The 54,970-nt window shown below is 56.1% G+C and carries 59 protein-coding genes, 3 pseudogenes and 1 riboswitch (1 of these 63 running past the window's edge); of the genes and pseudogenes, 22 read left to right on the forward strand and 40 right to left on the reverse strand.

What is annotated here, in order from left to right; genetic code table 11:
* From mrdA to lipA, 7 genes are all read left to right on the forward strand, one after another.
* Positions 1-442: the end of a peptidoglycan DD-transpeptidase MrdA gene (mrdA, locus tag ACUTQY_RS11085; RefSeq protein ID WP_033642160.1), read on the forward strand. The gene continues 1,454 nt to the left of window position 1, outside the view; the window shows 442 of its 1,896 coding nt (coding positions 1,455-1,896); its start codon lies beyond the left edge, outside the window; its stop codon occupies positions 440-442.
* A gap of 8 nt (positions 443-450) precedes the next feature.
* Positions 451-1,563 (forward strand): peptidoglycan glycosyltransferase MrdB, encoded by a 1,113-nt coding sequence (mrdB, locus tag ACUTQY_RS11090; protein ID WP_004940006.1) that lies wholly within the window; start codon positions 451-453, stop codon positions 1,561-1,563.
* Positions 1,564-1,573: 10 nt separating this feature from the next.
* Complete coding sequence (gene rlpA / locus ACUTQY_RS11095; RefSeq protein ID WP_046686564.1) at positions 1,574-2,659, forward strand: endolytic peptidoglycan transglycosylase RlpA; 1,086 nt, start codon at positions 1,574-1,576, stop codon at positions 2,657-2,659.
* A 180-nt stretch (positions 2,660-2,839) separates the two neighbouring features.
* Positions 2,840-4,051, forward strand: a complete 1,212-nt coding sequence (gene dacA, locus ACUTQY_RS11100) for a D-alanyl-D-alanine carboxypeptidase DacA (protein WP_004940010.1) — start codon at positions 2,840-2,842, stop codon at positions 4,049-4,051.
* Positions 4,052-4,155: 104 nt separating this feature from the next.
* Positions 4,156-4,422, forward strand: coding sequence for a DUF493 family protein YbeD (gene ybeD, locus ACUTQY_RS11105; protein WP_004940012.1), 267 nt, complete (start codon positions 4,156-4,158; stop codon positions 4,420-4,422).
* A gap of 134 nt (positions 4,423-4,556) precedes the next feature.
* Positions 4,557-5,225, forward strand: coding sequence for a lipoyl(octanoyl) transferase LipB (lipB, locus tag ACUTQY_RS11110; RefSeq protein WP_015376934.1), 669 nt, complete (start codon positions 4,557-4,559; stop codon positions 5,223-5,225).
* Positions 5,218-6,183 (forward strand): lipoyl synthase, encoded by a 966-nt coding sequence (lipA, locus tag ACUTQY_RS11115; protein ID WP_004940018.1) that lies wholly within the window; start codon positions 5,218-5,220, stop codon positions 6,181-6,183. The genes lipB and lipA overlap by 8 nt, the downstream gene beginning before the upstream one ends.
* A gap of 93 nt (positions 6,184-6,276) precedes the next feature.
* Here lipA and tatA read toward each other — a convergent pair whose 3' ends face one another.
* Positions 6,277-6,492 (reverse strand): Sec-independent protein translocase subunit TatA, encoded by a 216-nt coding sequence (gene tatA / locus ACUTQY_RS11120; RefSeq protein WP_004940019.1) that lies wholly within the window; start codon positions 6,490-6,492, stop codon positions 6,277-6,279.
* Between the two features lie 218 nt (positions 6,493-6,710).
* On the opposite strand from tatA, the gene ACUTQY_RS11125 reads away from it, so the two are divergent.
* Positions 6,711-7,778 (forward strand): diguanylate cyclase, encoded by a 1,068-nt coding sequence (locus ACUTQY_RS11125; RefSeq protein ID WP_046686563.1) that lies wholly within the window; start codon positions 6,711-6,713, stop codon positions 7,776-7,778.
* A 1-nt stretch (position 7,779) separates the two neighbouring features.
* Here the strand turns inward: ACUTQY_RS11125 and ACUTQY_RS11130 are convergent, their stop codons facing one another.
* On the reverse strand, positions 7,780-8,208 hold the full coding sequence (locus tag ACUTQY_RS11130) for a GNAT family N-acetyltransferase (protein WP_033642156.1): 429 nt from the start codon (positions 8,206-8,208) through the stop codon (positions 7,780-7,782).
* Positions 8,209-8,291: 83 nt separating this feature from the next.
* A riboswitch (Fluoride riboswitch) is annotated at positions 8,292-8,354 on the forward strand.
* 78 nt (positions 8,355-8,432) lie between these two features.
* On the opposite strand from ACUTQY_RS11130, the gene crcB reads away from it, so the two are divergent.
* The 3 genes from crcB to ACUTQY_RS11145 all read left to right on the forward strand — a co-directional run bounded on the left by crcB (position 8,433) and on the right by ACUTQY_RS11145 (position 10,899).
* Positions 8,433-8,816: a fluoride efflux transporter CrcB gene (crcB, locus tag ACUTQY_RS11135; protein WP_004940022.1), complete on the forward strand. Its 384-nt coding sequence runs from the start codon at positions 8,433-8,435 to the stop codon at positions 8,814-8,816.
* Positions 8,817-9,105: 289 nt separating this feature from the next.
* Complete coding sequence (locus ACUTQY_RS11140; protein ID WP_033642155.1) at positions 9,106-9,702, forward strand: TetR/AcrR family transcriptional regulator; 597 nt, start codon at positions 9,106-9,108, stop codon at positions 9,700-9,702.
* 6 nt (positions 9,703-9,708) lie between these two features.
* On the forward strand, positions 9,709-10,899 hold the full coding sequence (locus ACUTQY_RS11145) for a multidrug effflux MFS transporter (protein ID WP_033642154.1): 1,191 nt from the start codon (positions 9,709-9,711) through the stop codon (positions 10,897-10,899).
* A 57-nt stretch (positions 10,900-10,956) separates the two neighbouring features.
* Here the strand turns inward: ACUTQY_RS11145 and cspE are convergent, their stop codons facing one another.
* Positions 10,957-11,166: a transcription antiterminator/RNA stability regulator CspE gene (gene cspE / locus ACUTQY_RS11150; protein ID WP_004940030.1), complete on the reverse strand. Its 210-nt coding sequence runs from the start codon at positions 11,164-11,166 to the stop codon at positions 10,957-10,959.
* A 345-nt stretch (positions 11,167-11,511) separates the two neighbouring features.
* Here cspE and ACUTQY_RS11155 point away from each other — a divergent pair, with 345 nt between their 5' ends.
* From ACUTQY_RS11155 to ACUTQY_RS11180, 6 genes are all read left to right on the forward strand, one after another.
* Entirely contained in the window at positions 11,512-12,675 is a 1,164-nt protein-coding gene (locus ACUTQY_RS11155) for a M20 peptidase aminoacylase family protein (protein WP_033651144.1), read from the forward strand.
* A 188-nt stretch (positions 12,676-12,863) separates the two neighbouring features.
* Positions 12,864-14,189 carry an LLM class flavin-dependent oxidoreductase gene (locus tag ACUTQY_RS11160; protein ID WP_046686562.1) on the forward strand — a complete coding sequence of 442 codons (1,326 nt, stop codon included), beginning with the start codon at positions 12,864-12,866 and terminating at the stop codon, positions 14,187-14,189.
* Positions 14,190-14,215: 26 nt separating this feature from the next.
* Entirely contained in the window at positions 14,216-15,136 is a 921-nt protein-coding gene (locus ACUTQY_RS11165; protein ID WP_046686561.1) for an ABC transporter substrate-binding protein, read from the forward strand.
* A gap of 9 nt (positions 15,137-15,145) precedes the next feature.
* Complete coding sequence (locus tag ACUTQY_RS11170) at positions 15,146-15,673, forward strand: GNAT family N-acetyltransferase (protein ID WP_016928789.1); 528 nt, start codon at positions 15,146-15,148, stop codon at positions 15,671-15,673.
* 30 nt (positions 15,674-15,703) lie between these two features.
* Complete coding sequence (locus ACUTQY_RS11175) at positions 15,704-16,591, forward strand: amino acid ABC transporter permease (RefSeq protein WP_004940038.1); 888 nt, start codon at positions 15,704-15,706, stop codon at positions 16,589-16,591.
* A 9-nt stretch (positions 16,592-16,600) separates the two neighbouring features.
* The gene (locus tag ACUTQY_RS11180) at positions 16,601-17,428 is read left to right on the forward strand and encodes an amino acid ABC transporter ATP-binding protein (RefSeq protein WP_015376924.1); all 828 of its coding nucleotides are present in this window, start codon (positions 16,601-16,603) and stop codon (positions 17,426-17,428) included.
* A 36-nt stretch (positions 17,429-17,464) separates the two neighbouring features.
* On the opposite strand, the gene ACUTQY_RS11185 is transcribed toward ACUTQY_RS11180, so the two are convergent.
* Positions 17,465-17,974, reverse strand: coding sequence for a VOC family protein (locus ACUTQY_RS11185; RefSeq protein WP_015376923.1), 510 nt, complete (start codon positions 17,972-17,974; stop codon positions 17,465-17,467).
* A gap of 167 nt (positions 17,975-18,141) precedes the next feature.
* On the opposite strand from ACUTQY_RS11185, the gene ACUTQY_RS11190 reads away from it, so the two are divergent.
* Positions 18,142-18,621 carry a cold-shock protein gene (locus ACUTQY_RS11190; protein ID WP_038877408.1) on the forward strand — a complete coding sequence of 160 codons (480 nt, stop codon included), beginning with the start codon at positions 18,142-18,144 and terminating at the stop codon, positions 18,619-18,621.
* A 24-nt stretch (positions 18,622-18,645) separates the two neighbouring features.
* Here the strand turns inward: ACUTQY_RS11190 and ACUTQY_RS11195 are convergent, their stop codons facing one another.
* From ACUTQY_RS11195 to ACUTQY_RS11225, 7 genes and pseudogenes are all read right to left on the reverse strand, one after another.
* Positions 18,646-20,094 (reverse strand): GGDEF domain-containing protein, encoded by a 1,449-nt coding sequence (locus ACUTQY_RS11195; RefSeq protein WP_342188260.1) that lies wholly within the window; start codon positions 20,092-20,094, stop codon positions 18,646-18,648.
* A gap of 602 nt (positions 20,095-20,696) precedes the next feature.
* A complete protein-coding gene (locus tag ACUTQY_RS11200) occupies positions 20,697-21,248 on the reverse strand; it encodes a flavodoxin family protein (protein ID WP_033642149.1) in 552 nt (183 codons plus the stop codon).
* Between the two features lie 326 nt (positions 21,249-21,574).
* On the reverse strand, positions 21,575-23,107 hold the full coding sequence (locus ACUTQY_RS11205; RefSeq protein WP_046686560.1) for a glycosyltransferase family 39 protein: 1,533 nt from the start codon (positions 23,105-23,107) through the stop codon (positions 21,575-21,577).
* Positions 23,108-23,232: 125 nt separating this feature from the next.
* Positions 23,233-23,376 (reverse strand): hypothetical protein, encoded by a 144-nt coding sequence (locus ACUTQY_RS11210; RefSeq protein ID WP_162837200.1) that lies wholly within the window; start codon positions 23,374-23,376, stop codon positions 23,233-23,235.
* Between the two features lie 192 nt (positions 23,377-23,568).
* Positions 23,569-24,423: pseudogene (gene puuE / locus ACUTQY_RS11215) on the reverse strand (allantoinase PuuE); the annotation flags it as partial.
* A pseudogene (locus ACUTQY_RS11220) lies at positions 24,392-25,259 on the reverse strand (aspartate/glutamate racemase family protein); the annotation flags it as partial. The pseudogenes puuE and ACUTQY_RS11220, both read right to left, overlap by 32 nt.
* Positions 25,259-25,975 carry a GntR family transcriptional regulator gene (locus ACUTQY_RS11225; RefSeq protein ID WP_033651130.1) on the reverse strand — a complete coding sequence of 239 codons (717 nt, stop codon included), beginning with the start codon at positions 25,973-25,975 and terminating at the stop codon, positions 25,259-25,261. The gene ACUTQY_RS11225 and the pseudogene ACUTQY_RS11220, both read right to left, overlap by 1 nt.
* Before the next feature lie 133 nt (positions 25,976-26,108).
* On the opposite strand from ACUTQY_RS11225, the gene ACUTQY_RS11230 reads away from it, so the two are divergent.
* Positions 26,109-27,605 (forward strand): NCS1 family nucleobase:cation symporter-1, encoded by a 1,497-nt coding sequence (locus tag ACUTQY_RS11230; RefSeq protein WP_046686558.1) that lies wholly within the window; start codon positions 26,109-26,111, stop codon positions 27,603-27,605.
* 177 nt (positions 27,606-27,782) lie between these two features.
* Here the strand turns inward: ACUTQY_RS11230 and ACUTQY_RS11235 are convergent, their stop codons facing one another.
* Together ACUTQY_RS11235 and rfaQ are read right to left on the reverse strand one after the other, a co-directional pair.
* Positions 27,783-29,030 carry an O-antigen ligase family protein gene (locus tag ACUTQY_RS11235; protein WP_046686557.1) on the reverse strand — a complete coding sequence of 416 codons (1,248 nt, stop codon included), beginning with the start codon at positions 29,028-29,030 and terminating at the stop codon, positions 27,783-27,785.
* A gap of 51 nt (positions 29,031-29,081) precedes the next feature.
* Complete coding sequence (rfaQ, locus tag ACUTQY_RS11240) at positions 29,082-30,242, reverse strand: putative lipopolysaccharide heptosyltransferase III (RefSeq protein WP_046686556.1); 1,161 nt, start codon at positions 30,240-30,242, stop codon at positions 29,082-29,084.
* Positions 30,243-30,878: 636 nt separating this feature from the next.
* On the opposite strand from rfaQ, the pseudogene ACUTQY_RS11245 reads away from it, so the two are divergent.
* Positions 30,879-31,019 (forward strand): annotated as a pseudogene (locus tag ACUTQY_RS11245) (integrase); the annotation flags it as partial.
* 259 nt (positions 31,020-31,278) lie between these two features.
* Positions 31,279-31,536 (forward strand): hypothetical protein, encoded by a 258-nt coding sequence (locus ACUTQY_RS11250; RefSeq protein WP_046686555.1) that lies wholly within the window; start codon positions 31,279-31,281, stop codon positions 31,534-31,536.
* Between the two features lie 262 nt (positions 31,537-31,798).
* Here ACUTQY_RS11250 and ACUTQY_RS11255 read toward each other — a convergent pair whose 3' ends face one another.
* The 6 genes from ACUTQY_RS11255 to ACUTQY_RS11280 are packed head-to-tail and all read right to left on the reverse strand — an operon-like array spanning position 31,799 to position 38,522.
* On the reverse strand, positions 31,799-32,560 hold the full coding sequence (locus tag ACUTQY_RS11255) for a hypothetical protein (RefSeq protein ID WP_144414655.1): 762 nt from the start codon (positions 32,558-32,560) through the stop codon (positions 31,799-31,801).
* 17 nt (positions 32,561-32,577) lie between these two features.
* A complete protein-coding gene (locus ACUTQY_RS11260; protein ID WP_445583297.1) occupies positions 32,578-34,719 on the reverse strand; it encodes a hypothetical protein in 2,142 nt (713 codons plus the stop codon).
* Positions 34,720-37,212 (reverse strand): host specificity factor TipJ family phage tail protein, encoded by a 2,493-nt coding sequence (locus ACUTQY_RS11265; protein WP_445583296.1) that lies wholly within the window; start codon positions 37,210-37,212, stop codon positions 34,720-34,722.
* On the reverse strand, positions 37,172-37,591 hold the full coding sequence (locus ACUTQY_RS11270; protein WP_445583295.1) for an NlpC/P60 family protein: 420 nt from the start codon (positions 37,589-37,591) through the stop codon (positions 37,172-37,174). Before ACUTQY_RS11270 ends, ACUTQY_RS11265 begins: the two co-directional genes overlap by 41 nt.
* Entirely contained in the window at positions 37,584-38,054 is a 471-nt protein-coding gene (locus ACUTQY_RS11275; protein ID WP_197797564.1) for a DUF1833 family protein, read from the reverse strand. Before ACUTQY_RS11275 ends, ACUTQY_RS11270 begins: the two co-directional genes overlap by 8 nt.
* Positions 38,055-38,522 carry a hypothetical protein gene (locus tag ACUTQY_RS11280; RefSeq protein ID WP_046688430.1) on the reverse strand — a complete coding sequence of 156 codons (468 nt, stop codon included), beginning with the start codon at positions 38,520-38,522 and terminating at the stop codon, positions 38,055-38,057.
* A gap of 158 nt (positions 38,523-38,680) precedes the next feature.
* Here ACUTQY_RS11280 and ACUTQY_RS11285 point away from each other — a divergent pair, with 158 nt between their 5' ends.
* Positions 38,681-38,860: a hypothetical protein gene (locus ACUTQY_RS11285; protein WP_060447766.1), complete on the forward strand. Its 180-nt coding sequence runs from the start codon at positions 38,681-38,683 to the stop codon at positions 38,858-38,860.
* Here the strand turns inward: ACUTQY_RS11285 and ACUTQY_RS11290 are convergent.
* The 21 genes from ACUTQY_RS11290 to ACUTQY_RS11390 all read right to left on the reverse strand — a co-directional run bounded on the left by ACUTQY_RS11290 (position 38,857) and on the right by ACUTQY_RS11390 (position 54,781).
* Positions 38,857-39,036, reverse strand: a complete 180-nt coding sequence (locus ACUTQY_RS11290) for a hypothetical protein (RefSeq protein ID WP_154871414.1) — start codon at positions 39,034-39,036, stop codon at positions 38,857-38,859. The two genes, ACUTQY_RS11285 and ACUTQY_RS11290, sit on opposite strands and share 4 nt — an antisense overlap.
* Positions 39,037-39,058: 22 nt before the next feature.
* Positions 39,059-41,839 carry a tape measure protein gene (locus tag ACUTQY_RS11295; RefSeq protein WP_445583294.1) on the reverse strand — a complete coding sequence of 927 codons (2,781 nt, stop codon included), beginning with the start codon at positions 41,837-41,839 and terminating at the stop codon, positions 39,059-39,061.
* A gap of 60 nt (positions 41,840-41,899) precedes the next feature.
* Positions 41,900-42,286, reverse strand: a complete 387-nt coding sequence (locus ACUTQY_RS11300; protein WP_342134102.1) for a hypothetical protein — start codon at positions 42,284-42,286, stop codon at positions 41,900-41,902.
* 104 nt (positions 42,287-42,390) lie between these two features.
* Positions 42,391-42,675 (reverse strand): type II toxin-antitoxin system HicA family toxin, encoded by a 285-nt coding sequence (locus ACUTQY_RS11305; protein ID WP_060387677.1) that lies wholly within the window; start codon positions 42,673-42,675, stop codon positions 42,391-42,393.
* 9 nt (positions 42,676-42,684) lie between these two features.
* Entirely contained in the window at positions 42,685-42,984 is a 300-nt protein-coding gene (locus ACUTQY_RS11310; protein WP_060387676.1) for a DUF1902 domain-containing protein, read from the reverse strand.
* Positions 42,985-43,148: 164 nt separating this feature from the next.
* Entirely contained in the window at positions 43,149-43,820 is a 672-nt protein-coding gene (locus ACUTQY_RS11315; protein WP_445583293.1) for a DUF6246 family protein, read from the reverse strand.
* 51 nt (positions 43,821-43,871) lie between these two features.
* Positions 43,872-44,621, reverse strand: a complete 750-nt coding sequence (locus ACUTQY_RS11320; protein ID WP_041033806.1) for an Ig-like domain-containing protein — start codon at positions 44,619-44,621, stop codon at positions 43,872-43,874.
* A 60-nt stretch (positions 44,622-44,681) separates the two neighbouring features.
* Complete coding sequence (locus ACUTQY_RS11325; RefSeq protein WP_126178768.1) at positions 44,682-45,065, reverse strand: phage tail termination protein; 384 nt, start codon at positions 45,063-45,065, stop codon at positions 44,682-44,684.
* The gene (locus ACUTQY_RS11330) at positions 45,062-45,472 is read right to left on the reverse strand and encodes a hypothetical protein (RefSeq protein ID WP_060429457.1); all 411 of its coding nucleotides are present in this window, start codon (positions 45,470-45,472) and stop codon (positions 45,062-45,064) included. The genes ACUTQY_RS11325 and ACUTQY_RS11330 overlap by 4 nt, the downstream gene beginning before the upstream one ends.
* Before the next feature lie 2 nt (positions 45,473-45,474).
* Positions 45,475-45,822: a hypothetical protein gene (locus tag ACUTQY_RS11335; RefSeq protein WP_126178767.1), complete on the reverse strand. Its 348-nt coding sequence runs from the start codon at positions 45,820-45,822 to the stop codon at positions 45,475-45,477.
* A 171-nt stretch (positions 45,823-45,993) separates the two neighbouring features.
* On the reverse strand, positions 45,994-46,392 hold the full coding sequence (locus ACUTQY_RS11340; RefSeq protein ID WP_126178766.1) for a DUF7370 family protein: 399 nt from the start codon (positions 46,390-46,392) through the stop codon (positions 45,994-45,996).
* Positions 46,393-46,458: 66 nt separating this feature from the next.
* Entirely contained in the window at positions 46,459-46,752 is a 294-nt protein-coding gene (locus ACUTQY_RS11345) for a hypothetical protein (RefSeq protein ID WP_126178765.1), read from the reverse strand.
* Positions 46,753-46,761: 9 nt separating this feature from the next.
* A complete protein-coding gene (locus ACUTQY_RS11350) occupies positions 46,762-47,838 on the reverse strand; it encodes a major capsid protein (RefSeq protein ID WP_445583292.1) in 1,077 nt (358 codons plus the stop codon).
* Between the two features lie 17 nt (positions 47,839-47,855).
* On the reverse strand, positions 47,856-48,302 hold the full coding sequence (locus ACUTQY_RS11355; protein ID WP_049188535.1) for a gp53 minor capsid family protein: 447 nt from the start codon (positions 48,300-48,302) through the stop codon (positions 47,856-47,858).
* Positions 48,303-48,314: 12 nt separating this feature from the next.
* Positions 48,315-49,580 (reverse strand): hypothetical protein, encoded by a 1,266-nt coding sequence (locus ACUTQY_RS11360; protein WP_445583291.1) that lies wholly within the window; start codon positions 49,578-49,580, stop codon positions 48,315-48,317.
* Between the two features lie 3 nt (positions 49,581-49,583).
* Complete coding sequence (locus tag ACUTQY_RS11365; protein WP_445583290.1) at positions 49,584-50,510, reverse strand: phage minor head protein; 927 nt, start codon at positions 50,508-50,510, stop codon at positions 49,584-49,586.
* A complete protein-coding gene (locus tag ACUTQY_RS11370; RefSeq protein ID WP_445583289.1) occupies positions 50,494-51,822 on the reverse strand; it encodes an anti-CBASS protein Acb1 family protein in 1,329 nt (442 codons plus the stop codon). The genes ACUTQY_RS11365 and ACUTQY_RS11370 overlap by 17 nt, the downstream gene beginning before the upstream one ends.
* Positions 51,823-51,843: 21 nt before the next feature.
* The gene (locus ACUTQY_RS11375) at positions 51,844-53,322 is read right to left on the reverse strand and encodes a phage terminase large subunit family protein (RefSeq protein ID WP_445583288.1); all 1,479 of its coding nucleotides are present in this window, start codon (positions 53,320-53,322) and stop codon (positions 51,844-51,846) included.
* Entirely contained in the window at positions 53,309-53,788 is a 480-nt protein-coding gene (locus tag ACUTQY_RS11380; protein WP_264383848.1) for a DUF2280 domain-containing protein, read from the reverse strand. Before ACUTQY_RS11380 ends, ACUTQY_RS11375 begins: the two co-directional genes overlap by 14 nt.
* Before the next feature lie 31 nt (positions 53,789-53,819).
* The gene (locus ACUTQY_RS11385) at positions 53,820-54,470 is read right to left on the reverse strand and encodes a putative metallopeptidase (RefSeq protein WP_197827785.1); all 651 of its coding nucleotides are present in this window, start codon (positions 54,468-54,470) and stop codon (positions 53,820-53,822) included.
* Positions 54,471-54,538: 68 nt separating this feature from the next.
* Positions 54,539-54,781 (reverse strand): DUF2560 family protein, encoded by a 243-nt coding sequence (locus ACUTQY_RS11390; protein WP_128868910.1) that lies wholly within the window; start codon positions 54,779-54,781, stop codon positions 54,539-54,541.
* Positions 54,782-54,970: the final 189 nt, after the last annotated feature.

A 54,970-nucleotide genomic window follows, 5' to 3' on the forward strand; every position in this document is an offset into this window, starting at 1 on the left:
GCAGAGCACCCGCATCAACGGCGCGCTGGTGCCGTTCAAACAGGAAGAAAACACGCAGATCGGCGATATTCACTCCGGCTTCTGGGAAATTGCCAAAGACGGCATGTACGGTGTGGCCAACCGTCCGAACGGGACGGCGCGCAAATACTTTGCGGACGCACCTTATAAAGCCGCGGCGAAATCGGGTACCGCACAGGTATTCGGCTATGAAACCTACAACGCCCACAAACTGGCGGAGCACCTGCGCGATCACAAACTGATGACCGCCTTCGCACCGTTCAACAACCCGACGGTGTCGGTCGCCATCATTCTGGAAAACGGCGGCTCCGGTCCGGCGGTGGGGACCATCACCCGCCAGATCCTCGACCACATTCTGCTGGGCGACAACAATACGCAATTGCCAAGCGAAGCTCCGCTGCCGCCTGGCGTAGAAGGTGACTAAGGTAGAACATGACTGAAAGCCAACAAAAAGGCTCGATCTGGACCAAAATCCACATCGACCCGACGTTCCTGCTGCTGATCCTGGCCCTGTTGGTCTACAGCGCCTTCGTGATGTGGAGCGCCAGCGGCCAGGACATCGGCATGATGGAGCGCAAGATCGGGCAGATCGTCATGGGGCTGATCGTGATGGCCGTCATGGCGCAGATCCCGCCGCGCGTGTACGAAAGCTGGGCGCCCTATCTGTATATCTTCTGCGTGATTTTGCTGATCCTGGTGGACGCCTTCGGGCAGATCAGTAAAGGCGCGCAGCGCTGGTTGGATCTCGGCGTAGTGCGCTTCCAGCCGTCGGAAATCGCCAAGATCGCCGTGCCGCTGATGGTGGCGCGCTTTATGAACCGCGACGTCTGCCCGCCTTCGCTGAAAAACACCGCCATCGCGCTGGTGCTGATCTTCCTGCCGACGCTGCTGGTGGCCGCGCAGCCGGATCTGGGCACCTCTATCCTGATCGCCGCTTCCGGCCTGTTCGTACTGTTCCTGTCCGGCATGAGCTGGAAGCTGATCGCCGTCGCCGCCGTCGCGCTGGCGGCCTTCATCCCGGTGCTGTGGTTCTTCCTGATGCACGGCTATCAGCGCGACCGCGTCATGATGCTGCTCGATCCGGAGAGCGACCCGCTCGGCGCCGGTTATCACATCATTCAATCCAAGATCGCCATCGGCTCCGGCGGCCTGTCCGGCAAGGGCTGGCTGCACGGCACCCAGTCACAGCTGGAGTTTCTGCCGGAGCGCCATACCGACTTTATCTTCGCCGTCCTGGCCGAAGAGCTGGGGCTGATCGGGGTGCTGGTGCTGCTGGCGCTTTACCTGCTGGTGATCATCCGCGGGCTGATGATCGCCGCCAAGGCGCAAACCACCTTTGGCCGCGTCATGGTCGGCGGCTTGATGCTGATTTTGTTCGTTTATGTCTTTGTTAACATCGGTATGGTCAGTGGCATTTTGCCGGTAGTTGGCGTACCTTTGCCTCTGGTCAGTTACGGGGGTTCGGCGCTGATAGTGTTGATGGCCGGTTTCGGCATCATCATGTCGATCCACACGCATCGGAAAATGCTGTCTAAAAGTTTATAAGAGGTGAGTAATGCGTAAGGAATGGCTTTGGATCGGCGTCGCGGCGGTGTTGCTCTCCGCCTGTACCGCCCCGACCACGGAACAGCAAGCCCCTCCGCAGCCGTACAACGGCCCGGTGGTGGAAATCGGCGGCGTCGAGCCTCAATATGAACCCTATAACCCTAATAACATGCAGGATTATAAGGTTAATGGCGATACTTACCGCATCGTAAAAGATCCGCAGAACTTCTCGCAGACCGGCCTGGCGGCCTGGTATGGCGAAGAGGCCAACGGCAACACCACGGCGCTGGGCGAGCAGTTTGACCCCAACGGCCTGACGGCGGCGCATCCGACCCTGCCAATCCCAAGCTATGTGCGCGTCACTAACCTGGCCAACGGCCGTCAGCTGGTGGTGCGCGTCAACGATCGCGGGCCATACACCAAGGGCCGCATCATCGATCTGTCGAAAGCCGCCGCCGACCGCCTCAACCTGTCCAACAACACCAAGGTCAAGGTAGATTTCATCAACGTGGCGCCGGACGGCACGCTGAGCGGCCCCGGCACCATCGGCACCATCGTGGCGAAACAGAGCTACGCCCTGCCGGCGCGCCCGGATCTCGGCTCCAGCGGCATGGGCACCCCTATTCAACAGGAGGCGCCGATCGCCAGCGGCGCGGCGGTGCGCCCGATCGATAACAGCACCCTGCGCACCGACGACAACAGCTCCCCAGCTGCCGGCGGCAATGCCGCCAACGGCCGCAGCGGTTTCCTCGGCGCGCCGAGCGCGGTGCCGGCCGGGGTGCTGGAAGGTTCCGAACCTGAAGTCGCCGCGGTAGCCGCACCGGTCGCGGCCGGCGCGGCGGCTGTCGGCACGGCTGCTGCCGCCTCTTCCGGCGGCTACGTGGTGCAGGTCGGCGCGCTGAGCAGCGCCGAACGCGCCCAGAGCTGGCAACAGAGCCTGAGCCAACAGTTTGGCGTCCCGGGCAAAGTGGCGGCTAACGGCAACGTTTACCGCGTCCAGCTTGGCCCGTTCAGCAGCCGTCAACAGGCGGCCCAGCTGCAGCAACGCCTGGCGAGCGAAGCGCAACAACAGTCTTTCGTTACTGCTGCACCCTGAGCGTTAAGCCCGGCGGGCATTCACGGCCGATAAGCGGTTATTTAGCTGAAACATTTTCTTGCAGCTAAAAGGGCACTAACCGCAATTAGTCAGATGAATGGGTAATGCCTGCCGGGATCGCATCTGCTATAGTGTGGCTCGTTTTTTAACTTTACTTTCACGGATGTTGTAGTCCCGATCATGAAACAAGTAACTTCTTTTCGCTTAATCAAAAGCATCGCCCTCGGCACCGTTATCGCAATGAGCGCAGCCTCCGTTGCGCACGCCGATGACGTTAACATCAAAACCATGATCCCAGGTGTCCCGCAGATCGATGCGGAAGCGTACATCCTGATTGATTACAACTCCGGCAAGGTGCTGGCCGAGATGAACGCCGATGCGCGTCGCGATCCGGCCAGCCTGACCAAAATGATGACCAGCTACGTCATCGGCCAGGCGCTGAAAGCGGGCAAAATCGGCCAGGACGATCTGGTGACCGTCGGCCAGGACGCCTGGGCGACCGGCAACCCGGTGTTCAAAGGCTCCTCGCTGATGTTCCTGAAGCCGGGCGATCGCGTGCCGGTCTCCAAACTGACCCGCGGCATCAACCTGCAGTCCGGTAACGACGCCTGCGTGGCGATGGCCGACTACGTCGCCGGCAGCCAGGACGCGTTCGTCAACCTGATGAACACCTACGTCAGCAAGCTGGGCCTGCAGAATACCCACTTCCAGACGGTGCACGGCCTGGATGCGCAGGGCCAATACAGCTCGGCGCGCGACATGGCGCTGATCGGCCAGGCGCTGATCCGCGACGTGCCGGAAGAATACGCGATCTACAAGGAAAAAGAGTTCACCTTCAACAATATCCGCCAGATGAACCGCAACGGTCTGCTGTGGGATAACAGCCTGAACGTCGACGGCATCAAAACCGGCCATACCGACGCGGCGGGCTACAACCTGGTGGCTTCGGCGACCGAAGGCCAAATGCGCCTGATCTCCGCCGTGATGGGCGGCCGCACCTACAAAGGCCGTGAAGCCGAAAGCAAGAAACTGCTGACCTGGGGCTTCCGCTTCTTCGAAACCGTGGCGCCGCTGAAAGTCGGTAAAGAGTTCGCCTCCGAGCCGGTCTGGTTCGGCGATGCCGACCGCGTTGAGCTGGGCGTGGACAAAGACGTCTACCTGACCATTCCGCGCGGCCGCATGAAAGACCTGAAGGCCAGCTACGTGCTGAACACGCCGGAAATTCACGCGCCGCTGGCGAAAAACCAGGTGGTGGGCAGCATCAACTTCCAGCTGGACGGCAAAACCATCGACCAGCGTCCGCTGGTGGTCATGAACGAAGTGAAAGAAGGCGGCTTCTTCAGCCGCATCGTGGACTACATCAAACTGATGTTCCACCACTGGTTCGGTTAACGGTTGAAACGGGCGAAATCGTCCCCATATAGTGAATAACACTAACTCCCGCCCCGGCGGGAGTTATACTTTATAGATTAGCTAGCACTCTGGAGCGCACGCACATGCAAAAAACTAAACTGAACGAACTGCTCGAATTCCCTTGCTCGTTTACCTACAAGGTAATGGGCCTGGCGCAGCCTGAGCTGGTTGACCAGGTGGTTGAAGTGGTGCAGCGCCATGCGCCGGGCGATTACAACCCGCAGGTCAAGCCAAGCAGCAAAGGCAACTACCACTCCGTCTCCATCACCATCAATGCCACTCACATCGAGCAGGTCGAAACCCTGTACGAAGAGTTGGGCAACATTGAAATTGTTCGCATGGTGCTGTAATTCCAGCATAAACCCCTGCTTATCAACCCGGGATGGCGCAGCGTCTTCCCGGGTTGCGCATTTTTGGTCAGCGAAAGGCTGGTCGCAGGCCGGAGCGCCCGGTATAATGGCTTTACCACTTCTGTAACCTGACGATGACTCTTTTGCAACCAGACAAGATCATTTTGCGTCAGCTGGGGTTGCAGCCCTACGCGCCTGTATCCCAAGCCATGCATAACTTCACCGACAGTCGTACCGAGACCACGCCGGACGAGCTGTGGCTGGTGCAGCATCACCCGGTGTTCACCCAGGGTCAGGCTGGCAAAGCCGAACACGTGCTGATGCCCGGCGACATCCCGGTTGTCCAGAGCGATCGCGGCGGCCAGGTGACCTACCACGGGCCGGGTCAGCAGGTGATGTACGTGATGGTCGATCTGAAACGCAACAAGGTCGGCGTACGTCAGTTGGTCACGGCGATAGAAGATACGGTTATCAACACTCTCGCCCACTTCCGCCTCGCATCGCGCGCCCGTCCGGATGCGCCCGGCGTGTACGTGGGGGAGCAGAAAATCTGTTCGTTGGGTTTGCGGATCCGCAAAGGCAGCTCATTCCACGGCCTGGCCCTGAATGTGGCAATGGATCTCAGCCCCTTCCAACGCATCAACCCTTGCGGTTACGCCGGTATGCAGATGACGCAGGTCAGCGCGCTGGCGCCCGGCGTTGGCATTGAAGACATACACCCAATCCTGGTACAGGAATTTGTTCATTTACTCGGCTACCAGACGGTCGAGCTTCGTAACTGGAACCTGCACGATTATGAGTAAACCAATTCAGATGGAACGCGGCGTCAAATACCGCGATGCTGACAAAATGGCGCTGATCCCGGTCAAAACGGTGGTCACCGAACGGCAGGAGCTGTTGCGTAAACCCGAGTGGATGAAGATCAAACTGCCTGCCGACTCAACGCGCATTCAGGGCATCAAAGCCGCGATGCGCAAGAACGGCCTGCACTCCGTCTGTGAGGAAGCCTCGTGCCCTAACCTGTCCGAGTGTTTCAACCACGGTACCGCTACCTTTATGATCCTCGGCGCCATCTGCACCCGCCGCTGCCCGTTCTGCGATGTGGCCCACGGCCGCCCGATCGCGCCGGACGCCAACGAGCCGGAAAAGCTGGCGCAAACCATCGCCGACATGGCGCTGCGTTACGTGGTGATCACTTCGGTTGACCGCGACGATCTGCGCGACGGCGGCGCTCAGCACTTTGCCGACTGCATCTCCGCCATCCGCGCCAAAAGCCCGAACATCAAAATTGAAACGCTGGTGCCGGACTTCCGCGGCCGTATGGACCGCGCGCTGGAGATCCTCACCGCCACGCCGCCGGACGTATTCAACCACAACCTGGAAAACGTGCCGCGCGTCTACCGCCAGGTGCGTCCGGGCGCCAACTACGAATGGTCGCTGAAGCTGCTGGAGCGCTTTAAAGAAGCGCACCCGGATATCCCGACCAAATCCGGCCTGATGGTCGGCCTGGGCGAAACCAACGCGGAAATCATTGAAGTGATGCGCGATCTGCGTCGCCACGGCGTGACCATGCTGACGCTGGGTCAGTACCTGCAGCCGAGCCGCCACCACCTGCCGGTGCAGCGCTACGTCAGCCCTGCCGAGTTTGACGAGATGAAAGAAGAAGCGATGGCGATGGGCTTCACCCACGCCGCCTGCGGCCCGTTCGTGCGTTCGTCTTACCACGCCGATCTGCAGGCCAAAGGGATGGAAGTGAAATAACGCGTAATAGTTTGTTACGCTATAGACGGCGGAAACGCCAAAAAACGGATGTCCGCAAGGCATCCGTTTTTTATTGCGCGCAGTCAGACGGGGTTAAACGTCTTTCTTTTCGACGCTCTGCTGAGCGGACTGGCTTTCGGCGGCGTTGTTGCCGGCGGCCGGCGGCGTGCTGTCATCGCCCACGGCTTTTTTAAAGCCTTTCAGCGCCGCGCCAAGATCGGCGCCGAGCGTACGCAGTTTGCTGGTGCCGAACAGTAAAATCACCAACACCGCAATCACCAGAAGTTTGGTAATGCTGATACCTTCCATACTCACCTTCTTATCATAGAGCGCTGCGTGAACAGCGAGAAAAACTGACCTTGCCTGCGAATATTTAGCGACTTTCCTTCGGCTCGCACAACCGCAACATGTAACAGAGTGAGATCGGTCGCAGTAATGCCACAGGGCCTCTGGACGTGAATCCCAGACTATTCTTAGTTTATCACCCGCATGATACGCTGCCATGATACTCATCAGGGAGATGCCGGATGTATATTGCCCCACCCATTTTCGATGCCCGAAAATCCGGCCTCAGCTTCGCCAAACGCACCTACCTGCCCCGCGCCGTCGGTCTGGGGCTCGGCTTTATCTGCGTCTGCGCCGCGCTCTACCCCCTGGCTCCGCCCGCGGCGGTCTGGCTATTGCTGGCCTTTCACGGCTTTCTCTGGCCGCATCTCGCCTACCGCCTGGCCCGCCGCGCCAAAGATCCGTTCAAAGCCGAAATTCGCAACCTGTTGATCGACTCCGCTTTCGGCGGCTTCTGGGCGGCGATGATGGCGTTCAACGCGCTGCCCGCCATCGTCATCCTGTCGATGATGAGCATGAATAACATCGCTTCAGCCGGCAAAACGCTGTTTGTAAAAGGATTGGCCATGCAACTGGCCACGGCGGTGTTCACCGCCGCGCTGCTCGGCTTCCCGTTTCACCCGTACAGCACGCCGTTGCAGGTCTATCTGTGCCTGCCGATGATCTACCTTTACCCGACGCTGCTCGGGCTGGTGACTTACCGCACCGCCAAGCGGCTGGCGGAAAAGAAACAGGAGCTGCAGCGCATCAGCACCCGCGATGGGCTGACCGGCTTATACAACCGTCGCCACTGGGAGCATCTGCTGCATCGTCAGTTCGACAGTTGCCGTCGCTACCAGGATAAGGCCACGCTGATCCTGATGGATATCGACCGCTTCAAAACCATCAACGACACCTTCGGCCATGCTTTGGGGGATGAGGCCCTGGCGGCGCTGGCGGAAGAGCTGCTGATCGGCTTGCGTAACGTGGATATCGTCGGGCGCTACGGCGGCGACGAGTTTGGCGCGGTGCTGCCGAACACCAACGCCGAGCAGGCGGAAATCGTCCTGCGACGCATCCAGCAGCGGCTGGATGCGGTCAGCTTCAAGGAGGCGCCGCAACTGCGGCTGCAGATCAGCGCCGGCATCGCCAACTACCACCCCGCGTTGGGCGGCTATCTGGACTGGCTGAAAGCGGCCGACAGCGCGCTCTATCGGGCGAAGCAAAACGGCCGCAACCGGCTGGAAACGGCAGTGCCGCCAGGGGAGTAACTTACTGACTTAATAACTTGGCAAAATACTTCGGCGCTTCAACAAAGCCTTCGCGCAGGTAAAACGCATGGGCCCGCTCGCGGCGACTGTGGCAATGAACCTCCAACCGATCGCAGCCGCGACGGTGCGCCAACGCCTCTCCCTCCGCCAACAACCGCCGCCCCACGCCCGCGCCGCGCGCCCGATCGTCGACGCAAAAATAGCTGATGCGGCCAATGTCGCCGGCCAACGCCAGCTGCGGCAGGAAATGCAGCGACAACACGCCCAGCACTTGCGCCCCGTCCGCCGCCACCAGCAGCGCCTCGTCCGGGTGCGCCAACAGTTGCTGCATGCGCTGCGTCAGAAACGCCTCGGTGCCGGGATAGCCCAACACCGTCATCAATTCGGCGATAGCGTGCCGGTCGCCCAGACGCGCCGCTCTGATTTCCATCGGTTTTACCTCGCAGGGGGTCGATACTACAAAATAGACGGCGTTAGGTGTAACATCCATCGGGTACGGTGAAAAAGGCCGTGCGGCACGCTGGAGATGACATTCCTCCCTAACCGCCTTCACAGGCTGATGATGTCTACGTAACCTCTCGGAGAGAGGCGCGTAGCGTTACGCCTGTCCCTTTCCGAGCCCGTGAATTTCTCTGTTTGAAAGGGAGTTGCCCCATGTTGAGTTCTTTACTGGCCGTCTTTATCGGCGGCGGCGTCGGCAGCGTTTTGCGCTGGGCGGTAAGCATGAAAATGAATCCGCTGAACGCCCACATTCCGCTCGGGACGCTGATGGTCAATCTGATCGGCGGTTTTATCATCGGTCTGGCGATGGCGATTTTCACCCGCATGACACACCTGGATCCCACCTGGAAACTGCTGATCACCACCGGCTTCTGCGGCGGCCTGACCACCTTCTCCACCTTTTCGCTGGAGGTGGTGTATCTGATGCAGGACGGCCGCTTCGGCTGGGCATTGGCCAACATGCTGCTTAACCTGGCCGGCTCGCTGGCGATGACGCTGCTGGCCTTCATGCTGGTGATGTGGGTCAACGGGCGCTAAGCCCTTAATGTTTCCTTAATCTTGCATGCGCATAATCTCATCCAGAACTCCTGACTGGATGAGAAATCGCTATGTTTAGCCTGCCGAAAACCACCGCCGAAGCGATCGCCGTTGCGCTGTGCGTGCTGATCGTCGCCGCCTTTATCAACGCCTACCTGTTCGCCTAAACACCTTTTCCCCGCAACGCGCGTTCATCTTGCGTCCTCCCCATCCGTTACACTACAATTGAGAATGAACGTTCACACCCAAAATTGTGAACCCGGCTCACGCGCAGCAAAGGATCGGGCAGATGCTCTCCCCCAACGACAGTAAACAGGCCAAAGTGCAGGCGCGCCGCGATCAGATCGTCGAAGCGGCGAAAACCAGCTTCCGCCGCCACGGCTTCCATGCCGCCAGCATGGCGGAGATTGCCCAGGGCTCGCAGCTCAGCGTCGGGCAAATCTATCGCTATTTCGCCAATAAAGACGCGATTATCGAAGAGATCGTCAATCGCATCATCACCAGCAAGATGCAGCGCCTGGAAAACCTTGGCGATCACATCAACCTGATCGCCGGCACGCTGGCGGCGCGCACGCTGTTTCAGCAACCGGGCGAGAGCGAAACCGATCACATGCTGATGCTGGAAGTGACCGCCGAGGCCACGCGCAACCCGGTGGTGGCCAAACTGCTCAGCGATGCGGAGGCGCGGCTGTTTCGCCACGTGTGCCACAACCTGCAGCGGCTGTATCCCGATTTCAGCGCGGAAGAGATCGCCGCGCGGGTGGAGTTTATCGCCGTCATGAGCGAAGGCACCGGTTACCGTATCCTTACCACGCAAAAAGCCGATGCGTCCCTGCTGCGCGATCTGTATCAGCAGGCCATTTCTCACCTGTTCAGGAAATCTTAATCTCCCATGACCAAACACTTAGCCAGACAACGTCTGGTGTACGCCGTCGTGCTTGGCCTGTTGGCCGCGCTGGGGCCGCTGTGCACCGATCTCTATCTGCCCGCCCTGCCGGAAATGGCGGGCGAGCTGAATACCTCCACCGCCGCCGCGCAGCTCAGCCTGACCGCCGGGCTTCTCGGCCTGGGCGTCGGCCAGCTGATTTTTGGCCCTTACAGCGACAAACTGGGCCGTATGCGCCCGCTGCTGCTGTCGCTGATCCTGCTGCTCGGCGCTTCGCTGTGGTGCGCGCTGGCGCCCACCATTGACCAACTGCTGATCGCCCGCCTGCTCCAGGGCATCGCCGGCGCCGGCGGGGCGGTGATTTCCCGCGCCATTGCTCGCGATCTGTACGCCGGCCACGAGCTGACCCGCTTCTTCGCCCTGCTGATGCTGGTTAACGGCCTGGCGCCGATCGTCGCGCCGGTGCTGGGCGGCGTCATGCTGCAGGTGATGAACTGGCGCGGCATCTTCGGCGTGCTGGCGGCCATCGCCGTGCTGCTGTTCAGCCTGTCGGCGCTGAAGCTGCGCGAATCCCTGCCGGTAGAGCGCCGCAGCCAGGGCGGCATTCTGGCGATGCTGATGTCGCTCGGCGGGTTGCTGACCCAGCGCTATTTCATGGGCCTGTGCCTGACGCAGGGCTTCGTAATGGCCGGCATGTTCGCCTATATCGGCGCTTCGCCTTTCGTCTTGCAGCAGATCTACGGCCTCAGCCCGCAGATGTTCAGCCTGTGCTTCGCCATTAACGGCGTCGGGCTGATCATTGCGGCGCAGCTGGCCAGCCGTCTCAGTTCACGTTGGGGGGAACGCCGGGTGTTGAGGGGCGGATTAACGCTGGCGGCCGTCGCATCGCTGTTGCTGCTGTTGGCCGCCGCGCTGCATGCGCCGCTGGTCGTGTTGCTGGTGCCGCTGTTCTTCTCGGTGGCGGTGATCGGCATCGTCGGCCCGACCGCCTCGTCGCTGGCGATGCAAAGCCAGGGGGACAAAGCCGGCAGCGCGTCGGCCTTGATCGGCGTGTGCATGTTCGCGCTCGGCGCCTGCGCCGTGCCGCTCACCGGGCTGGGCGGCACCTCGGGCCTGTCGATGGCGCTGACCATCGTCGGCTGTTACGCCATCGCCATCCTGCTGTTCAGCCTGTTGGCCCGCCGCAGCGACGCATAACGCGCCCAATAAAAAACCCGCTCAATGAGCGGGTTTTAAGAAATTCAGCTACGCAGCTTAGATAGCAGTAACGTTAGCGGCAGATGGGCCTTTGGCACCGTTCGTGATTTCAAATTCTACACGCTGGCCTTCAGCAAGCGTTTTGAAACCGTTGCTAACGATGGCAGAGAAGTGAACGAAAACGTCCTTGCTACCATCTTCCGGAGTAATGAAACCGAAGCCCTTGGATTCATTAAACCACTTAACGCTACCTTTAATCTTAGACATCAAACTTACCTTTAACGTGAATGAAAGACACAAAACCTGTGTCGATTACAGTACAGCAAGCAGGCAGGATTTTGTCCACCACCGCGATCACAGAAATCCGATAAAGAGTGAAAAAATCCGTGTTGTCCGGTGTAAATGAATGACACCGGTTGCAGTAAGTTACCGTTCCAGGTCAATCCTCTCCCTGCGCCGGCGAACAACGCGCGAACGCCTAAACCTGCCCCTTTCCCCCATCGTTGACGCGCCGTGCAAACACAATCGCTATGAAATATAACCAGATGGTCTTTTTGCTTCGGCGGCCCCTGCACTAGGGTTAGGGTTTATTTCCCACTGTGAGCCAAGCCTATGACCAGCCAGTTGGCAGACAAGATCATCGCCTATCGGCGTGAACTGCACCAAAACCCGGAGCTTTCCAATCATGAATTCGCCACCACCGCCCGCCTGACCCGCTGGCTGCAAGAGGCGGGCATTCGCCTTCTGCCGTTGGCGCTGAAAACCGGCGTCGTGGCGGAGATCGGCAGCGGCCAGGGGCCGATCATCGCGCTGCGCGGCGACATCGACGCCCTGCCGATCGACGAAATCGCCGACGTGCCCTTCAGTTCGCAAAACAGCGGCGTGATGCACGCCTGCGGGCACGACTTTCACACCTCGGTAATGCTCGGCGCCGCACACCTGCTCAAAGCGCGTGAAGCCGAACTGGCGGGCACGGTGCGCATCTTCTTCCAGCCGGCGGAAGAGACCTTCAACGGCGCCCGACACCTGATCGACGCCGGCGCGCTGGATAACGTCGCGGCGATATTTGGCCTGCACAATGCGCCGGAGCTGCCCACCGGTACCTTCGCCACCCGCGCCGGGCCGTTCTACGCCAACGTCGATCGCTTCCAGATCCGCATCACCGGCAAAGGCGCCCACGCCGCCAAACCGGAACAGGGTGTCGATACCATCGTCACCGCCAGCCAGATCGTCGGCGCGCTGCAAACGCTGCCCAGCCGCAGCTTCAGCTCGCTGGAATCGCTGGTGGTGAGCGTGACGCGCATCGAAGGCGGCAATACCTGGAACGTGCTGCCGCAAACCGTCGAGCTGGAAGGCACGGTGCGCACCCACAGCGATGCGGTGCGCCGCCAGGTGCCGGATAAAATTCGCCAGGTGATCGACGGCGTTGCCGCCGCGCTCGGCGCGCAGGCCGAACTCCACTGGCAGCCGGGGCCGCCGGCGGTGATCAACGACGCCCATTGGGCGGCGTTCAGCAAAACCGTCGCCGCCGAGGCCGGCTACCGGGTCGAAGAGGCGGAGCTGCAGATGGGCGGCGAGGATTTCGCGCTGTATCTGCATCACGTGCCGGGCGCGTTCGTCAGCATCGGCTCCGCCAGCGAATTCGGCCTGCACCATCCGCGTTTCAATCCCGATGAGCGCGCCCTCTTTCCTGCCGCCCACTATTTTTCGCTGCTGGCGGAGCGCACGCTGCAGCAATTAACCCCCGCAGCGAAAAAAGCCCTCAGCAACGCCTGAATAACGTGAAATAGTATTTCCCCGACGCCGCTGATGCCGCGCCGGGGATTATTATTTTCGCTCGCCGTGATATTTGCAGTTTTCAACATTTGAATATGCTGTTTTGTTGTTTTACATCCCGCCAGCGCTCATCAATAGTGGACGCATCAGACACCGCGCGCCTTTCGGCGCATGACAGGATAATCACGATGAGCGACAACGCGAATAATCAACGGCAATTACGGCTGGGCGCCATTCTGCACGGCGCATCGGGAAATATGTCCGCCTGGCGCCACCCGGACGCCACCGCCGACGCCAGCATCAACCTCGAATTTAATATCGCCTCGGCGAAAAAAGCCGAACAAGGGAAATTCGATTTCGTCTTCGTCGCCGATGGCTTATATATCAACGAAAAGTCCATTCCGCATTCTCTTAACCGTTTCGAGCCGTTGACCTTATTGGCCGCGCTGTCCGCCGCCACCGACAAAATTGGCCTGGTGGGCACGCTCTCCACATCCTACAGCGATCCGTTCACCGTCGCCCGCCAGTTCGCCAGCCTCGATCACCTGAGCAACGGCCGCGCGGGCTGGAACGTGGTGACGTCGCCGCTGGAAGGTTCGGCCAAAAACTTCTCGCGCGCCGAACACCCGGAGCACAGCCTGCGTTACCGCATCGCCGGCGAGTTTCTCGACGTCGCCAAAGGACTGTGGGACTCCTGGGAGGACGATGCCTTCGTGCGCAATAAGGCCAGCGGCGAATTTTTCCGCGCCGGGAAACTGCACACCCTCAATCATCAGGGGGAGTTCTTCTCGGTGCAGGGGCCGTTGAACATCGGCCGCACGCCGCAGGGCCGCCCGATCCTGTTCCAGGCCGGCGCCTCCGAAGACGGCAAACGGCTGGCGGCCAAGCACGCCGATGCGATCTTCACCCATCACGACACGCTGGAGCAGGCGCAGGATTTCTACCAGGACGTGAAGCGGCAGCTGGTGGAACAGGGGCGCGAACCGGACGACCTGCGCATCTTCCAGGGCGTGAGCGTGATCGTCGGCGACGACGATGCGGACGTCGAGCGCCAGTACCAGGAGACCGCCCGTCTGGTCAGCATCGAGAACGCCCTCAACTACCTGGGCCGCTACTTCGAACATTACGACTTTTCCCGCCATCCGTTGGACGCGCCCTTCCCGGACATCGGCGATCTGGGGCAAAACAGCTTCCGCAGCACCACCGACGCCATCAAGCGCAACGCCCGCGAGCGTAACCTCACGCTGCGCCAGGTGGCGCTGGAGGCCGCCTCGCCGCGCCCGGTGTTCAGCGGCACGCCGGAAGCGGTGGCGGACGGCCTGCAACGCTGGTTCGACGGCGAAGCCGCCGACGGCTTCATCATCAGCGGCGGTACGCCCAACGCCTTCGGGCACTTCGTCGATCGGGTGGTGCCCGTCCTGCAACGGCGCGGCCTGTTCCGCCAGGCGTACCACGGCGATACGCTGCGCGAGCACCTGGGCCTGAAGCGTCCGTTGAACAGATTCACCCAATAATAAGATCGTTTTCAGGGATAACCGCTATGCAGAAAACCGTTACCGCCGCTCTCGTGGCGGCCTTGCTGAGCCTGACCGGCGCCGCGCAGGCGGGCACCGGCATCGATTTGCAGGCCAATGAAACCCCTATCCATGCGCCGAAAAACCCGCAGGCGATCGCCAAGCTGCCGGCCGATTTCCGCTTCGTGAAGCCGGGCCGGTTCACCGTCGCGATCGCCGCGCTCAACACGCCGCCGCTGGCGCTGTTCGCCGCCGACAACCGGCGGCTTATCGGCAGCGAAGTGGATATCGCGCAGTTGGTGGCCGACAGCCTGGGGCTGGAACTGAACGTAGTGCAAACCTCGTGGGAAGACTGGCCGCTGGGGGTGGTTTCCGGCAAGTATGACGCGGCCATCACCAACGTCACCGTCACCAAAGAGCGCAAAACCCGCTTCGACTTCGCTACCTATCGCATCGACTCGCTCGGCTTTTATGTCAAAACCGGCGGCAAGATAGCGACGATCAAACAGCCTGCCGATATCGCCGGATTAAAGATCATCGTCGGCTCCGGCACCAACCAAGAAGCCATCTTGCTGGCATGGGACAAGCAGAATCGGCAGCAGGGGCTCAAACCCTTCCAGCCGATCTACGTGACCGACGATGCGGCCGCCACGCTGGCGATCCAGTCCGGCCGGGCCGACGCCTATTTCGGGCCCAACGTGCTGGGCGCCTATAAAGCGGCGCTGAATGGCCGTACCCGGCTGGCGGGCACGGTGGAAGGCGGTTGGCCCAAGGCGGCGCACATCGCCGTCACCACCCGTAAAGGCAACGGGCTGGTGCAGGCGGTGAATGAAGCGCTGAACGGCGCGATCCGCAGCGGACAGTACGATCAGGTGCTCAACCGCTGGGGCGAGAGCGTCGAACGCCTTGCACAGTCGGAAATCAACCCGCCCGGTCTGGGCGATTAGGAGCGCGCGATGACGCAAGACACTTTCATTCAGACGCTGCCGACCGACCCGCTGATCGCCCCGGTGATCGAGGGGCTGTTCGGCGAATATCGTCAGCGCTACGGCGACTATTTTGGTGACCAGGAACCGGAACCGCTGGACCTGTACGCGCCGCCGCAGGGCGCCTTCATCGTGCTGCTGCGCGCCGGTGCGCCGATCGCCATGGGCGCCTTCAAGCGCTATGACGGGCAAACCGCCGAGCTGAAGCGTATCTGGACGCGGGGCGATCTGCGCCGCCAGGGCCTGGCGCAACGGGTGTTGCAGCAATTGGAAACGCTGGCGCTGGCGCAGGGTTATCGCCGGCTCTATCTGACCACCGGCTTTCGCCAGCCCGAAGCGGTGGGCCTGTACCTGAGCAACGGTTATCAGCCGCAGTTCGATCCCACCGTCGACAGCGAGGTTTACAGCCGCCCGCCCTACGATGGCCGCCTGCCGTTCCGCAAAAGCCTGATTGCAGAGGACGCCTGTTGTTGCGCGTCGGAAAGGAAAATCGCCTAAGGCCCCTTTATCTGTATCAGGAGACATGACATGTCCAAACAAGAAGTCTTGAAAGTGGTGCCCGCCCGCTATCCGCTGCGGCTGATCGGCGCGCTGTTTTCGCTGTTTATTCTGGCCGCCATCGTGCAATCGGTGGCGGGCAACGCGCGCTGGGAATGGGGCGTGTTCGCCGAGTGGTTCTTCGCCCCGGCGGTGCTGGCGGGGCTGGGACAGACCCTACTGCTGACGCTGCTCGGCACGCTGTTCAGCATCCTGTTCGGCACCCTGCTGGCGCTGGCGCGGCTGTCGCGCTCTTACCTGCTGGCGTCGCTGGCCTGGGGGTATATCTGGCTGTTTCGCTCGCTGCCGCTGATCCTGGTGCTGATCATCCTGTATAACTTTTCCTATCTGTACGATGCCATCTCGCTGGGCATTCCCTTTACCTCGGTGGTGTTCGCCAGCTACCCGACCATCGATATCCTCGGCCAGTTCGCCGTGGCGGTGCTGGGTCTGACGCTGGTGCAGTCCGCCTATACCGCCGAGATCATCCGCGGCGGCATCCTGGGTGTGGATTACGGCCAGCACGAAGCGGCGGCGGCGCTGGGCCTGCCGGGCTATCGCCGCACCTTCCGCATCATTCTGCCGCAGGCGCTGCGATCCATTATTCCGACCGGATTCAACGAGATCATCAGTCTGGCGAAAGGCACCTCAATCGTTTATGTGCTGGCGCTGCCGGAGCTGTTTTACACCATCCAGGTGATCTATAACCGCACCCAGCAGGTGATACCGCTGCTGATGGTGGCCACCGTCTGGTATCTGTTCATCACCACCGCCCTGTCGGTGATCCAATACTACATCGAACGCTATTTCGCCCGGGGTGCGGTGCGCGAACTGCCGCCGACGCCCTGGCAGAAACTGGCCGGCTGGCTAAAACGTTAGGAGACCCGCATGTCTGAAGCCATTGATTATTACGCCTTGCCCGAACAGCCGGCACGCAACCTCACCCCGGTGCCGGCGCGCGGCCTGATCGAAATCAGCAACGTCAGCAAATTCTTTGGCAAACACAAGGCGTTGGACGACGTCAGCCTGACGCTGCAGCCGGGCACCGTGACCGTGATCCTCGGGCCTTCCGGCTCCGGAAAATCGACGCTGCTGCGGGCGATCAACCATCTGGAGCGCGTCGACGAGGGCTTTATCCGCATTGACGGCGACTACGTCGGCTATCGCCGCAAGGGCAACCGGCTGTACGAGCTGAAGGAAAAGGCCATCCTCCGGCAGCGCATCAACGTCGGCTACGTGTTCCAAAACTTCAACCTGTTCCCGCATCTGACGGTGTTGGAAAACATCATCGAAGCGCCGGTGGTGCACAAGATCCACTCCCGCGAACGGGCGAAAGCGGTGGCCTATGAGCTGCTGGATACGGTCGGGCTGCGCCACAAGGCGGACGCCTACCCGCGCCACCTCTCCGGCGGCCAACAGCAGCGCATCGCCATCGCGCGCGCGCTGGCTCTGAACCCGAAGGTGATCCTGTTCGATGAGCCGACCTCCGCGCTCGATCCCGAGCTGGTCGGCGAAGTGCTGGACGTGATTAAAGGGTTGGCGGATCTGGGCGTCACGCTGGTGGTGGTGACGCATGAAATCGGCTTTGCGCGCGAAGCGGCGGATCGGGTGGTGTTTATGGTCGACGGGCAGATCGTCGAGCAGGGCGATGCCAGACAGGTGCTGGCTCAGCCGCAGCACCCGCGCACCGTCAACTTCCTCAACAAAGTACTGTGAGCGTCGGGGCGCCGATGCGCCCCGCGCAGGAGCAGGTTAGAGGCCGGCGAAACGCCGCTTCTCGGCGGCGAAATCCAACGGGCGGATCCCCTGCTGGTTTTTGTCCTCTTCGGTCAGCAACGCCGGGGGAATAAACCAGGTCACCTCAAACAGCAGCCCGTCCGGGTCGTGACCATAAATGCTTTTGTGCACGCCGTGATCCTCTTCCAACCCGAGAATGCCGCGTTCGGCCAGCTGATGGCGAATGCGCTCCAGCTCTTCCAGGCTGTCCACTTCCCAGGCCAGATGATACAGCCCGGCCGGCGGCTCATGCTCCGCCGGCGGCTCGCCGTTGGCGCGAAACACCCCGGCGCGCTGCTGGCCCAGGTTCTTGCTGAACAACGCCAAATCGTGATCGTTGTCCGAGTCGGCGGCCTGGGTAAATACCGCCCGATCGGGGCTGTCGGACGGCTTCAGCTTGAAGCCCAATACCTGATGATAAAAGTCGGCGCTCTGCCGCACGTCGCTGACGTACAGCACGGCGTGATTGAGACGTTTGATGCCCATCGCTATTCCTTTTTGCGCATTGAATAAAGTCAGCATGAACATAGCATGTCGCTGGGAAGCCGCTAAATGCCGTTATCGCATGACTAAATGCCGCCCGCGCAATCTGTCGCTGCAAGGCATTCCGCGCTATCATAAGCGCTGTATTGAACCTTTTTGTGAGAATAGCGATGAACGGCAAGATAACGACTTTTTTTGAAGACAAAGGCTTCGGCTTTATTACCGACGAGAACGGAGAAAATCGTTATTTTCACGTGATTAAAGTGCAAAACCCGGAGCTGATTAAGAAAAACGCGGCGGTGACCTTCGAACCGACCAACAACACCAAAGGCCCGTCGGCTTATGCGGTCAAAGTGTTGGCGCCCAGCAAATACATCATCATCGCCAACGAAAGAATCAAGATCGCCAGCATCAAGTCTTTCAACACTTTCACCAAGGAAGTGCCGGTCAAAGCCGACGTGGATAAAGAGAACACCGTGCTGTCGGTCGGCCTGCTGATGAACCGCATTCGCCCGCAGTCCGAAGACCAGGCGCAGACCATGCAAACGCTGCGCATGCTGACCATTACCACTTTCCAGAACACCACCCATACCTTCTCCGAGCACGAGATCGATATGGATGAGACCATCAAGGCGCTGAAAAGCCTGTAAGCGCCGGTTGCCCAGCGTCGAGCCCTAGCGGAACAGGATATGCTCGACGCTGTTGCCGTTCACCACGTTGAACGACTCCACCCGATTACGCCCCTGCGATTTGGCGCGATACAGCGCGATATCCGCCATATTCATCAGCTGCTCCAGCGATTTCACTTCGTTCATCGCCAGGCTGGCTACGCCGACGCTGATGGTGATTTTCAACGTCTGCTTGCCTTCCTCCTGCAGCTCCGTCTGCTCCACCAGCCGGCGCAGATGCTCCCCCAGCGCCACGCCCTGCGCCGCCAACGCGCGCGGTAGCATGATGGCGAACTCTTCCCCGCCCAAGCGGCCGAATAGCTGATCGTGCCGCAGCTCGCGCCGCACGATATGCGCGAACGACGCCAGCACCTGATCGCCGGCGCTGTGGCCGTGCGTATCGTTGATCTGCTTGAAATGATCGATATCGATCAGCAGTAACGACACCGCTTCTTTGGAACGGTGCTTGTGCTCCAACAGCTCGCCCGCTTTGCGCGTCATCGCGCTGCGCGCCAGCACGCCGGTCAGGAAATCGTGGTTGGCGCTGTGCTCCAGACGCCGCATAAGCTTACGGTTGGCCGCGATGGAACTGGCGAGGATCAGCGGCCCCATCACCAGCATGGCGATACCCAATCGGGCGGACATCAGCGTGTCGAGGAAGGCATTATGGTTGTTCGGCGTTTCATACAGCACCAGGTTGGCGGAGATGCTGCTGATCTCAGACATACCGGTCAACAGCGTCAGCAACGTCACCGGGAACAGCTGGTAGCGCACCGCGCACCACAGCAGCGCCGGGATCGGGAAGGCGATCGCGCCCGGCCCGCCGATATAGACGCTGAACGCCAACGACAGCAGCAACGCCAGCAGCGGCAGGCAGCCTTTCAAGCGCCAACGCACCTGCATGCGCAATAGCTGTTTCAACCGCGGCGCCGCCATCAGCACCGGCAGCAGCAGCAGGGTCGTCGAAAACTGTTCGCTGAACCAGGCCAGCCAGGCGACCACCACCGTGTTGTTGTACAGGCTATCGTTGCGCAGCACGGACAGCGTCGACGCCACCGCCGCACCGGCCAGGCTGGCGCTGAACATATAGAGTATCGCCTGGGGTTTACCCATGCGCCGTTGAGATTGCGGCAGCATCAGCATGATGCCGTAACCGACGACGATCAGCGACATGTTGCAGGCGTTCAGCCACAGCGCCAAAGACCAGCCCTCGCCGGTGCTGAGATCGGCGGCAACCATGCCCAGATAGGTCGTGAGCCAGCCGAGCGGCGTGGCGTAAGCGGGTTTGCGCAGCAGCAGGCCGAGCAGAATCGCATTCACCGGCCAAAATAAAGAAAGCGAGCCAATCGGCCGGCTAAGAATGCCCACCAGGGAAAGTAAAAAGGCCAGCATGAAAAGATTGATAAGCTGAACCGTAAGCGGCAGGCCATGCCTGGCGTTTATTCTGGCGTTCATCGCCTCGCCCATATTTTGCTAATAACCAGAATAATAATGTGCATACTCTCTCGCCCGGCCAGTGAGGGATAATCAACCCGGATTTCAACCAAAAAAGCCAGACAAATCAATAATAAAAAGCATTAACAATTAATTAACAGACTTTTCTTAACCTAATGTGGCGGCGGTGGACTCCCCCGCATACCGTCGGAAAATAATGCTCAGCTCTGCTGACAGCATAGCGCAAAGCGTAATAGGCCGCCGACGACGTTAATTACATTAATAATATTGTGGTTATTACTCGTTGAATGATATTTGAATAACTACGTGATTATTTTCCTGCAACTGGGCCGCTCGTGCAATAACAACCCAAAAAAAGCCCGCCTTAAGCGGGCTTGCTTGAACAACAGCAAATCGACAGTTACGACATAGCCATTCATTGCATGCCTGTGCTGCCATGCAGTGTAGCGGCGAAAGCTTAAGCAGACCTTAGCAACAAAAAACCCGGCCTAGGAACCGGGAATATTTGTACGAAATGCAGCGTTAGCCCAAGCAGGCTAATAACATTTCGCAGCTTACACGCCAAATGTGCAGAGAAAATGAACGCTGCACGCGGCAAGGCCTTACGCCAGTTTGGCGGCAAAGCCCGCCACGCGCTGGCCATAGAGCTTGGCGGTTGCCAGATCGCCCGACAGCATCTCGTCCACGCCGGCATCCGACGGCGTTTGCACCAACAGCCCCACCGAACCGCCCAGGTTGTTGACATCGGTACGCTGCGCCGATTTGGTGTTGGCCGGCAGCAGCCCCAGGCTGACCCACAGGCCGCCATGTTGCGAAGCCAGCGTTTGCAGCGCTATCAGCGTGACCTGTTTGTCGCCGTTCAGGCTGGCGCTGTTGGTAAAGCCGCCGAACACTTTGTCCTGCCACTTGCGGCCGAACCAGGCTTTGGAGCTGGCGTCGGCGAATTTCTTGAACTGCCAGGACGGGCCGCCCATATAGGTCGGTGAGCCAAAGATGATGGCGTCCGCCTCATCCAGCTTCTGCCACGCTTCATCGCTGATATCGCCTTCCTGATCGATAGCGATCAGTTCGGCCCCAGCGCCTTCCGCCACCACTTTCGCCAAACGCTCGGTATGGCCGTAGCCGGAATGAAACACCACTACTGTCTTCGCCATAGAAATTCTCCACTCATTGCACAGAGGCGCCGACGACGCCCATCTCGCGTTCAATCTAATCAAGCGCGCAACGGCTGAATACTGAATAAAACTGACGGTGTTATTCAAAAAAATCGCGCTACGCGCCGCCGGGTATGCGCAGATAAAAAAAATCCCGCACAAGGCGGGATAAACTTAACAGGGATGGGGTAATACACTACAGGGAATGGATAACACACAACATCATCGGGTAGAGCTACAGTACCAATCCCAATGTATAGAACTGTCATCCCCGCGTAAGTTTGCTCGGCCAGATGTAACGCCGAATGGGAAATATGACATTCCGCTCAAGGCACCACGAATAGCCTCGACTCGAAACCGCCGCTTTTGAAGGTGCCGGTATTGACCCACCCCGGCGGCGAACGGCCGAAGTCCTGATTGAAATCCCCGCCGCTGACCAGCCAGACCCGGCGATAGCCTTTCGCTAACGCACTGAGGTTATCGACGTAGGTCTGCGCCGCCCGATCGTGGAAAAAGGTGCCGAAACCATAGGCATTGGGCTTGCCCGAAATGCCGTTGGGCCTGGCGGGGGTATACAGCAAGGCGCGATAGCCCTTCTTGTTGTAATACACATAGCTCAGGTAGTTGAACATGTTGCTGACCACCACCGCATCGTTGGGCTGATAGTTACTGTTGATGTAGTGCACCATCACCTTGAATTCATCTTTCTCGACCGGATAGTCGTTGCGCACGCCGCAGCCGAACAGCAGGCTGAAGAACAGCAGCAAAGAGATCCCGCGCACCCGGCTTTTCGTACCGGCGATCAGCACGCCCAATACCAGCGGAATGCCGAGCGCGGCGGAATAAAGGTAGCGATCGACAAACAGCGGCGAACGCCAGGAAATGGCGAATACCAACGTCACCGGGATCAGCATGCCGCCGAGCAGCAGCAGCGCATATTTTCTCGGCATCTGGCGCCGCCACAGCAGCAGTGAACATAAGGCGACAAACATCGCCGGCAGCAGCCAGAGAATGATCGTGGGATAGTTGCTGCCATCATGCCCGGTGAGAAAACGCCAATACATCGCCGGCAGATCGCCCCAGGCAACCTGAGGGATCCAACCGACGTCGCCGCCGACCCGCAGTTCGGCAATATGCGCCAGCAGATTGAGCAGCACCAGCAGCCAGGGAATATAGGCCACTCCAATCGCCGCATTGGCCCCCCACCACGCCGGCAGCCTGATGTAACACTCGCCTTCGCGGCGGCACGACAGCGCCAACACCACCAGCCAGTGCGCGATCAGCGTGAAAATCGTGAAGTAGTGAGTATAAAAGCTCAGCGTCATCAACAGCGCATACAGCGCCAGATAGCGGCGGTTATCCGGCGTTTTCAGCCACTTCGCCAGCGCCATGGCGGCGGCGATCGCCAGCAGCCCCATCAGCGCGTACATGCGCGCCTCCTGGCTGTAACGCACCGCCATCGGCATGATCGCCATCAGCCATCCCGCGGTCAACGCCGCCCGCTCGTTGGCCAACCAACGGGTAAAACGCATCGCCAGCGCCACCGTCATCACGCCGAACACCAGGCTCAGCGCGCGGGCCGCCATAATGCCGTCGCCAAACAGCACCATCCAGCCATGCAGCAGCAGGTAATAAAGCGGCGGGTGAACATCGAAGGAAGCATGGTACAGCAAAGCGCCCACATCATAGCGGCTGGTCAGCACGCTGGAGGCCTCGTCGCACCAAAAATACCGATCCGTTAAGGAAATAAACCGCACGATCGCCGAAAACGCCACGATCGCCAACGCGTAATGTTTGTAACCGATGCCTTTTAAGCCGTTATTGCTCAAAGAAACATTCGATACCTGTTGCAGTGACATAACCGCATTCCGCCCAAGAGAACCACACAGTGTGGAGACGCAGCGTCATCATTGCCGACGGCGGGTAAATGGCGGGTAAATCAGTGCGAAAAAATCGGCGCAATCACCGCGGCGGCGCACGGCCCTCAGCGGATTTCAACGGTGATGTCCGGGTAGGCCTTCTCCCCGTCGCTGAGGTAATGCCCCAACGCCCGGTAAGCCATGACGTACAGCACGGCGGCGCCGCACAGGCACAGCAAGGTCACGAGAAAGAATCTGGATTTGCGCACGATAGGCTCCATGGGGAAATTTTCACCTATTGTAACGCGGCAAAATAAACGAAGGTTCAATTGGCGGCGGGTCGTTTGCCCTACGGCCGCTCTGTCGATCCATCAAAGCATTGGAGCGAGCTGAGCGGCAGCGTTATTGGCCATACGAAAACATGCTGCGCAGCGGGCCGACACAGCGCAGCCTGGCATGCGTCATGTTCCCGGGTACGGATGGGTCTCGCGCCAATGGTCCGCTATCTGCTGCCGCGTACAGACCCACACCCGTTCGTGTTGCTGGATATAATCGAGAAAACGCTGCAGCGCGCGAAAACGCCCCGGCCTGCCCAGCAGACGACAGTGCATCCCCACCGACATCATCTTCGGCGCCTCCTCGCCCTCAGCGTACAGCACGTCGAAGCTGTCTTTCAGATAGGTGTAAAATTGCTCGGCGGTATTAAACCCCTGAGCGGTGGCAAAACGCATGTCGTTGGCGTCCAGCGTGTAAGGAACGATCAGGTGCGGCCGACGGCTGCCGTCGCCGCACGCCACTTCGCTCCAGAACGGCAAATCATCGCCGTAATAATCGCTGTCATAATCAAAACTGCCCTGCTCCACGACCAGTTGCCGAGTGTTGGGGCTGTCGCGCCCGGTATACCAACCGGTAGGCGCTTTGCCGAACAGGTCGGCCAGCACTTGCACCGCTTTTTGCATATGCTCGCGCTCCTCAGCGATATCCATATGTTGATAATGGATCCAGCGCCAACCATGGCTGACCACATCGTATTTCGCCGCTTTGATCGCCGCGACAATCTCCGGCTGGCGCGCCAGCGCCATCGCCACGCCGAAGACCGTCAACGGCAGGCCACGCCGGCTGAACTCGCGGTGGATCCGCCAAAAGCCCGCCCGGCTACCGTATTCGTACAGCGAATCCATCGACATATGGCGCGCCGGATAGCTGGCGGCGCCGATAATATCGGAGAGAAACTGTTCCGATCCCGCATCGCCATGCAGCACATGATTCTCCGCGCCCTCCTCGTAATTGAGCACAAACTGCACGGCAATCCGCGCGTTGCCCGGCCAGCGCGCATGCGGCGGATCTCCGGCGTAGCCTCGCAGGTCACGGGGGTAATTCTCATCGACAATGACCATTCTTCATCCCTTTAAAATAGATTTAACGACTGAAATTGACCGCTTAACGCTTTGGTTTCGGGATAGGCCAAGTCCCCTTGTTTGCTGGTCGATAACCCCAACGCCACCAGCGACTCCACCATTTTTACCGCCGCGCTGACGCCATCAATCACCGGCGCCCGCAGCTCGCGGGTCAGTTCCTGCGCCAGCGTCGCCATTCCGCCGCAGCCGAGCACAATCGCCCCGCAGCCATCCTCTTTCAGAGCACGGATGCAGCGCTCGCGCACTTTCTCCTGCGCCAGCCCGCTGCCGTCCTCCAGCGCCAGCACCGGCAAGTCAATGGCGTGCAGCGCCGCGCAATGCTGATGAAAACCGTACTGATGCAGCAGGTGGCGGGCGATAATCAGCGTGCGCGGTAACGTGGTGACGATCGAAAAACGGGTCGCCACCATCGACGCCATATGCATCGCCGCTTCCGCAATGCCGATCACCGGCCCCTGCGCCAGCTCGCGCGCGGCCAGCAATCCCGGATCGCCGAAACAGGCGATCACATGACCGTCAACGCCCTGCCGTCGCCCCGCCCTCACCTGTTCCAGCACGCCGATCGCCGCGATGGCTTCGTCAAAGTGCCCTTCAATGGACGGCACCCCGTCGCGCGGACACACCGCCAGGATCTCGGTGCCCGGCGCGGCGGCGGTGCGCGCGGCAGCGGCGATGGTGTCGGTCATCGCCTGACTGGTGTTGGGGTTGATAACCTGTATGCAAACAGAAGACATCACGGCTCCTTGTAACCGGCGAACAGCCGGGAAAAATCGGGCAGGCTGACGCCATCGCGCTCAAAGCGCAGGCTGGCGACAATATGATCAAAATGGCGCATCAGGGCGTCGCTCAGAGGCTGCAGCGCTTTATCCCGCAACAAACCGACCAACTGCTGATGATCGTCGCAACGGCACCCCTGCCGCCACGGCGCGCCCCAGGTGGCGATGACCAGGGAAGAACGCTGGCAAAGACGCGTCACCATGTCGGTGATAACCGAATTGCCCGAGATCGCCTGCAGCTGAATATGAAAATCGGCGGAATAGCGAATCGCCGCCGGGCCGTCGTAAGCCTCATGCACCTGCTGTTCCAGCTGAATAATGCGCTCCAGTGCCGCCAGATGGGGCGCCCGACAGCGGGCGATAATATCGGGAAGGTTGGCGACCTCCAGCAGCGCGCGCGTGCGGAAGATAGCCTGCGCCTCTTCCACCGTCGGGCTGGCGACATATGCACCACGTTTGGGCTTCAGGCTAACCATTTGCACAGCGGCGAGTCGTTGCAGCACCTTACGGATGCCGGTGCGGCTCACGGCAAACACGTCGGACAACGCCTCCTCCGGCAATTTGCTGCCCGGTGGCAGCTGATGCTCGACAATCGCCGTCATCAACGCCTGATAAATGGTTTCATCTTTGTCCTGCAGCGCTGGCGCGGCCTGGAGACAATGTTCAGTATTCATTCACCCACTCCGGTTTCACCTATCGATAGCAAAATCGTATACATAACGCTCGGTTTCTGTATGCAAAATCAGCCATTGTGGCCTGGATCCTGCAATAGCCTCAGCAATCCACATAACAAGAGGAGCAGGTTTCATGCCACATTCAACACACATGCATCAGGTTTCGGCCAAAGACGCGACCGCCGGCTACAGCCCGCGACTGTGTAATGAAGATCTCGCGCCGACGCGCGACCAAAACTGGAGCTGGTACAACATTTTTTCATTCTGGATGTCGGACGTGCACAGCATGGGGGGCTATGTGGTCGCGGCGAGCTTTTTCACGCTCGGGTTGGCCAGTTGGCAGGTGCTGCTCTGCCTGCTGATCGGCATTTGCATCGTACAGCTGTGCGCCAACCTGGTGGCGAAGCCAAGCCAAATGGCCGGCGTGCCCTATGCAGTCATCTGCCGCCAGGCGTTTGGCGTCTTTGGCGCCAATATCCCGGCGGTGATCCGCGGGCTTATCGCTTTCGCCTGGTATGGGATCCAGACCTACCTTGCGGCCAACGCCCTGATGCTGGTGCTGCTCAAGTTCTGGCCGTCGCTGTCCACGCTCACCGGAAGCGGCTTCCTCGGCCTGTCGCTCCTGGGCTGGCTATGCTTCGCCACCATGTGGCTGCTGCAGGCGATGGTCTTTTGGCACGGCATGAACGCCATTAAGCGCTTCATCGATATCGCCGGGCCGGCAGTCTATGTGGTGATGCTGGCGCTGGCGGGCTGGATTGTATACAAGACCGGTTTTGACGGGATTTCCTTTACCCTGGCCAGCAAATCGCTGACCGCCGGGGAGCAGACCTGGCAAATGATCACCGCCACCGCGCTGGTGGTCTCCTACTTCTCCGGGCCGCTGCTCAACTTCGGCGATTTCTCCCGCTACGGCAAAAACATGGGCGAGATCCGCCGCGGCAACCGCTGGGGCCTGCCGTTCAACTTCCTGCTGTTCTCCATCGTCACCGTAGTGATTGTTTCCGGTACACAATCGCTGTTTGGCCACATGATCACCGACCCGATTGAAACCGTCAGCCGCATTGGAAACGATCTGGCGGTCGCCATTGGCCTGCTGACGATGATCACCGCCACCATTGGCATCAATATCGTGGCCAATTTCGTCTCGCCGGCCTTTGACTTTTCGAACTGTTCGCCGCAGAAAATCAGCTTCCGCACCGGCGGGATGATTGCCGCCGTTGGGTCGATTCTGCTAACGCCGTGGAATTTGTTTAACTCGCCGGAGCTTATCCACTACACCCTCGACGTGCTGAGCGCCTTTATTGGCCCGCTGTTCGGCATCCTGATCGCCGATTTTTATCTGATCAAACGCGGCCAGGTATCCGTGGACGATCTGTTTGATGACACCCCGAAAGGCAAATACTGGTACCGCAACGGTTTTAACCCGAAAGCCATTGCCGCGCTGCTGCCATCGGTGGCCATTGGCCTGATCATCAGCTTTATTCCGGCCCTGCACCAAGTGGCCAACTTCAGCTGGTTTATCGGCGTCTTCCTCGGCGCGACCGCCTACCGCTGGCTGGCCCGCGATGAGCGCACCGCCGTGGCCGGTCCGGCGTTCCGGGCGAAGGTGATGGCGCAAAAAGAGTAATTCCGCCCACAGCAAACTGCGTCGGAAGGGAAAAAAGCCATCCGCAACCGTGCCGCCTCGGCGTTAACGCCGGGGCGGCCGTTGTGAGCGAACCAGTCGGCCGCTGGCTTTTCACCGATGCGCGGAGGAGCGCTGAGCGCCGCGATCAAGCGCGTATTTTCGAAGCACTTCAACCCCCTATCGCATCTGGGGTTGAGGCAAGTCTGCATGAAGAGACGGCGGAGTGGTGAGGGAAAGCCCGGCCAGCAAGGCGGCGATAATGACAAACAGGTGCCCTTCGGACGAGTCCAGCAGGAATGAATTGAACAGATGGCAGGCCATGTAGCTGCTGAGCACCGCAACGAACAGATTTCGGCGCGCCGGCGGCAAGCGCCAGGCTGCACGGTAGCAACTCCACATCCAGGTGAGGAACACCATCAATCCCAGCAAACCGCTCTGCACCGTTTCCAACAGGTATTCATTGTGCGGATTATGCACGCCATAGCCGGTGGATGGATTGCCGTACCAAAAGCTGCCGGCGCCGTTGCCCAGCAGCGGGGATTGCTTTATCAGTCGCAGGGCTTCGCGGGCGAAGGCGGTGCGTTGCCCCATGGAGTTGTCGCAGGCCGCATAAGCCGTTTGGGCCGGGGCGAAAACGCACCCCTGAATTTGCTGGACGCCCAGCGTCAGGCGCTCCATGGCGCGATTGGGGGTCATGACCAGCATCACGACAGCCAGTATGCCGCAGGCGAGCACGGCCACTTGCTGCTTGCGCCGGAGGGTAAGCAATAACCAGATACCCATGCCAACGGCCAATGCCACATACCCGGTACGCCCCTGCACCATCAGCAGAACATTAACCGTCGCCAACAACACCAGTCCCGCATACCCCCAGCGCCGTTTTCCGCTACAGGCAAAAGCACGCGACAACCAGACCAGCGCCGCCAGCGCCATAAACACGTTTTGGGTGATTTGCAGCTTAAACACCGTAGGGTTGTCGGGGTTCAGCCCGCCCAATGTGACATGGCCAAGCCCGCTCATGAAGCTGATGGCCAATATCGCGGCATTGGCCCACAAAAAGCCGCGGACAAATTGCGTCATCAGCCGCGAGTCGGCCAGAAAGAACAGCGCCAGCGGCAGGACATACAGCAATTTTTGGTATTTGCCGACCATTTTGGGGCCGTAGGCGTGAGCATGCGTCAGCAATGACAACGCCAGCAGCGCAAATATCAGGGCCGGCAACCAAACCAGGGGATGACAAACCAGTGCAGCCCACGGCCGGATATCGCGCAGCCAGAGCAGACAGACGACAACCAGCCCCAGTGAGATATTCATCAGGGGATTGGAGGTCGGGAGGGAGGCTCCCAGCAAAAAGGCGGTAAATGCAAACAACCGTTGCTGAAGGGGCGTTTGTATCGACGAGGAAACTGCTGAGTTGAATAGCATCGTGACGTACTCATTGATAAGAGAAAAAACACGGTGGAAGGCCGCGCAGGATTAACGCTGCGCAGACCCGACGAGGGATGCCAGTTGCCTGTTAACCGCCTGTATCACATCGCCGGCCGGGATGGCCGCGAGGTAACGCTCGCAGGTGTTGGTGTCAACGGCTTCCGGGGCGGGCAGCGGACGATAGTCTCCGGCCCACAGCAAAGTGTGGGGCGCCTGCCACGGGGACCATCGCGCGAGGTCGCTGGGTCCGAACAGCACCACCGAGGGCGTATTCAGCGCGGCGGCCATGTGCATCGGCACCGAATCGACCCCGATAAACAGCCGCGCCCGGTCAATCAGCACCGCGAGCTCCGGCAGCTCCAGACGCCCGGCCAGATTAATCACCCGCCGCGGTAACAGGCAGCGGGCCATAATGGCGCTTATCATCGCGGATTCATCTTGCGTGCGTCCGCCGGTGAGCACCACCGTTCTGCCCTGGGCGGTCAGGTGGTTAATCACGGCGCTGAATCCGTCCACCGTCCAGGTCTTGAAAGCCCAGCGTGCGGTCGGCTGTATCAGCACAAAATCGGTCAGGTGATGGCGTCGACTGAGCCGGTCAACGTCATCCACATCAGATTGCCGCCAGGCTTGCGTCACCTGCGTGATTGTCGTGGGCAAGGCCAGTGGCGCCAGAATGCTGAGATTATTCAGCACGGTGTGCTGCGCCGGGCCGGCAACGTCGACCAGTAGCGAATGGCAGGCCCGCCAGAGTCGATTGTCGCGTTTGGGGTAGCGAAACCCCAGACTGAAGGTCGGTTTGAGAAAACGGCAATACAACGCCGCCCGCCACTGATCGGAGAGGTTGATCACCAGATCGTAATGGCCGGTCCGCAGGCTGTTCCATAACGCATATTCGCCGCGGTATTGCGCTTTCAGCCCTTGGCGCTTGAGCTCTCGATCCACGGTAAAGGCCAGATAAACATCCTGATTGCCGGCCAGCATCGCCTCGGTGCCGTCATAGACCAGCACATCGATCAGCGCATTGGGGTAGTTGACGCGCAATGTGCTGAGCACCGGCGTCATCAGCAGGACGTCGCCAAAGTGGCGCAGCTTGATGACGAGAATGCGTTGCACGCTATCCCGGTGCAAAAGCGCATTGGGCACCCGGCGATCGGGGAGTGTGGCCAGCGGGGATGCGGGGCGTTTGCCGGTGGTGCGATGGGCATTCATGGTTCGTCGCCTCAGAAAAATACAAAAGGCCGCTGCAGGGCCGAAAGAGTCCGTGAGGATAAAAATAGCGCTGCGCCACGGTTCGAAAACCCGAGAAGGCTGCAGGGAGAAAACGCCGTTCTCTCTGCCGTGCTCCCTGAACCGTCAATCTCGTTATCGCGGGAAAGCGGGCGATTAGCAGACGTTCTCGTCATGGCTGAGTACGGGGGTTTTATCCTGATAAATTGTCGAGCGCTACGTGGTATTCACCGGATGAATAAAGAGTTACCGCCGAATAATATCCTGCCCGATCTTAACGGCGACCGTGTAGCAAAGATAATTGGTTGTGCAGATCAATAAGATCTTACCGATCGTTGAAAACGATCAATCCTTTACAAATTGCAGGGTTACCGAGAAAATTCCTAACCTATTGAGGTTATTAATGTCTTTTATTGCTGCACCGTGCGGCGCGTGCTGAACTCACTCCCCGACCGGAGAGCCCGGTGCGGGAAGTGAACCATCGTTAGCGAATAAACGTGGGAGGGAGAAATAGGAGTTTTCACCGGAGGAACAGCGGCGCCGCGGCCGGATACCTAATCACTCGCCAAGCGCAGAAATTGCACGACCGTCGAAAAGCTGAGCTTTGGAGAATAGACCGGCTGGGAGAGCATCGAAATGGTACAGCGATACGCTCACCTTGCACCGAACCATCTCACTGAGCATGCGAGACAAATTGATGCGATTTTCGGAGGTTTAGTCCCAAATCTGTCCCATGATGAAATTGGAAAGACGGGATGAAAGGCGTAACTCATTGATACTTAATGGCACGCCCTATAGGATTCGAACCTATGACCTACGGCTTAGAAGAAAGTGACATAAAGATTAACCTATTGTAATTAAAGGCCGTTCTGCATTCACAGTGACATGAATCGGCAAGTGATGACATATTAGTGGCGCCTTAATGGCACCGTAGTGACGTCACCAATATGACACCATCCCTACCCCTCAATCCCACCACCAGCTACCATTACTGCAAAACCACCAATGGAGCGCAGCAATGGGCAGTATCACCCTCGCCGGCCGGCAGATCTTCATACTCAACGAAAACGACAGATATCCAGAACCAGAACATAATAGTCCTCAGATGTTCGCAATAAGAGAAGATGAGGAGCAGCAGCACTGGCTTTATGTTTGGCATAAAGGGCGCTGGCCCCTCGTATCAGAAACGCCGTTCGAAACCCAGGGCAAAGCCGTTGATGCAGCGTTAAAATTTGATACCGCTACAATCCCAATGCGTCCGAGGCGAAATAGTTAGAAATGCGATCGTTTTTGACGATCGATAGAGAGAAATTGATCTACAAAACCAATTTGATGGATTGATAGGCAAACTACAACATATGGGCACTATCACAAGGATGACACATGCTCATAAAATCTCTCGTCCGCCTCGCAGCATTGATGTCTGCCATTTCCATTTGCACAGGCACAACCAGATGGCCAGACAGTTTGTTTATTTCCAGTATTGTCATGCTGCTCATCTGGTTGCACGCTGAGTGGGATTGGTGGAACAAGAAAGGTTAAATTTTCTTCCCTAATGCCGCGTAATGGTTTTTGTACGCCTGATAAATCAATGACATCTCCTCATCTGTGATTGCCCGGTTAAAAGCCAGTACCGCCATAATTTTTCCCGTTACTGTTGTGCCGTGGTCAATACTTGCCCCTATCAGGATGTTTCCAGTGATGCTGGCAGGGGCAACAGTCCCGTATGGGACAAGCGCATGCTGGCCAGTTGCAGGAATATCTGCATGGATACCGAGCCGGCCAGTCCCATCTTTGATATCTACTACTGTTCGAGAAACTGCAAAGATGCTATCCAGCGCTAACGCCTCTGTTGGCGTCGTATCGAGTACAGAAATCCAACCAGCTCCGGCAGAGTTTAACCACCGGCCGCCCACTCGTTTTGCTATCTCATACTCATGACACCTGGTGCGCATAGGTGGGGATACCTGCATTACCCCCACGACGTTAAACTTGCCGCCTGGGTTCTTGCTGATACCAATAAATGTCATATCACCGGTAGAATATGGCTCAATGTTTATTCCGGTATCAATATAATTTGTTTCATTAAGAGAAACTTCATAATCACTAACAACGGGAGAGCCAATAACTGTCATGTCACTGCCTACCCTATTACGCACAAGAGACCCAGTAGAGTCCACATCAAATTGCAAAAGCATCCCTGGAACTAAATTTGGTAGCGCGGTAATTGGAAATGTAATTCTCCCAAGAGATCGTGTGGCTGTAACCGTGCTATCGATGTAAACGCGAGTAGTTGTCATTGTGACCTCTTAGAAATTTAGAAAGATTTGTTGAAAGCGATAAGATCATTGTAAAGCGGCAGGCCTGAAACTGGTGAAACGTCAGTAGACGAATCCCTAATACACCCTCGGTTTCCGGTATTGGCACCTGGCATATTAGATTTATTACCTACATATGCATAGTTCACTGCGGTTGCCGTGCCAGTTTTTGCAATCCTTACTGTATTACCATTATCAATGGTAACGCTGGTTATAGTGGCGCCAACAAGACGAAAACCATAATTCCCGGGATCTGACACTCTTGATGTGTCTATCACTGCATTACCTACACCACCCAATAGAGGAATGACAATTTCAGAAGATGTTTGAGTGATGTTTGAATCATCTGGTCTGAGCGCAATATTGTTACCATCATTTAAGTAGTTAGCAATAGCGACACCTGCAATTTCCCCATCAGTTCGATAACCATTACTTGACAGATGATCTTTATCGACATAGGGGCGAGTATATTGTGTGCCTGTAAGGATGAAATCATCATTATCACGGCAGATTTCATATTGCGCATTCCCAATTATTAGATTCACATCAGCGCCTGCTGCTCCGGCCTGAACAGTTGCATTACTAAACTGCTGAACAAACATCTTCAGGTTTAGATTTGGATTGTCTGTAACGTCTCGTAGATAATCCTCATAATCCATACGAAGAGTTAACATAAGATTTTTGTAGTCTTGAGCGCTTGTATTATTCACAGCATCCGCATTGCCGTGAATGAAGAGCATGCACGGACGATATTCCATCCCCAGGCTTGTAGCTATTTCATATGCTCTCCGCATCACCATTTGTGTTGAGATAAATGATGGCTTACCTTTTGAAATATTAGCCAGCGATGTTCCTGATGATCCAGTTGCAGAAACCAAGCATGTAATACCCGAGAGCTCAAAAATTCGTTCTCCAATGCCACTACAATCAGACTCCTGACCACCACATTTCCCAATGTTTTCTACAGAGGATACTAAGTAGTCCAGATCTGAAAGGTCAACTGACTTTGCCGGATATGCGCTGTCGTATTTAGGGCCACCATTAAACGTTACTGCCCCATATGGATGCCTGGCCGAAGTTGTCACAGGGGATTGAACCACTGATGCTCCGCCAACTGACAGGGATTGCCCAACTAATATAACATGAATTAATGTTGAATTTCCCTGCTTAATGCGAGAAAGGCCATCTGGCTTGATGCGATGTATACTATAATCACCGTTCCCACCTTCTTTAGACGCAAACTTTACAAAATAACTATCGTCTACTGCCTTGAAAGTGACTGGATTTTTATTTCCGGAATCAGATGTAATACTTGTGTTTTCACCATTGCTGGATATGAACTTAATAAATCCATCATCCTCTATTGCTAGACCACCATCTGATGAGACAACCGGGCTTGTCTGTTGTGTATCCCTATCGCGAATATCAATTACTGATCCATCTCGCTTAACTATCTTGAAGATGTCTCCATTCTTATCAACATGTACCTCGGCGTAATCAGGGTACTCATTAGAGAAGAACGTGCTGTATTTAAGCATTCCAATGCTACCATCTTCAGATAGCGAAAGAATCAACCCTCCTGAATCTCTTGATTGAAATGTTGACCCGTTAGCGCCCTGCACTTGCTCAATTCGGCTACCAACCATAACGGCAGGAAACTGCGATGTACCATCTTCTAATCGCCGGTAAGTTACATTACCTTTTTTATCTGTCGCCATCTCAGCTACCCCTGGGAACCCAGAAACGTTTTTGGCATTGCTGTCATAAACGAAATCAACTTTGTTTTGTAGTTCAAAAACAAATTCACTTGATGGGTAGCTTTTCCCTGTTTTCTGACCAACTCCATTAACGTTCTGCCATACATCAGCAATATTATTGCTATCTTGCGACCAAACAAAATAATACGCTAGATTCGGGATCTCACCTGACGCAATAGCAGCCTCTGCTTCTGACACAGTCCATGGATGCCCCAGAGGTGCAATATTTGCCAACGCTCCAGACCATGTGTATCTTTCAACTCCAAACCTATCAACGTATTTTCTATTGTCTGAGTTTACTATTTCATCAATCTTCCCGGTATTAAACCTTAAATCATTCAAAGATTCGCTTGGGATTGGGTTACTTGTCGGTGTGGTAGCCATTTATTCAGTTACCTCGTAATTATACATTTCATCGTTGTATTCAGACATGGTTAACGAGGTTGTCCCGTCGCCATTCGGTTTCTTTTCAGTGATCGTCCATTTCGTTGCATCCATCTCCACCTGAGAGGCGATGACGTAACGAGACGGCGACTGGACGTTGTAGCCGTCAAATATATTGAGGTTTATTACTGGCACTGCAGCGGTAAAACCAAAATTCGTATCGCTGCGGGGGTATGCCTGAACGCGCGCCGTTGGAGTGCCACTTGCATCAGTGATGACGACAAACATATCTCCGGCCCATTTGATGCGCTCGCTTGTGTCGAAGTTGTTGCCGTTACGCGCAACGATATAGCCATCCTGCTGATTAGCATCGTAGATATCGGCTACCTGCACCATCTGCCCGACATTCACCCATTCACCATCGGCCAGCGCGCGGATAGCCATCGTTTGCCGTGAGTACAGCAGCCGGCGAACTTCTTTCAATGCCCGATCCCGTGCCTGGAAAGAATTGCGGATAAACAGCATGTCGAACTTCTTCGCCTTTACCGGCTCGCCCTCTTCTATCGAGTTGCCGACGATCCGGTAGCGGATGAATGCCTGTTTATTCGTGGACGGGTTTCGATACTTGACCTCTACCCCATCAAAACCACCGGGTAGCGTCATGTCGTAGGAAAGGCTGTAATCCTCCGCTTTCATGTTGGCGCGGTTGAACACCGTAGTTGCACCTGGCTTCCACTCATCGCGTGTGAAGGACAACACCCCGCCATCCCAAAATGCGGTCACCGTCGCCGCATCACAGATTGTCTGAACCCGAGAGCCCAGCGAGATGTCTTCGTCATCGAAGGTGTAATCGAAGTAGCCCAGGCGCGGCTCAGGAAGCGATGCCGCGATAGAGTAAAGCTCGTAGATGTCGATGCTTGACTCTGGCTGCCCCCCCATCTTTAGCCAGGTGTGCAATACCGCGTCTGCAAACGAGCGTGACGGCCTTTCTGTGTAATCGACCGTCTGTGTAGCCAGGTTGTAGCTAATGACGTGACGGGTGATTAGAGCGTTATATTTTCGCTCCCTCGCACTGGTTGCGCGCTCTGTCGCAGTGACAGTAACGGTTACGAGCGTGTCATTGGGGTAAACAACGTTGGTGCGCGTCCTGACGATGTGAACAGCTTCTACTTTCAGGATTGAGTGATCGTTGCTGTTGTTGGTGCGGATGAACGTTACCGCATAACGGCCATTACCAGATACTGGCGTGAATTTGAACGTGCCATATTTTGTATCCGCGTTCTCATCATCGTTGTTAAGCCCGATGTTGTAGCTTTCCAGCGTGCCGGGAATCTGGTTGTTATCATCATCAACCTTCCAGAATGTAACGCTGGTTCTGGCGTAGTCCCCATGCCCCAATTGCGCCTGCAGATGAACCCAAAGCTGAGTCCCATCAACCGGAGAGAATGATGGGCCAATTACCAGAGGTTCATTATCGTTAAGAGTGAATATCGACGTGTTGATTACCGCGTCTTCGGGGATCTGGCTGATATCGTTGCCGCTCAGATTTACAAACGTGAACTCGTAGAAATACTGCGGGTTCACTGGGGCGCCATCGTCGGTTGTCGTAGCACTGAAGAGATCGGCAAATACCGTTATATCGCGCGTTACTGGCCCTGATACCGTGTTGTAGGTGACGTTGACAACGAACGACACAGAATGAGGCTTAGGCAGGTCATAGAAGTAATCGAAATCGCTGTTCTGCTTGATTTTCACCTTTGCCTGTCCGGCGATGAACTCGCCAGAAACCATGTCGGTGGTCGTCGTCGCCGTTTCTGCTGGGAAATCACCGCTCTCGTTCGGCCCAGGAAGCTCCTGGCCGTCGATGTCGTCGAAAGCGAACCCTTCATTGATCAGCGGGATGTTCTCGCCTGGCTGGTAGATACGGTATGAGGCGCCAGCCAGCGCGCCGAGGTTCGATTCTGAGTACCTTACTGACGTGACGTCATACCGGCCCAGCCCGAAGTTCATCCACTCGGTCACCTTCTTGATATTCTTGTCGTACTCAAACAGCGACTCCTGAATCAGGTCAGGGTACGCGCGCACCTGGCCGTAGTTGTCCGGCTTTGCCTCACCGTTTCGCGCAATGTTGGTTTGCCCTTTCAGGCTGTTGTTCGGGGAGGTCTTTGCGTTGCTGCTTGTCGCCACGCCTGCACTTGGCTGGCCGAGCAATGACGTCAGGATTTTTTGGACGAACTTTATAGGGGCAAAAATTGGGCTGAGAACCTTCCCAATGGTTCCGCTTTTCGGCTGGTCGAACACGCTGATCACGTCGCCATCGTTGAGCGGGAAATTCAGCTCATCATCAGGCTGCAGCTTTACGCCGTTACGCAGAATTTCAACATCGCAGTGAAGGTTGGCCGATTTCAGCCAGGGATAGAACATGCTGCCAGCGGGAAGGTTATGACGTTCTTTAGGCAACCCCGGCACGCGCTGAACTTCGATCAACGGCATAGTCGTAAAACTCCAATTTGGTGAAAACTCGCTCCAGTGTCCGTAGCTTGTCAAAGCGCACATGCCCCGCTTCGCCGCGGCTATGGAATGCTTGCCCATCAATGACCAAACCGACGTGAGCTGGCTGACCGCCGTAATACGCGATAAAAATGCTACCGTCGGCCGCTTTCTCGGCCTGATGCCAGAACACGACATCACCGGAAAAACACGTCAGGAAGTCGCTGCCGGCTTCGTAGTCCGGCGTTTGGTGTATCTCTATGCCGAGCACATGCCGGTAATACAGCACCACCAGCCCCCAGCAATCAGCCGCGTCGAACGAGCACGCTCGTTCGCGCCATGGTTTACCCTCCATGGCGTGAATGAAGTCAGGTTTATGCATTGGCGAGCCCTGGAAATTCCGTGGTGTTGTAGAGAAAGCCGATGTTGTTGTTTAGCGGGTTCTGCAGCGTGAGCGAGCACGTTACGTCAGCCTCATCGAGAGAGGCGTCTTTCACAAAGAGCGTCCAAGACTTCAGTGGCGTGTTCATGTCCGCCGCATCGAAACGCTGATATGTGGCAGAGATCGGCGTTATGCGCGAGTGCGCGCGCCATAGCTTCAGCTGCTGCTTAAAGTCCTGTGCCAAGCGCCCGAATTTCACCGTTGAGTTGATCACCGGCGTGCTGCTCTGCTGACTCTCTGCGACCTCCATCCGGCAAGCTGAAAACACCTGGCCGGCGAACGTCTTCGGATATATCTGGTTTGCCACCAGCCGGATAGCGCCAAACGCCGGATGACTAAACGTCATCGTGTCGTAGATGATCCGGTTGGGCCGCTGTGACTGAAATTCTCGTAATGTAGGCATTCAATACTCCGGCATGTCGCGGTTGACCACTTCATCAATGATCCCCCACTGATACGGCGGAAGCTCAACAATGACGTCTGAGAACTCGTCATCCGGGTTGTAGACCTTCCGGGTGATTACGCTCGCTGTCCACGTCGTCGTATTGCCGTTGATGCTCGTTTGAACCGGCGGCGCCACGAAATGCAGTTCCTGCAGTTGCAGGCCAGAACCACCCAGATTGCACAGCATCGTGAACCACTGATTGCCATTATCCAGGTAACGAGGGCTGCGATACCACTGCTCGAATGCCCGATCCTCTTGCAGCGTGAAAATCCACGTCAGCGACCAGGTGGTTTTGAGGTCATCTGTCAGACGCTGGAATATCGGCGCGCCCACTGCCGGCTGATCGGTGCGGAACCCGGCATCAATCGTGCGGCTCTTGTTGGCCTTCTGGGGAAGTGATAGCCAGTCGGGATAAGGTATTGCCACGGTTTTCTCCCGGTAATAAAAAACCCGCCGGAGCGGGTTGTGTCTGTGTTAAATCAGCAGTGGCATACCAAATCTGGCAATGCCTGTTCAAATTTCAGGATATGCGGCCACAGCCAGGGAGGGTATGTTTGTCTTTCGCTAATACAATGGAGGTAAAAATGTCAGATATCGCAGACCCAAGCACAAACGCCGAACAGGCCGCTATGCAACTGGTTGTCGAGTTAATTCGAGCAGAGCGTGTCCCGATGCATCACAGCAACGTCGACGGCGTTCTCAGCATGTACGACCAAGCGCTCAATCACTTCAAGAAACTGAACAGCGGCGAGTCTGCTTCTTAATTAGGCGACTGTTGCTCTGAGTAAAGTCGCAGGTACGCATCACGGATGGTGTCGGCAATTCCCTGAGCCTGCCCCATCCGTTTTTCATCACCCAGAATACCGTTTTCCCGTAAAGCGCCGGACAAAGCAGCTGCGGCTTCGTGCTGCACATCTTCTGGCAGTTCAATGAATTTCATATCATCATCCTCATCGATTAAGTTATTGGGTTGCCTTACGCGGCGCCTGATGGTTGCGTGTGAATGACTGGCTTAGTGGGCCGCCATTGTCCATATCAGCAATAAATGCCGATACAGTAAGCGTGTCTCCTGCCATGCTGGCCTGATAGTCGTATGCTTTTGAACCGCCTGATTGGTCGTAAACATTAAACACGACGTTAGGCATTCCACCACCGCCTTGCATGTCCTTGTTGCTGATCACCCTGCCGTTGTCACCGGGGATCATGTACTGCTTACCAGTGCTCGCCTGGTAAATCTCTGGCTTGCCTCGCTCACCTACCTGGTACATCGCGCCAGCGCTCACAGGGCCGCCGTTATAACGCGCGCCAGCCAAAGCCAGCCCGCCAGCCAATCCCACGGTTGAGGTTATCCCTGCAGCCGCTGGAGCTGCGTTAGCGCCAAGAGTTGCCAGTGATGCCATTGCGGCCGCCGGCGCCCAGGCTGAAGCCGTTGTTGCAGCCATACCCACAGATGACGCCACGGAAGCGGCGCCAAGCGTCTGGCCGAGGATGTAGTTTTTCAACGCCTCCACACCCACCTGAACGATGCTGTTTATCACACTATTCAGGATGGTGTTGCCAAGAGACCTCATCGCCTCTTGTGCCGACATGGTGCCGGTAAGCAGCCCTGTAATAGCGTTGGAGGCATTACCAGAGAAAGCATCAACAGCGCTCGTCAGCATGTCGTAACCAAGGCTCTGCTGGCTCAACAGCTGCCACTGCGCCGCCGTCTGCTGCTCCTGGTATTGCTTCTCCTGGGCAGTGCGCAAAGCCAGGTACTGATCATCCGTGGCCTGTTTAGCCAAGATAAATTGGTCATAGCTGATTTTTCCCTGCTGGTAACTCTGCTGCAGTATCGCCTGCTCCTGCTGTTGATACTGCTGCATCAGGGCCAGCTTCTGAGCATTCTCATTCGCCAACTGCTGAACCGGATCAACTTCAGATCGTGCAGATGCAACAGGGTTAACTACAGCCTGAGCGTTAATCTTCGCTAAGTTGTTCTGATGTTCCAGCGCCATTTTCTCAGTGGCGGTGTTGTACTCCTGAAGGTCAATCTTGCCGGCATCCAGCGCAGCTTTCAGGTTCTGCATGGACTCGGCGTATGATTTATTCTCTGCCTTCTCAGGCATAGCCTTAATCGCCTCAGTGACGCCTTTGGCTGCGGCGGCCGCATCCCATGCTTTTGCGGCATATTCCCCGGCCAGGGCTACCTGTGCTTGCGTCGCGCCTTTACCGAGTGATTGCTGTGCGGTCAGGATCGCCTGCTCTCGGCTAAACTCCTTCGTGGAACTAGCAGCAAGCTCAGATTTTTGCCTAAGATTCTCTACCTTTTGAGCAGCACTCTCTGCTGCTGCAACGCCAGACTTGGTCTCAGATTTGAGTTTTTTTTGCGCTTCAAGATTACTGTATGTTGCCGCGGCCTCATCTTCCATGCGCTTGGTACGGGGGTCATCCTTTTTGAAACCAGCATCCTCAGCTGCATATTGAGCTTCGAGCCTAGCCCTTGCTTCACCCTCAAGTTTAGAAAGAGCGAGCCTGCGTTCTGACTTCTTGATTAATTCATCTTGTTTAGGGTTGGAGCCAGAATTTATCTCGATTGGTTTGCTTGCATTTTCTGAATCCTTCGCAGATTTTGCTCGAATGTGCGCTATCTCCTGCTCCACACGTTTAAGCTCGAAAGCAGCCTGCCCCCTTCTTTGTTGATAAACACTGTCAGTCTCATACCATTGCTGACCGTTTTTTAATTCCTCATTGTATTTTTTCTGTAATTCAATAAGTTTTGGCATTCTGGCAGAATCACCGACATTTCTATTATAGAAATTAAGGTTATTTGCCACTGACTGCATTAGACCAGCCAAGGTCTGTGTTAACTGTATTGACTCATTAAGATCGCCAATCACATTTTTGAAAGCCACGTCGAGACTGTTTTTTGCTCTCTCAACTGTAACTGGCATTTTATCAAATTCTTCATTTACCGATTGTGAGCGCTTCTGAATAGCATTCAAAGCATCTTCAGCCGTCAGCTTACCATCTAACATGCGCTTACGAAGCTCACCCATAGAAAGACCGAGTCCAGCAGCAATCTGTCTTGCGAGTTCAGGCATGTTTTCAAGTACAGAGTTAAACTCCTCAGCCCTCACGATACCACCAGCTATTGATTGACCAAACTGGCGTAGCGCATTGGACATTTCTTCTGCGGAAGAACCACCTACCACACCTATTTTCTGAAGCGTATCAGTCAATCTCAATACTTGTAGATTTGATGCTCCAGCCTCTTTAAGGCTTGATGTAAGTGTTTCCCATAGTTTTTCTGTGCTTGCAAGGCTGCTCCCTGTGTTTGCTGCAATAGCAGAAAGAGAGGCCATAGTTATAGTGGCTTCTTCTGTACTTGAGCTAAGCCTACGAACTCTAGCCTCTAACATTGTCATATCATCAGCTATTTTTATTAACTTCATAGCTGCCTGAATGGTGATATACCCCCTAATCAAAGATGTTAATTTGTTTAAACCACCGCCTAAACTATCAGCACTACGACTTGCATTTAAAAATCCACCACCTGCTTTTTCTGCATTTGATGCAACATTACCTAGTGAGCCTGAGGCCTTTTTACCTGATGCATCAACACCATCTAAACCTGAGCTTGCACCTCTAGCATTTTTATTTAACTGCTCCAAAACTACAGAAGCTCGTCGGCTTCCTGTAATTAGCTTTGCAGTTTCTATATCTACTTGGTAAACAAGGGTTCCGCCGTCCTGTTCTGACATTCACTTTTCTCCAGGCAATAAAAAACCTCGCCGTAGCGAGGTTTATATCATTCGATTAGTTTAGGCGTCTTCGCCACACAATGCTGTGTAGCCAACAATATCGCTTTTATCCTCTTCCGTTGATATTCTCTTATTTCCTACTTTGTAAGTGACGGCTTTACTAAAGAATCCCTTTTCTTTCATGCTTAAATCAATCATGAATGAGTGAAATCCCGCATAAGCTCCAAAGCCGTTTTTAGCGTTCACCTGACCGCATACCAATGCCAGAAGCGTACCATCATCATTCTCTTGCGTTTTTACAACGCGCGTGTATCTGAACTTTGCACTATCCGGGTCTTTCAGATCTGCTGCTACTTCCTTCTGCGCAAGCTCAATGGCTTTTTGTTCTCCAGGCTTGCATGCAGTCAACGACATAGTGGCAATTGCCAGTATTAATATCTTTTTCATTCTTCCTTGCCCACCAATCAAAGATAGGGGAATCGTAGCAGATGGCGCGCGACTGGCAACGAAAACGAGGGGCCAGAAATCAAAAACCCACCTCTTGGGTGGGTTTATTCAGCAGGCTCTAGGCCTATATCCTTTAGGGTGCAGTCACCCCTGCAAAGTGCATGAAACTTCTTGGCATCCACGCCAGCCTGTTTCGCCATGGACTTTATCAGATCGCGCGAAAAAGGGGCGTGGTGCTTATCGACTGTAACAACATGCTTCGAGTTCGCAGTCTTTCTTATCCATTGTTCATGCGAGGTTCCGGTCTTAGGTTTCATCTCGAATCCTAACGCCCTTAACCCGCTAACAACTTCAGCATACTTCAGCGGAGAAAGTTTCCTACCGAACATATGCTAGTCTCATGCAGTAGCCTCACACGGCTCGCGGAACAACTTGCTCGGCCCTTGCTTGTTGCTAAAGAAAATTCTGAAAGCGATGTTCCAGTACTTTAGCCACATCGAGAGCGGCGCTTTGCGGTTCAAAAGCTGTTTAGTGTAAGCTGGTTCAGAGAACGCCTCTTCAAGATAATCTTTAACTTGGGCATCCAATTTTTTCATTGCTTCCTGCATGGTATCTGCCTGTGCTGCCAGCGACAAATCAAGGCAGGCGGCGACAAACACCCCGTTCTGCTGATAGGCCATGCAACGTAAGGTTTTCATCTCTTCTCTCCAGTTCGGTTACCATATTGGTAACTTAACGAGAAGTTTAATACTGATACTCGCAAATGATCAATGCAGAAGTGATTAAAAAATTTGCAGAGCTAGAATGAATCGGCTTGATAGCGACTCAAACAACGTCGTTTCAAACGATTACAAAGTCGAATTCATTTTCGCTTCATCATCTTCTGCCAGCGCTTCTCATCTTCGTCCATCACCTGATCGTACTCTTCGCGCGTGAATCCTTTCTGCTCTGGGTACTTTGCCGCCAGCAGCAACTGAAACTCAGTCATAGAAAGGCGCTCTGCTTCGGCACGAGGCATATTGAAGTGGTTCCGCGCTGCGCTGATGTACTCGAAGGCGTTGAACTCGTTCACGTAGCTGTTCGACTCGTGTCGCTGCAGCTTGCGGATCTTTGCCTTGCCGATGATGCCGTGAGTGATCAGCGACTGGCCGATTACGATGATATCGCTCGCCGGCATCTTGCCGCGGCGAAACACGAAAGCCCTCTTACCTCGTTTGCTTGGCCGCAACTCTCCCACCAGCGCGCTAAGGTCATCATCACAGCATGCCTGCATGACGATCATCCCGGCGAATATTGCCGCACTGCTGAATGACGGCGCATTGATGTATGCCAGCAACCACCCAGGAACCTCACCGTATGCCTCTACAGCGGCTTCAAGTAAACGTGGCGCCTCACTGGTATGGAGTTCAGCAAATCGCTCTACAATCTCCGCTGGCGAGCCTATGCGGGTCATGTTTGCGAACGAAGGTCGAAGGAAGTAATCGCGATCGGCATCGGTGATGACCATCTCGCCTAATTCAGTGATTGGTGTCATGAGATGCCTCGAATAATTATCATCAAGGGCGCAATACGCCCTTTGTGATAGTCACGCGGTAACAGTGATCGCGCTGGTTGATGTTTTGGCGCCATCGTTGGTGGTAAATGTGATTGTGGCCGCGCCGGCAGAAACTCCAGTAACAAGCCCTGACTGATTGACGGTAGCCTTACCGGTTGCCGAGGATGACCAGGTGCCGGTTTTATCGCTGGCATCTGCCGGTGCCACGGTAGCGGTAAGCTGTTGAGTAGCCCCTACGGCAATGCTTGCTGTTGCTGGCGCCACTGTCACACCGGTAACCGGTACATCTGCGGCGACTTCAAACACGACAGTATCGGCATCAGCGACTTTCCACTCGCCGGAGAAAGTGGAGATGTCGCTCGTGCCAAAATCACCAGACCACGACGTAGTGTTGAAGTAGCCCATGATGTAGGTGCCGGAATCTTCGCCGACGAAATCGAATCGAACCCAAATCGACGGCTGCCGGCCAGCCTGCACTTCATCGAAAATGTACTTGGAGATGTTGAGAGCGCCGATCTCAGTGGTTTTGTCTTTGCGGCGGAATTCACCTTCACCGGAAATGGTGAAATCCATGTTGGTTACCAGGTTCTCCACCAACCCTTTCGCGTCGTCCGCTTCAGACGTCACGGAGTTTGGAGAGAAGTCGAAGCCCTTGGTGGTCAGCGCGCCGAGGCGCTTCCAGTCACTCAGTGCCGGCAGCGTGTCAGCACAGCCGAAAGCCATACGCAGCACCGCGACTTTACCGATCAGCTTGCCGGTATCATTTGCACAACCTTGCATGTGTTACCTCTTCAAATAAAAAAGGCCGCCCAGAGGCAGCCTGATGGATAGATATGTGCGTTATTCGCCGTAGGTGCAGCAGACTAAAAGCCGGTAGATTAATCGCCCCTCTGCTGATGGGATTGGCGTTGGAGAGCCTCCGAGCAGACGCATGGAGCCAACACAGCTATCAGCGCCCTGCTGGCTGCTGATATAGTCGGCGATTTTGTTCGCCGCGGCATCTGCTTCTGTGTTCTTCCCTTTGGCCCCGACTACATCGACCATTACGAAGAAATCTCCGCCGCGGTCGTATTGAATATCTGAACCACCACCAGGACGGAACACGATGAAGGCGTCGGATAACTTACCCGTGTCGTTCCACATCAGCGTTTGGATTGTGAGCCCCGCGGTTAGGTCTGCACTCTCGAAAAGATTTCGTAGGCGGAGATACATTGGAGGTGTCACAGCATCATCTCCTTCCTGATTATCTCGTCCACTTGCCGGCGGGTTTTCTCTGCGGCCTTGGTGAGGAATTTAGGTTCACCAGATGGATCCCAATAATTACCGCCACCTTGCGACTTAGGACGCGGCAGCCCTTTTAAGATGCCACTGGCGTTATGAACATAAACCGCATAGTTGGCCGAATACCCGATACGCCCAGTGATGCGTGTTCCATTCACTACGGGGGTGTCCTGGTATTGCGAGTTAATCAGTACCGAGGTTTTACCTATTGGGGTCATCAGGGCAGCCTCATTGCCGATGATAAACAGCGCTGTTTTGATAGCCCTGACCGCCTTTCTCGTCCTGACATCCTCAACCACGGCATCAAGACGCTGCTGGGCCTCTTTGATACCCTTTATCTTTACGCCCATCACTACACTCCCGTCAGAATGGCTATATCCTCTGCCAGGCGGTCAAACGTGTCGGCATAGCGGATCACCTGCACCACCTCATCGGCACCCGCAGCGATCGGGTCTACCATGGTAGACATGCCGATAAGCAGATAGTCGCCTTTTTTGGCTTCGGTGAATTCAGTCCAAACAGTGTTTTTTACAGTGATTTCCGAACCGATATTGTTCAGCTTCGCAGAGAGTCCGCCCTGGTAATCGCACATGATAATTTCAGGCGGAGCCCAACCCAGAGGATCGCCCGCTTCGCTATTGCCTAGATTACGCCATATCGTGGCCTCAGCCGTGTATGACCAAATGGCTAATGATGACATGTCACTCTCTCCAGCTAATCACCGCAGGCCGTTCTGCCGCGATTTTCGGGCAATTAAATTTCCACTCACCGCGGTCGTTAACGAATCCCGTGGTTTGCCTGGCCGTGTCAGTCTTCACCCAGACGCGCTCAAAAGGCTTTGGTAATCGTTCGGTGACAGGTATCCATGCCATCAACCACCACCGCACATGCAGCCACCCTTGCCGATCCATACACCGGCAAAAGCCTTGTTTGTTGGGTCAGGTGGAACCAGGCCTGTAGCGCACCCTTTTTTGTCCAACCCGCGCAGCAGGTTCAGCGCCCCCTTCCAACGATCGCTAAATGACTGATAGCGGAACGAACGCGAAGCCCCGCTTGGCGCCGTTTGAGAGCTGATGTATTTATCTCCCTGGCCTAATCCCATAAGCCCGAGAAGATAGAGTTGGATGAGTAACGCTGTTGATGCTGGGTAATTCGCATCCAAACAATCCTGAATGCTATTCACCTGCTCCACCAGCGCATCCAGGACGAAATCAGGCAAGGTGATACCCTGTGACTCCAGATATTCCTTGGCCTTTTCTTTAGTCACCATGGCTGATTCCTGTAAGAAGAAGCCCCGCCGAAACGGGGCATAAAAAAACCGCCTTGGCGGCGGCTGTTATTCAGCAGGGAACAGATTTTCGAGCTCGCCTTCAGGCAACAGTTCACCTAGCTTTTCTTCGCCGAGGTTGCCTTTGAACTCAATCCCCAGATCAGTGAGCCGCGCCTTGATAGCATCCTTGCGCGACTTTGTTTCGTTGCCGGCATCCGGGGTGGCTGGGGTCAGCTCACCGCCGGCCGCGCCACGCATCAACCGAACGTTAGATTTCAGCGCTGGGTGAAGCTTTTCCAGTTCCAACACATCCCCGATCTCTACGCCATTCCAGGGGCGAATAACTTCGTATTTGGCCATCTTTCCCCCTTACGCCAGATTGGCGCCGTAGACAACGCCGGAAAGCCCCTGATCGTCTGCAGTGATTTGCAGGCCTTCAGCAGACATGATCTGGAAGTTGTAGTTAACGTTTGGCACAGGGCGCGGCAGCGGGACAACACCCACAGCCATGCCAACCAGCGGAGAGATCACATCACGGCGACGGACGTAAGCGACGAACTCATTACCCTTCAGTGCAAAGGTCATGCGAATTTCTTTAACCGGTGCAAATGGCAGTACAGCCTGCAATACAGTGCCACTCACAACGCCGTTGACCACGTATGGCTGCGCCAGGTTTGCCCAGATTTCTGGGGATACCCACATCACGTCGTACTGAGCGACTTTGTTGGCGCGCGCCAGCGCACCGAATGCACCTTTGCCGAAGAACTCGAACAACTGAGTCATCGTTGCTGCAGTCAGATCGATGTTTGCGCCGCCGGCACCAGCCCCCAGATTGAGCTTTTTGGTGTTGCGGTGGTTTTTAATGCCCTGCGCAGGATAGGACTGAACCTGGATGTTAGGATCACCGTTGAGGTAATAGTTGACGCGCTTCTGGTTGAACTTACGCATCTTAGCCATTTGCGAGTCCAACACCAGATCGATACCCACGGAGTTCAGCCCGGCAGCATGGCGCCAGTTCACACCATAGCCGGCAGTGAATACCGGAATTGGGTCGCCATCGCTGGCGTATTCGGTGTGGTCAAAGGAGAACGGCGCCTGGCCGTCAATGCTTACCGACACGTCATCAGCAATATCACCGACCACGCTGTACAGCTTGGCAGTTTTGCCGACGGACAGAACCGTTTGCACGCCGATCAGATCGTTGATGATTTCCATGCCAACTTCCTGATCGCGCAGTTGCAGTACCTGGCGATCAATTTCAGCCCAGAAATCACGAGTAAAGCCACCAGCAGCGTTTACTGCCAACCACTCCTGCGTCATGTGGGCGCGGTTGGCAGCGATCATGGCGTTATGATTGGCGTTCCACATATTGCGGTTCGCCCACAGCTCATTCCAGTGACCACCGAGACGGCTATTAGCCGCCAATGTCTCTTTGGAGAAATACATGTGCGTTTATCCTTCTTTTAAGCGCCAGCGGCGACAGTGCCAACGCGCATACGCACGCGGATGAAATCGGTAGCGCCGGCGGCGATGGTGGCTTCGTCCTGGCTGTAACCGATCACTGAATCAGTGTCAGCAGTTGCCAGGGTGAATTGGCCGTTAGCGCCAAGCTTGATCGGGCTGTCTTTCTTGTACGCGCCAGGTACGCAGAGCAGCGCCAATTCACGGCCTTCTTCCACGTAGTTGCCTACAGCAGAGTCGCCAGCAGGAACCGCCTCGGTGATTTTCAGCCCTTGATGGTAGGCGACGTCGATGATGTAGATCCGGCCCTTTAGCGCGGTAGCCTGAGCGAATTCATCGCTGGCGTTGATGACGGCAGCAGTGCCTGGCAAAAGTGCCGCGGCAGTGGTGCGGGTTTCGGTCTTATACAGCGACTTTCCGTCGATGTTTACGCGACGATAACGTGGCATTGGATAGCCCCCTTATTTAAAGTGTTCTTCGGCGGCAGGTGCGCCATTTTCTTGCTGATGCTGACCGGAGTTTCCGCCTAACTGGGCCGAGGTACCCAGGCGCTTGAAAGCGTCATCCAACGCTTCTCCTGTCAGGGAATTGGCAGCCAGTTCACCAAGAACTACTGCAACGGCTTCGCGCTTGGTTTTCTCTTCTGCGCGGGAGTTGGCGGTCAAGGTTTCGGCCAGTTGGTTATGATTGGCCTGTAGCGCATCAACTTTCTCGGTAATAGGCTTGAGCGCCTCGGCGAAGTTGGCGGCCAGGCCTTTGCCGATTTCGGTGATCAGCTCTTGTTTCTCTTCAGTGGTTAAAGGCATGTCGCCCTCCGTTTGGTGGTTGGTTGCAGGTTGTCCCTGCGGATTGAAAAGGGATTTAACTTTGTTGGCGACGACCGTCACCCAGGATTCCTGACGCGCAACTGGTGTTCCGGTTTCATCAAAGGTGATTTTTCCGCCCTCCGATGTGTAGCCATAAACCTGGGCAGCGCCGCCGTTGCGGATGATCACCACCTGTGAGTCGGTGAAATCAGCCACCCAGGCATATTCATTTTCGCCGGGCGCGAATCTATCTTTTGCTGCGCGGTCGAGACGTTGCTCACGATCCCGGTAGGATTCGCCAATCAGCGCGCCAGAGTTAGCTTTTAACGGCGTGGCAAGATCAGCGTTAACCATCAGACCAACGCCCTGCTCAGGTGTCGCTGCGCCTACTTCATGCAGCAAGATTGCGTCATGATCCATGCCGTGAATCTTCGCCACCCACTTGGCCCCTGTGGCCTTCTGTTGCTCATTGGGCTCAAGCTGGTCGAGAAACACCGCAACGCTGGTGTGAATAGGTGGAACATCTTCGCCGTGCTCAATGGCCTCTACGCGGGAGATAAGCTCCCTACCTCCCTCGCTCTGGTTAGCGATCTGGGTATCAACCCACTTCTCCAGGTAGATCCGGTTGCCAGATTTCTTCACATTGCGATTCCAGGCGCCGATATGGCCCTGGTTGATGCCCTCCGGCGAAAATGCAGAGATGAATGCGCCATTTAGCTGAGGATGCCCCAGCGGCGCCAGCGTGCCTTCCAGCCCTTGATAATGAGCATCGATTTCGCTGGCCGTATACAGCCCATCATTCATGACCACGTTTGCCGGCAGTGTGTAGCTCGGCAAAACAAGATGCTCGCGGCCGTTGTATGACTCCCGGCGAATTGCCTGGCTGTTGACCTTCGTGGTGACGTTAACTTGAACTTTCATGGATTAACCCTCTGCCCATTTGTAGCCTCTCTCCTTCATGTCGTTGAACGTCTGCTTGGCCTTGTCGATGACCGAAGGAGTGAGAGGGTTTCCTTTGTCATCCACCAGCACGGAAAGCTGCGAGCATTTGCAGTTGATGGCGTTTCCGTTCTTCGTGTACCACTCCCTCACCTCATCCTGCGTGTACAGATGAGCATGCCTGGCGGCGTGCGTTGCTCGGGTGGTAGGGCTTAATGCGGAGATGTGAAGCAGCTTGGTCTTAATTCCGTAGCGGTCTTGCGCATCCTGAGCTTCATCCCACCGCGCGCGCCGCAGTGCGGTAGTGATCTCAGTCCTGGCAATGCGATTCGCACGCCGGGTTTCAATACCGGTTTGCTCGTTGAGTTTTTTGGCTACGTCACGCGGGTTGAGCCCCCTGGCAATGCCATCAGTCAGAATTCGCGCCATATCGCTCTTAACCTGAGCGCTGAGCCCTTTCATCTCTTCGAACTCGCGCGCTCTGACCAGAATCAAACGCAACTGATAGGGCTCACTCAACAAGATGTTGGGAACATCCTGCTGGCCGGCAGCGTAAGCAGAGGATTGCTGGGAGAGGTTGTAATACTCCTGCGCCGTTCCTCGCTGGTAAGCCACGGACACATAGCGGCCAAAGAACCACAGATTGAACTCCCCACCCTCCAGCAGAATTTCGTCCACCAGCGCTTCTCCGTTCTGAAGCAGCATCGACAGAAGCCCCTGATCAAGACGGAAGGTGTAGCGCTCGTTTACGACTGGTTCGGCGGGGATGCGGTTGAGGATGTCGATATAGCCTTTCGTTATCAGCTTCATGCGCTTTGCAAACTCACGCATGGCACCACGCTCTAACTTATCAACTCCTGTGGGATCTTTGATGTTGCTCGGCAGGATTGGAGGCTTAGGTTTCGTCGTCATCCCCTGTCTCTCCAAGCGGGTCGTCGCCTTCAGTTTCGAATCCTGCAGCAGTGCGAATTTCCTCACCGCTGAACGGCGCCGTATCACCGCTTTCAACCATAGCCTTGTTCACCTCTGCCATGGTCTTAGAGTCCGCCAGGCGCTCAGCGCGAGTCTGTTGATTGAGGTCGTCCCAGATGACCGTTTTCTGGCCGACAGAATCGATAATTCTCAGGTCGATCAGCTTGTCGCAGAAGTCCTCAATTTCGAACGACAGATCACCGCGGCGACTCTGGCAGCGCCCGTTCATGTACTTTTGGTCTTCGGTACTTGAGCGCTCAGCCTGCTGGTTGCCTACAAGTATCCGCGAAGGAATATCAACGCCGGCAGAAGCAGTCTGCAGGTTCACGGCATAGGTTGGGCTTGGGTCAGACACAGGAGAAACAAGGGAGGTAACAGCTGCACCCTGTAGGCTCATCAGCACATCGTTGCCGCGGTTCATCTCGCGCGCGGCTTCATTGAACTTGTCCTGCAATTCGTCAACGCTGACGCCATACATAGACGCCAAACTGCCGAAGTCGATCTCTTTGTCGAAGCTAAGCGCCAACTGCCGCGCTGCGTTCTTCAGGAATGACTCACCGGAACCGCCCTCTACTTTCTCCAGGCTGACGAATGCGTTGTATGCTGGCTCAAGAAACCCGATAGCGTCGTCGGTGTAGTCGCCAAGGATGAAGATCCGGTCTGGATGGATTTCGACACGTCGTGAGGCTCCATTTGTAAGCCGCTCCGTGTATTGCCACATCTTCGGCTGTCCGTATGTTTGCGAGTTAAGCCCGGTATCCCACTCGCTCACGTTTAGTGAACCAGCCCAGGCTACTGTGACTTTCTCGAGGCCTCGCCCTCTGGCTACTTCGGTATTCCATGGTTTGTTATCGCGGATGTGCAGCAAAATGCCAGAGTAACGCCCGACAAGCCGCCGGCGGTCAGCCTCTGCAAAAGCGCGCCATAACCGATTCGTGAATACCGGTTTGAGTTTTTTCTCCCAGGCAGTTTCCGCGCGTTTCTCGTCGGCCTTATCTCCCTCGATGATCTCCGGGTTGGTCTGCCAGCATTTGCCCACCAGCTTTTCCACGGCGCCATGCGCAATACCACCGCGGCGATACAGTGAATAAAGATTGTCGTAAGTGATCTGCTCAGGAAAGCCGTATTCGCACCAGGCGGAGCCGCGTTTATTATCCAGGCCCATAGATGGCCCAAGCATCGCCATACGAGCACGCTCAATCCTGGCGTCGTTCAACGCGTGGTTGACGGCCAGTTGGAGATTTTTGTTCATGTGGTTTCCGTTTGGAGTGGTTTACTGTAGCCGCTTAGGGAGCATCATCCCTCTCGGTTGAGAGCCATTGAGTTCAGTCAGCGCATAAACCATGGCATCAAGGCGGTCTGGTGACTTTTTGGCAGTCGTCGGTATGTACTCCATCAGCTGATTTTCCAGCACGTAGAGATTCCCCTGATTCAACACCCTGCCTTGCTCGTACAGGGCTGATATTGGTTCCGCTCGGGCATACTTCCCCTTACTGGCGTGAACTCGAATAATCCTCCCTTTGAAGCCTGCATTGCGTAGTGTCTCCTCCGCCATGTCACCACCCTGGTTTGTCTCTATGACGATCGCATCTGCCTGATGATGTTCATACGCCCATATCGCTTTTTTAGCCCATCCTGCTGGGGAATATTTACCGCTGTAATCCCCATCAACCGAGAATTGCTTTTTGTCTCCAGCGCCATAGGAACTTGCAGCAACTATCCCTGTTTCATCACTCTCATCGCTGTTGGTTGCCTGCGGGTCAATCGCCACTACAGTGCGAACCTTGTCATGCTTGATTTGTAGTTCATGAGCAGCGCTTATCATCTGCTCGTTCCACAGCGCCCCCTCAGCATTGAAGCGGCGAGGTTTCTGCATGTACTGAGCTTCCGCAGTGCGGCGATGAGAAAACAGAGATGTTCGATGCGATTCGTTGTGTTTGAATGGCCACAGCCAACCATCAGGCAATCCGTGGTCAATCGGTATAGCGTGGGTGTTTTCTGGATACTGCGCAGCGTATGACTGACTGTTGTCGATAATCACCGGCAAGTTCAGATGATGCCATTTCTCACCACTGCCTCCGCGCAGAAGATAACCGCTCAGATCGTGGTAGTGGATGCGTTGCATAATGACAATCATCGGCGTCGTCTCGATCGCCAGTCGTGATTTGATTGTCTCGTTAAAACGGTTATTTACGCCATCGCGGACGATCTCAGAGTAAGCGTCGTCAGGTTTTACTGGGTCATCTATAACCAGAGCGCCTTGCCAGCCTGGCTCCATGTGCCCGGCTCGAAATCCGGTTACCTGGCCCGCTGCTGATGAAGCATACACGCCGCCGCCAAACTCATTCCACCACATCGCCTTGCTATCAGCATCATCTCGAAGCTCCATAGGCCACATGGATTGATACACACGAGACTTTATTATTCCTCGCGCTGTAGATGAGTTAAGAAGAGCAAGGTTGTGCGAATACGATAGATGCATGAACCTGGCACGCCTATTTAACGCCAGTCCTCTCCCCATCATATTGATGGTCGCCAGTTCTGTTTTTGTATAGCCGGGAGGGACGTTAATAATCAGACGCTTAATCTCGCCATCGATCACACGATCCAGAGTCTCCTGAATTACCTTGTGATGTGGTGCGACTATCATCTTGCCGCCAGTTCTCTGCTTGAAGAAGTAGCGGGAGAAATACATCCCATCTTCTTCACACTCTATCTTGCGGGCATAATTCCGCTGCTCAACAATCGTCATCCTCCAACATCTCCCGCCGAGCCTGCTTGTATTCGTCTTTCGTCAACGTGGCCGACTCGATGGGGCCGCCGTCTTTACCTGTGTGCTCTACCTTCTGTCGATTCGTATACGCATCGCCGCACTCTTTCGCGGCCTGCTCGACGATCTGAGCGGCCAATGCGTAGTTCTTCATGGTTTCGGTTCGCGTCGCCATGCGATCAAGAACGCGCAGCCGGTAGGCCTTGTTGGCGATCGGAATATCTGAAATTTCTGTCTTGAATCGCTCCCGCGTCGTGTAGAACAGGTCTACCCACTTCTTAGCCAGCGACTTGCCGCTAACCTTTGTCGGGTCGTGAGATTCAACCTGCTGACGCGTGATTTTTAGCCCAAACTCTTTTTGGACGGACTCTACCACCAACGTAGGGGTGTCAAAGCACGCAAGAGACTGAATGATGAAGGCTTTTACATCTGGTTTTAATGCAGCCATAAATCACCATCCGTCCAATACAGTCCAATATTTACGCCAGCCTCAACATGCAGTTACCGCACGCCCTGGCAATGTTTAGTTGTGCCACCTCCGCAGGCCTGTTGGCCGCATCAACCAGTTCCTGAACTTCCACGCTGGCGCCATACCGGCGAACCACGCCAACAAACTCTTCAACGTCGTGGCCCCGCAGCTTCAGCACCGGCTGGCCTTCCTTGTTGAATTTTGGTGCGCCGAAATCATCTGTCGCCTGTGCGATGTGGTACAGCTCATGCTCGACCAGGGCGCAGAACTCAGCATCAGAGCACTGTGAGCAGTAGTCGGCAGCAAGCGTGATGATGAATTTCGGCACTTCATCGAACCACTCATGCATCTGCTGTTCCATCCGGGCCTTCTGCCAGCCGCCGGCGCGCATCGCTACCTCTTCAGCCTGTCCGAGCACATGGCGCCCTTTCTTCTCAAACGCGGACGATGCCCACATAAAGCGCAAATCGGCGTCTGCAAGGTGTCCGTGGTCTGGGTTAAATAGGCTGCCGGCATCGTCGATGATTTGCCGCTGCATCCAGTCCTGCACTTCGTTTGCAGGTACTAGGCCGATGTATGGCATCAGTTGATGGGATTCGATGAACTGCAGGGGCGGATATGGCCGCCGAGCATGGCTTTCATCCTGCGTTTGCTTTGCCATGACTTCCTCCTGCTGGTTTATTGGTAGCATTGAATCAGCCACTCACTGAATGGCTGCTGCGATGCCTGCTATGCCTCGGTGTCGAACAGCGCCAGGGCTTCTTTGCTTTCCTGAATAGCTTTGACCGTCTTAGCGACAATCTCACTCTCCGTAAAAACACGCGCAAACTGCTGCTGGAAGATCGCGTTCTTGAGCGCATCGTCGCCGACAAACTCAATGGCTTTCGCTGCTGCCGCGGTGTCGTAATTAACCAGTTCAAGCAACCGAAGACGGATTGTTTGGGCTGGGGTGATCTCTACAGTGCCTGACATATAGATTTTCCTGTTCAAGGGGCAAAAAAAACCCGCCGGAGCGGGTTCGTTCAGTTATCGGTATGCGAGCCAGGTAAAGTCCCAGGTTTTTTTCTGCTCTTATGCTCTTTTTCAGATAAGAACTCGCTGGGCGCGTTATTAAATCCACATCCATCGCAGATATAGTCACCTGTCCAGCCGCCTCTTTGC

Source organism: Serratia sp. TSA_130.1, from assembly GCF_052691795.1.

Excerpts from the sequence above, each read along its gene's own strand:
- mrdB (WP_004940006.1), top strand. The coding sequence starts at position 451 with ATGACTGAAAGCCAACAAAAAGGCTCGATCTGGACCAAAATCCACATC.
- rlpA (WP_046686564.1), top strand. The coding sequence starts at position 1,574 with ATGCGTAAGGAATGGCTTTGGATCGGCGTCGCGGCGGTGTTGCTCTCC.
- dacA (WP_004940010.1), top strand. The coding sequence starts at position 2,840 with ATGAAACAAGTAACTTCTTTTCGCTTAATCAAAAGCATCGCCCTCGGC.
- ybeD (WP_004940012.1), top strand. The coding sequence starts at position 4,156 with ATGCAAAAAACTAAACTGAACGAACTGCTCGAATTCCCTTGCTCGTTT.
- lipB (WP_015376934.1), top strand. The coding sequence starts at position 4,557 with ATGACTCTTTTGCAACCAGACAAGATCATTTTGCGTCAGCTGGGGTTG.
- lipA (WP_004940018.1), top strand. The coding sequence starts at position 5,218 with ATGAGTAAACCAATTCAGATGGAACGCGGCGTCAAATACCGCGATGCT.
- tatA (WP_004940019.1), bottom strand. The coding sequence starts at position 6,492 with ATGGAAGGTATCAGCATTACCAAACTTCTGGTGATTGCGGTGTTGGTG.
- ACUTQY_RS11125 (WP_046686563.1), top strand. The coding sequence starts at position 6,711 with ATGTATATTGCCCCACCCATTTTCGATGCCCGAAAATCCGGCCTCAGC.
- ACUTQY_RS11130 (WP_033642156.1), bottom strand. The coding sequence starts at position 8,208 with ATGGAAATCAGAGCGGCGCGTCTGGGCGACCGGCACGCTATCGCCGAA.
- crcB (WP_004940022.1), top strand. The coding sequence starts at position 8,433 with ATGTTGAGTTCTTTACTGGCCGTCTTTATCGGCGGCGGCGTCGGCAGC.
- ACUTQY_RS11140 (WP_033642155.1), top strand. The coding sequence starts at position 9,106 with ATGCTCTCCCCCAACGACAGTAAACAGGCCAAAGTGCAGGCGCGCCGC.
- ACUTQY_RS11145 (WP_033642154.1), top strand. The coding sequence starts at position 9,709 with ATGACCAAACACTTAGCCAGACAACGTCTGGTGTACGCCGTCGTGCTT.
- cspE (WP_004940030.1), bottom strand. The coding sequence starts at position 11,166 with ATGTCTAAGATTAAAGGTAGCGTTAAGTGGTTTAATGAATCCAAGGGC.
- ACUTQY_RS11155 (WP_033651144.1), top strand. The coding sequence starts at position 11,512 with ATGACCAGCCAGTTGGCAGACAAGATCATCGCCTATCGGCGTGAACTG.
- ACUTQY_RS11160 (WP_046686562.1), top strand. The coding sequence starts at position 12,864 with ATGAGCGACAACGCGAATAATCAACGGCAATTACGGCTGGGCGCCATT.
- ACUTQY_RS11165 (WP_046686561.1), top strand. The coding sequence starts at position 14,216 with ATGCAGAAAACCGTTACCGCCGCTCTCGTGGCGGCCTTGCTGAGCCTG.
- ACUTQY_RS11170 (WP_016928789.1), top strand. The coding sequence starts at position 15,146 with ATGACGCAAGACACTTTCATTCAGACGCTGCCGACCGACCCGCTGATC.
- ACUTQY_RS11175 (WP_004940038.1), top strand. The coding sequence starts at position 15,704 with ATGTCCAAACAAGAAGTCTTGAAAGTGGTGCCCGCCCGCTATCCGCTG.
- ACUTQY_RS11180 (WP_015376924.1), top strand. The coding sequence starts at position 16,601 with ATGTCTGAAGCCATTGATTATTACGCCTTGCCCGAACAGCCGGCACGC.
- ACUTQY_RS11185 (WP_015376923.1), bottom strand. The coding sequence starts at position 17,974 with ATGGGCATCAAACGTCTCAATCACGCCGTGCTGTACGTCAGCGACGTG.
- ACUTQY_RS11190 (WP_038877408.1), top strand. The coding sequence starts at position 18,142 with ATGAACGGCAAGATAACGACTTTTTTTGAAGACAAAGGCTTCGGCTTT.
- ACUTQY_RS11195 (WP_342188260.1), bottom strand. The coding sequence starts at position 20,094 with ATGAACGCCAGAATAAACGCCAGGCATGGCCTGCCGCTTACGGTTCAG.
- ACUTQY_RS11200 (WP_033642149.1), bottom strand. The coding sequence starts at position 21,248 with ATGGCGAAGACAGTAGTGGTGTTTCATTCCGGCTACGGCCATACCGAG.
- ACUTQY_RS11205 (WP_046686560.1), bottom strand. The coding sequence starts at position 23,107 with ATGTCACTGCAACAGGTATCGAATGTTTCTTTGAGCAATAACGGCTTA.
- ACUTQY_RS11225 (WP_033651130.1), bottom strand. The coding sequence starts at position 25,975 with ATGAATACTGAACATTGTCTCCAGGCCGCGCCAGCGCTGCAGGACAAA.
- ACUTQY_RS11230 (WP_046686558.1), top strand. The coding sequence starts at position 26,109 with ATGCCACATTCAACACACATGCATCAGGTTTCGGCCAAAGACGCGACC.
- ACUTQY_RS11235 (WP_046686557.1), bottom strand. The coding sequence starts at position 29,030 with ATGCTATTCAACTCAGCAGTTTCCTCGTCGATACAAACGCCCCTTCAG.
- rfaQ (WP_046686556.1), bottom strand. The coding sequence starts at position 30,242 with ATGAATGCCCATCGCACCACCGGCAAACGCCCCGCATCCCCGCTGGCC.
- ACUTQY_RS11250 (WP_046686555.1), top strand. The coding sequence starts at position 31,279 with ATGGGCAGTATCACCCTCGCCGGCCGGCAGATCTTCATACTCAACGAA.
- ACUTQY_RS11255 (WP_144414655.1), bottom strand. The coding sequence starts at position 32,560 with ATGACAACTACTCGCGTTTACATCGATAGCACGGTTACAGCCACACGA.
- ACUTQY_RS11260 (WP_445583297.1), bottom strand. The coding sequence starts at position 34,719 with ATGGCTACCACACCGACAAGTAACCCAATCCCAAGCGAATCTTTGAAT.
- ACUTQY_RS11265 (WP_445583296.1), bottom strand. The coding sequence starts at position 37,212 with ATGCCGTTGATCGAAGTTCAGCGCGTGCCGGGGTTGCCTAAAGAACGT.
- ACUTQY_RS11270 (WP_445583295.1), bottom strand. The coding sequence starts at position 37,591 with ATGCATAAACCTGACTTCATTCACGCCATGGAGGGTAAACCATGGCGC.
- ACUTQY_RS11275 (WP_197797564.1), bottom strand. The coding sequence starts at position 38,054 with ATGCCTACATTACGAGAATTTCAGTCACAGCGGCCCAACCGGATCATC.
- ACUTQY_RS11285 (WP_060447766.1), top strand. The coding sequence starts at position 38,681 with ATGTCAGATATCGCAGACCCAAGCACAAACGCCGAACAGGCCGCTATG.
- ACUTQY_RS11290 (WP_154871414.1), bottom strand. The coding sequence starts at position 39,036 with ATGAAATTCATTGAACTGCCAGAAGATGTGCAGCACGAAGCCGCAGCT.
- ACUTQY_RS11295 (WP_445583294.1), bottom strand. The coding sequence starts at position 41,839 with ATGTCAGAACAGGACGGCGGAACCCTTGTTTACCAAGTAGATATAGAA.
- ACUTQY_RS11300 (WP_342134102.1), bottom strand. The coding sequence starts at position 42,286 with ATGAAAAAGATATTAATACTGGCAATTGCCACTATGTCGTTGACTGCA.
- ACUTQY_RS11305 (WP_060387677.1), bottom strand. The coding sequence starts at position 42,675 with ATGTTCGGTAGGAAACTTTCTCCGCTGAAGTATGCTGAAGTTGTTAGC.
- ACUTQY_RS11310 (WP_060387676.1), bottom strand. The coding sequence starts at position 42,984 with ATGAAAACCTTACGTTGCATGGCCTATCAGCAGAACGGGGTGTTTGTC.
- ACUTQY_RS11315 (WP_445583293.1), bottom strand. The coding sequence starts at position 43,820 with ATGACACCAATCACTGAATTAGGCGAGATGGTCATCACCGATGCCGAT.
- ACUTQY_RS11320 (WP_041033806.1), bottom strand. The coding sequence starts at position 44,621 with ATGCAAGGTTGTGCAAATGATACCGGCAAGCTGATCGGTAAAGTCGCG.
- ACUTQY_RS11330 (WP_060429457.1), bottom strand. The coding sequence starts at position 45,472 with ATGGGCGTAAAGATAAAGGGTATCAAAGAGGCCCAGCAGCGTCTTGAT.
- ACUTQY_RS11335 (WP_126178767.1), bottom strand. The coding sequence starts at position 45,822 with ATGTCATCATTAGCCATTTGGTCATACACGGCTGAGGCCACGATATGG.
- ACUTQY_RS11340 (WP_126178766.1), bottom strand. The coding sequence starts at position 46,392 with ATGGTGACTAAAGAAAAGGCCAAGGAATATCTGGAGTCACAGGGTATC.
- ACUTQY_RS11345 (WP_126178765.1), bottom strand. The coding sequence starts at position 46,752 with ATGGCCAAATACGAAGTTATTCGCCCCTGGAATGGCGTAGAGATCGGG.
- ACUTQY_RS11350 (WP_445583292.1), bottom strand. The coding sequence starts at position 47,838 with ATGTATTTCTCCAAAGAGACATTGGCGGCTAATAGCCGTCTCGGTGGT.
- ACUTQY_RS11355 (WP_049188535.1), bottom strand. The coding sequence starts at position 48,302 with ATGCCACGTTATCGTCGCGTAAACATCGACGGAAAGTCGCTGTATAAG.
- ACUTQY_RS11360 (WP_445583291.1), bottom strand. The coding sequence starts at position 49,580 with ATGAAAGTTCAAGTTAACGTCACCACGAAGGTCAACAGCCAGGCAATT.
- ACUTQY_RS11365 (WP_445583290.1), bottom strand. The coding sequence starts at position 50,510 with ATGACGACGAAACCTAAGCCTCCAATCCTGCCGAGCAACATCAAAGAT.
- ACUTQY_RS11370 (WP_445583289.1), bottom strand. The coding sequence starts at position 51,822 with ATGAACAAAAATCTCCAACTGGCCGTCAACCACGCGTTGAACGACGCC.
- ACUTQY_RS11375 (WP_445583288.1), bottom strand. The coding sequence starts at position 53,322 with ATGACGATTGTTGAGCAGCGGAATTATGCCCGCAAGATAGAGTGTGAA.
- ACUTQY_RS11380 (WP_264383848.1), bottom strand. The coding sequence starts at position 53,788 with ATGGCTGCATTAAAACCAGATGTAAAAGCCTTCATCATTCAGTCTCTT.
- ACUTQY_RS11385 (WP_197827785.1), bottom strand. The coding sequence starts at position 54,470 with ATGGCAAAGCAAACGCAGGATGAAAGCCATGCTCGGCGGCCATATCCG.
- ACUTQY_RS11390 (WP_128868910.1), bottom strand. The coding sequence starts at position 54,781 with ATGTCAGGCACTGTAGAGATCACCCCAGCCCAAACAATCCGTCTTCGG.